Raw genomic sequence first — 53834 nt, 5'->3', positions numbered from 1 at the left:
CAGGCCGTTGCCGCGCAGAGCCTCGACGCTGGCATAGATGTCACGCGAGCCCATGGCGACATGCTGGATGCCCTCGCCCTTGTACTGGCGCAGGTATTCCTCGATCTGGCTCCTGTCGTCGAGGGATTCGTTGATCGGGATGCGGATCTTGCCGCAGGGCGAGGTCAGCGCCCGCGAGATCAGGCCGGTCAGCTTGCCCTCGATGTTGAAGAAGCGAATCTCGCGGAAATTGAAGAGCTTGCCGTACCAGCCGGCCCAATGGTCCATGCGGCCGCGATGGACGTTGTGGGTCAGGTGATCGAGATAATACAGCCCCGCCGGCTCGGGATGCGGGTTTTTCTCGCCGATCCATTCGAAATCGACATCCCAGATCGAGCCCTTCTCGCCATAGCGGTCGACGAAATAGAGCAGCGAGCCGCCGATGCCTTTCACCGCCGGAATGGCGAGCTCGCCGGGGCCGATCCTGCTCACATAGGGCTCGGCGCCGAGCGAGACGGCGCGATCGAAGGCCTGCTTCGCATCGACGACGCGGAAGGCCATCGCGCAGGCGCAAGGCCCATGCGCGGCGGCGAAATCCTGCGCGAAGGAATTCGGCTCGGCATTGACGACGAAATTCACGTCGCCCTGTCGGTAGAGCGTGACGCGCTTCGAACGGTGGCGCGCGACCGGCACGAACCCCATCGTCTCGAACAGCGCGCCGAGCTTTTCCGGCTCCGGATGCGCGAACTCGACGAACTCGAAGCCATCGGTGCCCATCGGATTCGCCTCGGAGATTTCAGGCGGCGCGGCATCATGCGGAAACGGTCCCATAGCGATCTCCTCCTCGAGATGATCGCCATGATCGCGCGACCCGGCGGCATGTGGCGTGCAAACTCAATTGCAAATCCGAAAATGACGCACGATACTCGCATTCAAAGCGAGAAGGCCGCACGAAATGACCGCTCTCGACGCATTCGACTGGCGCCTGCTCGATGCCTTGCAGCAGGATGCGTCCCTGACCAACGCGGCCCTGGCCGAGCGGGTCGGCCTGTCCGCGAGCCAGGTCTCGCGCCGCCGCCAGCGTCTCGAACAGGAGGGCGTGATCCAGGGCTATCGCGCGGCGCTCGATCCCTCGGCGGTCGGCCTCGGCGTCATCGTCTTCATCCATGTCGCGCTCGACACCCATTCCCGCGACAATGCCCGTCGCTTCCGCGATCTCGTGCGTCTGACCCCGGCGGTCCTCGAAGCGCATGCGCTGACGGGCGAGGCCGACTACCTACTCAAGGTTGCGGTCGGCGATCTCAAGGAGCTCGCCCGACTCGTGAACGAAGTGCTGATGCCGCATGAGAGCGTGGCCCGCGTGCGCTCCGAGATCGCCCTCGAAACGCTGAAGGAGCCGGGTCTGTTGCCGCTGCCGATGACTTGAGCGCGAAGCTGTGCAAACTCCTGCCTTCGTCAGGCCGTCTTTGCATGGCTGATCCGACCGGCCGCATCCGCGCCTAGCCGAAATCGTCAGGGAGAACCGACATGTTCAACGCCAAATCGCTGCTCGATGCGCTGGTCAACGCCGGCAGCCAGGCTGCCGGGCAGACGGGCCAGCAGGGCGGTCTTAGCGGCGTGCTCGGCGGGCTGGCGGAGCAGGTTCAGCGCTCGGGCGGGCTCGGCGGCCTCGCCGGTCAGATCCTCACCCAGGCCACGCAAGGGCTCGGCGACGCCGCACGCCAGACGGGCGTGCAGCAGGGCGCCTCGGATGCGCTCGGCCGCGCCACCGGCGGACGGACGCCCGACGAGTTGCTCGCGCAGGCCAAGGGCGTCCTCACCAGCAATCCGGCCCTGGCGACCGCCGTTCTGGGTGGCCTCGGCGCGCTCGTCTTCGGCACCGGCACCGGCCGCTCGGTCGCGGCGTCGGCCGCCAAGCTCGGCGGCATGGCCCTTATCGGCGGCCTCGCCTACAGGGCCTACCAGAATTACCAGGCCGGCAAGCCGCTCCTCGACGGCAATCATCAGCAGATCCTGCCCGCGCCCGCCGGCAGCGGCTTTGAGCCGCAGGCCGCCACGGAGGCGACGGCTCTCACCCTCATCCGCGCCATGATCGCGGCCGCGGCGGCCGACGGCAACATCGATGCGCAGGAGCGCGGCGCCATCCTCGGCGGCCTCAAGGACGCCGGGCTCGATGCCGAAGCGCATGACTGGCTGACGAAGGAGATGGCCAAGCCCGCCTCGATCGATCAGCTCGCCGATGCCGCCGCATCGCCCGAGATGGCGGCGCAGATCTATACGGCCGCGCGCATCGCCATCAATCCGGATACGCCCGCCGAGAAGGACTTCCTGGCGGGGCTGGCCGGCTCTCTCGGGCTCGACGCCGAGCTCGTCGCCAATATCGACGCCGCCGCGAGCGCCGCGAAGGTCTGAGCCGACCTCGCTTCGCTCGGCGGCGCTGCACGCGCCCGCGGCGTAACGAATGACGGGCATGGGCGGCAGCGTCCGTGCCCGACGCCCCGGAGTCGTCTTGGCCTCCGGAGCCGGTTTCCGCGATCATGGAAGCCGCCCGTTAAGCATGGCGTTGAATTCATTGCCCGTTTTTGCGGCTCATGCACGTCAGCTTAGGAGTTTTCAGCTCAAAACCCCGGCGCCGGTACAACCGGCCGTTGCTACCCCGTACGGCGGGAAGCAGCGCATGTCGCAGGAGCGCTGGGAGCCCGAACATGTCTGCGTCCGCCATGATCCGGGCCATGCGCCCCCATCACTGGCTCAAGAACGGGCTCGTCTTCGTCCCGATCCTGCTTAATCACGATGTCTTCGACCCAGCGGCCCTCTGGCACGGTGTCATCGCCTTCATCGCCTTCAGCCTGATCGCCTCCGCGATCTATCTCCTCAACGACATCAAGGATGTCGAGGCGGATCGCCTGCATCCGACCAAGCGCAAGCGCCCCCTCGCCGCCGGCGAGATCACCGCCGCCCAGGCCTACGCCGCGGTGCCCGTGCTCCTGCTCGCCGCGTTCTCGACCGTCCTTCTCGTGCCGCAGCCACAGAGCTTCATGCTGGCGCTGCTGGCCTATCTCTTCCTGGCGCTGACCTATCTCCTCTTTCTCAAGCGCAGGCTGCTGGTCGACGTTCTCGGCCTGGCGGCGATGCACACGCTGCGCATCCTGGCCGGCAACGCGGCCGCGGCCGTCCCGATCTCGTCCTGGCTGCTGGCCTTCTCGATGTTCCTCTTCCTCAGCCTCGCACTGGTGAAGCGCTATGCCGAATTGCGCATCACCGCAGATCAGTCCGGCCTGAAGAAGGCCGGGCGCGGCTATCAGGTCGAGGATATCGAGGCGCTCTCGCAGCTCGGCATGGCCTCGGGCTGCACCTGTGCGCTGATCATGGCGCTCTATGTCGACAGCGCCAATGTGAAGCAGCTCTACCGCCACCCCGAGCTGATCTGGCTGCTCTGCCCGATCGTCCTCTACCAGATGGCGCGCATCTGGTTCATGGCCCGCCGTGGCGGCATGCCCGACGATCCGCTGGTCTTCATGATCCGCGACTGGCGCAGCCAGCTCATGGGCCTCGTCGTCATCGCCATCATGGTCCTGGCGACGATCCTGCCATGACCGTCCCCCGCGGCGCGTATCGCTCCTGGGGCGGGCTCTCGGCGCAGGGCAGCGAGATCGTCGATGCGGCGGACTGGATCGAGCGGCCCGATCGCTTTCGCCGCCCCGTCCTCGCCTATGGCAATGGCCGCTCCTATGGCGATTCCTGCCTGAACAGCCGGGGCTCGCTGATCGATGCGCGTTCGCTCGCCAACGTCCAGACCTTCGACCGGGAAACCGGCCTGCTGACCTGCGGCGCGGGGCTCCTGCTCGATCGCCTGCTCGATATCGTGGTTCCGGCCGGCTGGTTCCCCTGCGTCACGCCCGGAACGAGCTTCGTGACTATCGGCGGCGCGCTCGCCAACGACGTCCATGGCAAGAACCATCATGCCGCCGGCACCTTCGGCTGCCATGTCCGCGCCTTCGAGCTGATGCGCTCAGACGGCCAGCGCATCCTTTGCGCGCCGGACATGAATGCCGATCTCTTCGCCGCCACCATTGGAGGCTTCGGGCTGACCGGGCTCATCACGCAGGTGACGCTCCAGCTCATGCCGATCCGCTCGGCCGCGATGGAGCAGGAGGTCCTGCATTTCGACAGCCTCGACGGCTTCTTCGGACTGGCCGCCGAATCCGACTCGACGCATGACTACACCGTGGCCTGGATCGACGCCCTCGCCAGCGGCCGGCATTTCGGCCGCGGCGTCTTCTTCCGCGCCAACCATGCGCCCGATTTCGGCTTCCTGCCACCACAGCCCGGCCGCAACCTGCGCTTTCCGATCGAACCGCCCTTTCCCCTGATCAACCGGGTGACGCTCAGTGCCTTCAACTGGCTCTATCGTCACAGCCAGCCGCGCGGGGCAGCGCCGCGGCGTGTGCCTTATCGGCCGTTCTTCTACCCGCTCGACCGGATCCGCGACTGGAACCGCGCCTATGGCCCGCAGGGCCTCAGGCAGTTCCAATGCGCCGTGCCGATGGCCGGCGCCCGCCGCGCCGTCGAGGAGATGCTGCACCGGACGCTCGCTGCCGGCGAAGCCTCGTTCCTGACCGTGCTCAAGCTCTTCGGCGCCAAGCGCTCGCCGGGGCTGATGTCCTTCCCGATCCAGGGCGCGACGCTGACGCTCGATTTCCCCAATCGCGGCGCCCGGACCGAGGCGCTGCTGACGGAATTGGACCGGATCGCGATCGAGGCCGGGGGCCGGGTGAACCCCTATAAGGATGCCCGCATGTCGGCGGCGACCTTTCAGGCCTCCTTTCCGCAATGGCGCGATTTCGCCACCCATATCGATCCGGGCTTCTCCTCGGATTTCTGGCGGCGCGTCAGCGACGGCTGAGGCCGCGCGAAAATAATCGTCACCGCCTTTGAACCTACCCACTCCTCGCTGCGACCAATGAGCATGAAGAGCGAAACCTTCGCTCTCGCAACGATCGGGAGAGACGAGCATGACCACGTTCCGCAAGACGCTGACCGCGACCCTCGCGGCCGTGACCCTGGCCACCACCTTGATCGCGTCCGGCGCCGAAGCCCGCCCGCGCTGGCACCGGGGCTATGGCTGGGGCGTCGGAGCCGGTGTGGTCGGTGCGCTCGCCGCAGGCGCCATCATCGCCGGCGCCACCCGCCCCGCCTATGGCTACGGCTACTATGACGCTCCTGCCCCCGTTCGCTCCTGCGACCTGGTCGAGCGCTTCGACCGCTGGGGCAACGTCATCGGCTACCGCCGGGTCTGCGGCTACTACTGAGCTTCCCTGGACATCCCTGTTTCGAGACCCCAGACTCAAAAGGCCGGCTCACGCCGGCCTCTTTTTTTGTTGCGGGTCGATCGGGTCGCTCAGCCCTTGGCGGCAGCGACCTTACGCAGGTAGCCGGTGACGATGCCGGTGACGCCGCGCGACAGCACATCCTCGAACGCCGCGAGGAACTGATCGCACTGCTCGCGGGTGACGATCAATGGCGGCTCCAGCCGGATGACGTTGCGGTTGTATTCGGTGAAGGCGACGAGCACGTCGTGCTCCTTCAGCAAGAGCGCGCCGACGAAGCCGCAGAGCGAGCCTTTCAGCTTGTCGTCGAGCAGTGCGACCATGTGCTTGACCCCGAAAGGCATGGTCTCGCTGATGTCCTGGAACTCGATGCCGATCATCAGCCCGCGCCCGCGGATTTCCTTGAGCAGCGTCGGGTATTTCGCTCGCAGGCCGTTCAGGCGCTCGATCAGATAGTCGCCCTGCCGCTTCGCATTGCCCATCAGATCCTCGTCATAGAGGACGTTGAGGGCCTCGATGGCGGAGACGCAGGCCTCGCCCATGCCGCCGAAAGTCGCCTGCGCATGGATCAGCGCGGTCTTCGGCTTGCCATAGGCCTTCATGTAGATCTCGCGGCGAGCGATCATCGCGCCCATCGCCGCCTTGGAGCCGCCGAGCGCCTTGGCGAGCGCCGTCACGTCCGGCACCACCCCGTCGCGCTCGAAGGCGAAGAACTGGCCGGTGCGGCCAAGCCCGCACTGCACCTCGTCCGCGACCCAGAGCACGCCGTGCTTGTCGCAGAGCGCGCGCAACTCGCGCCAGAAACCCTCGGGCGCCTCGACGATGCCGCCGCCGCCCTGGATCGTCTCCATCACGACGATGCCGATCGAGGGGTCGTTCTCCAGCGCCTGCCGGACCGCATGGATGTCGCCGAAGGGCACCTTGACCCGGTTCTCGACCAGCTTGAACTGCGACTGGTAGAGCGTCGAATCGGTGACCGAGAGCACGCCCTTGGTCTTGCCGTGGAACGAGTTCGCCGCATGCAGGATCTTCGACTTGCCCGGACCCTGCGCCTGCTCGGCGACCTTCAGCGCCGCCTCCATCGCCTCCGAGCCGGTCGAGCCGAGGAAGACCATGTCGAGATCGCCCGGCGCGATGGTGGCGAGATTCTTCGCCAGCGCCGCCGCATATTGCGACATGAACGCCATGCAGATCTCATGGCGGTTCTCGTCCTGGAACTTCTGCCGGGCCGCGATGATGCGCGGATGGTTGTGGCCGAAGGCGACCGAGCAGAAGCCGCCGAAGAAATCGAGGATCTTGCGGCCGTCCTTGGTGATGTAGTGCAGGCCCTCGGCGCGATCGACGAGGATCTTGTCGAAGCCGAGCAGCTTGAGGAAATGAAGCTGGCCGGGGTTGATATGGGCGGCAAAGAAATCCTTCACCTGGGCGGCGTCGAGCTGCTTGGCAGCCTCGACGCTGATGAGTTGCGGGCGCGCTCCGCTCACCGGCGCATCCTCCTGGCTGAAAGCGGGCATGCTCATGCGGCGAGGCTCCTCTGCGCCTGTTTGTGGGCGTCCTTGCCCTTGCGATACTCGGTATAGGCGGCGAGCAGCATGTCCTCGTCGCGGTATTGCGGGTGCCAGCCGAGCTCGCGCTTGGCCTTGGACGTGTCGAGAATACAGATCTCGTCGGCGATCTTGTATTGCTCGGGATCCATGATCGGCATGTTCACCGCGTCGAGCGCATCGAGCGTGAGCTTCACCAGCGAGGCCGGTGTCGGCAGCAGGATCGATTTCGAGCCGGCATGCTTGATCAGGTCGCCGAGCAGCTTCTTCACCGGCGGCGGCTCGTCGGAGCCGAGATTATAGGCCTCGTTCGGGAAGCCCGCCTTCCAGGCGCAGACACAGGCGCTGGCGCAGTCGAACACCGAGATGAACTGGTAGGGATTACGCCCCGAGCCGATCATCGGCACCGGCAGGTTGAGGTCGATCAGCTTGAACAGCTTCACCAGGATGCCGAGCCGGCCGGGCCCGATGATGAGTCGCGGCCGGAAGATCGGGATCTTGAAGCCCTTGGCGCGGTATTCCTCGGCGAGCCGCTCGGTCGCGAGCTTGCTCTCGCCATATTCGCCGAGCGGATGCGCGGGATGGGTCTCGTCCTGCGGCACCGTGACCGAATGGCCGTAGATCATGTCCGTGGTGAAATGCACCAGCCGGTCGGCGCCGCGCTTCTCCATCCAGCTCAGGATGTTCTGCGTGCCGTGAAAATTGACCGGCCAGAAGAAATCGTGCCGCTCGGCCCGCGTCACGATCGGCGAGAGCATCTTGGCCGAGAGGTTGTAAACCACGTCTTCAGGCGAGAGCGGGATCGTGTCCACGCTCTCCGCCTTGGTCACGTCGATCTGGACGAAGGGCACCTTGGCGTAATGCGCATGGCTGCTCTTGTGGATGTCCGCGACGAGGACGTCCTCGCCCATCGCCGCGAGATCAGCCGCCAGGCGCGAGCCGACGAAGCCGTCGCCGCCGATGATGATATGCTTCATGACCGGCTCCTATCGGCGCGACCGGGGTGCCGGACGAACCCGCACCGGCACGGGAACCGGCGTCAGCATGGTCTCGGGCCGCGGCTCGAACAGGGCGCCGAGGCGCAGGAACAGGCGAACGATCAGGTCCATGGTACCCCTCAGCTTTGTGCGATGAAGATGGTGCCGATGACGATGAAGCCGATGCCGGCGATGCGGCTCGGGCTCAGATCCTCATGGAAGGCGAAATAGGCATAGGCCGCGACCACGACATAGGCGAGGCTCAGGAACGGGTAGGCGTAGCTGATCTGCACCTTGGACAGCACGACCAGATGCGAGGCCATGCTGACGACGAAGGTGCACAGGCCCGCGAAGACGAACGGGTTGAAGACGACCCGGAAAACCGTGGCGATGATCCCGTCGCCGGCGATGTCGAAGGAGCCGAAACTGCTCATGCCGCGCTTGAGCATGAGTTGCGCCGCCGCATTGGTCAGCACCGTGAACAGGATCAGGGGAATATAGGAACTCATCGCCGTGCCGGGATTTCCTGCGTCGTTTTTCAGCCTCCAGATGCCGAGAAAAAAACTTCAAATGCCTTAGTGCGCGAACCCAACTTCATCATAACGTTAAGACGATCCTGCCGCGATCGACGAAACCCTGCGTCATCCGGGCACCGGCCCGATCCTTGCCTGAGCTCTGGCGGTCAAGGTGTCCGGAGAGGGTGACGATGAAGCGCGAAGAGCTGACCGAGAAGATTCTCGACATCAAGCGCGAGAAGGGCTGGAGCTGGAAATACATCACCGACGAGATCGGCGGCATGTCCGAGGTGCTGGTGGTCGGCGCGCTGCTCGGCCAGATGAAGCTGGTCCGGCCGCTGGCCGAGCGCGCGGCCGCGCTGTTCGGCCTGTCCGAGAACGAAAAGCGCATGCTCAACGAGGTGCCCTATCGCGGCACCGGCACGCCGATGCCGCCGACCGACCCGCTGATCTACCGCTTCTACGAGATGGTGATGGTCAACGGGCCGGCCTGGAAGGCGCTGATCGAGGAGGAATTCGGCGACGGGATCATGTCCGCGATCGATTTCAACATCTCGTTCGAGCGCGAGCCCAATCCGAAGGGAGACCGGGTCAAGATCGGCATGTCGGGCAAATTCCTGCCGTACAAGTACTACGGCAACGAGCAGGGCATTCCCGATTACGGCTTCAAGGAGGAGTGACGCGGGCCATTGCTGCCTCAGCCTGTCGCGGCGGTCGTTACCGTGGTTAGGGTTATCACCTCGCTCGGAAGGTCTCATGCCCCTGCCCAATCGCGTCAGGCCCGACGGCGCGCTCTTTGCCGATCCGGCCCGCGGCACCCTGTTCGGTAATCGCGGCGGGCGCTTCCACGATCCGCGGACGCAAGCCCTGCCGCGTCGCATCCAGGCCAGCCGCCAGTGGATCTGCTGCGTGCTGTCCTTCAAGGGGCGCCGGCATCAGGTCTGGGGTCCCGGCTACACCGACCTCTTCTTCTGCGATGAGGTCACTGCCTTCGCCGCTGGCCACCGCCCCTGCATGGAATGCCGGCGGCACGACGCCCTCGCCTATCGCGCAGCACTGGTGAGCGGCCTCGGCATGACGCAGACGCCGTTCTTCCCGGAGATCGATCGCATTCTCGACGGCGAGCGCCGCGACGGCCGGGGCAAGCGCACGCATCGCCTGCCGGTGGAGAATCTGCCGGACGGCGCGATGCTGCTCGCCGAGAACGGTGGCGAATTCCTCGCGCTGCGCGGCGGCTCCGCCCTGCTCTGGTCGCCGGCCGGCTACATCGAGCGCCGCGACCGCCCGGCGGGAACCGTGACCGTCCTGACGCCTCCGGCCACGCTCGCCGTGTTGAGACAAGATTATAGGCCCCTCTGGCATCCGAGCGCCGATGCCTTCACGCCGCCACCCGGCACCGGCGGGTAGGAACTTTCACGCCACAGAAGGCGTTGGCACAGCATCATCCTTTCCAAAAAGGGGCTGTCCATGCGTTCGATCATCCTGTGGCTCGTCGGGGTTCCCATCCCGATCATCATCCTGTTGTGGTTCTTCATGAAATAGCCTCGAACGAACCGAGGAACGTGCAGGGCCGGGCCTCGCGCCCGGCCCTTTGCATGATCGTTGCCGCCACGCCTTGGCAGGAATTCGCGCGTCTCCAGCCCTGTCAGCCATCGCAACCGGCGACGAACAGGCCTATATGGCGGCCATGCTCATGTCCTCGACATCCCCGATCATCTCGGTCTCCGGGCTCTCCAAGACCTATGCGACCGGCTTCAGCGCGCTCAAATCCGTCGATCTGGAGATCAGGCGCGGCGAGATCTTCGCCCTGCTCGGCCCCAACGGCGCCGGCAAGACGACGCTGATCAGCATCATCTGCGGGCTGGTGAAGCCTAGCACCGGCACCGTTCTCGCCGACGGCTACGACATCATCCGCGACTATCGCGCCGCCCGCGCGACCATCGGCCTCGTGCCGCAGGAATTGACCACCGACGCCTTCGAGACGGTCTGGAGCACGGTCAGCTTCAGCCGCGGCCTGTTCGGCAAGCCGAAGGACCCGGCCTTCATCGAGCGGATTCTCAAGGAGCTGTCGCTCTGGGACAAGAAGGACACGCAGATCCGCCGGCTCTCCGGCGGCATGAAGCGGCGCGTGCTGATCGCCAAGGCGCTCGCCCATGAGCCGCGCATCCTCTTCCTCGACGAGCCGACCGCCGGCGTCGATGTCGAGCTCAGGCAGGACATGTGGCAGATGGTGCGCCGGCTCAAGGAATCCGGCGTCACCATCATCCTGACGACGCATTACATCGAGGAGGCGGAGGAGATGGCCGACCGCATCGGCGTCATCTCCAAGGGCGAGATCATCCTTGTCGAGGAAAAGGCGGAGCTGATGCGCAAGCTCGGCAAGAAACAGCTCAGCCTTCAGCTCCAGCAGCCGATCGAGGCCGTTCCTGCCACGCTCGCCGCCTTCAATCTCAGTCTGTCGCCCGCCGGCGACGAGCTCGTCTACACCTACGACACCCAGGCCGAGCGAACCGGCATCACCACCTTGCTGCAGGGCCTCGCCGAGGCGGGCATCCGCTTCCGCGACCTCAGCACCAGCCAGAGTTCGCTCGAAGACATCTTCGTCAGCCTGGTGAGGGAGCGCGCATGACCACTGTCACGACGAACCGCGACGCCGAGGCCGGCATGCGCCTCAACTTCCGCGCCATTGCCGCGATCTACCGCTTCGAGATGGCGCGGACATGGCGCACCCCCTCGCAGAGCATCGTCTCGCCGGTGCTCTCGACCGCGCTCTATTTCGTCGTCTTCGGCGGCGCCATCGGCTCGCGCATGCAATCGATCGACGGCGTGCCCTATGGCGCCTTCATCGTGCCTGGCCTGATCATGATGTCCCTGCTGACGCAGAGCATCGCCAATGCGTCCTTCGCGATCTATTTCCCGAAATTTACCGGCACGATCTATGAATTGCTCTCCGCCCCCGTCGCCTGGTGGGAGGCGGTGATCGGCTATGTCGGCGCCGCCGCATCGAAATCGATGCTGCTCGGGCTGATCATCCTGCTGACGGCCACCTTCTTCGTGCCGCTGCGCATCGAGCATCCGGCGATGATGCTGCTCTTCCTCGTGCTGACGGCAACGACCTTCAGCCTGTTCGGCTTCATCATCGGCATCTGGGCCGATGGCTTCGAGAAATTGCAGGTCATACCCCTGCTGATCGTGACGCCGCTGGCCTTCCTGGGCGGCTCCTTCTACTCGATCGCGATGCTGCCGCCCTTCTGGCAGAAGGTGACACTGTTCAACCCGGTGGTCTATCTGATCAGCGGCTTCCGCTGGAGCTTCTACGGGATCGCCGATGTCAGCCTCGGCGTGAGTCTGGGCATGACGCTCTTCTTCCTCGTGCTCTGCATCGGCATCGTCGGCTGGATCTTCAGGACCGGCTACCGGCTCAAGAACTGAGCCGGCAGGGTCTCCTGCACGGTCAAGTGCTGGAGCGCGTCGCCAGCCAGTCCTGACCGCCGCCTTCAGCCCGTCCGATCATGCGATTTTCCTCGACGCGGCCCGTATAGCGCTGCCCGTCCGCCAGGAAGCTGATCTCGCTGCCCGTCATCTTGGCCTCGGAGATCGGCACGGACTTGCCGTTGCGCGTCAGCGTGCCCGACAGCATCTGGAAGCTCTGCGAGAGCCTGAGTTCGCCATCGCCGAGCCGCCATGTGCCGGCGACCTTGGCGGGCACGATCCAGTGATAGGCGCGGCAGAAGCTCGAGCAGTTCTCGGCCAGCACGACGCTCTGGTCCGGCTCCCAATCGTCCATGGTGAAGGTGTTCGAGACGACCCGCGTGCCGGGCTTCATGTCGAGGATGGTCGGCCGGAGCTTGAGGTTGAGTTCAGGCAGCAGGAACAGCGTCAGCACCGTCGCCTGCGAGAAGTCCGATTCGAAGATGTCGCCCCGGACGAACCGCGCCCTGTCGGTCACGCCCTCCGCCTCGGCATTGCGCTGCGACAGCGTCACCATGTCGGGATTGTATTCGATGCCCATGGCCCGCACGCCGCGCTTGGCGGCGGTGATGACGGTGCGCCCATCGCCCGAGCCGAGATCGATCAGATAGTCGTCCTTCGTCACCTTGGCGATGTTGAGCATGCTGTCGACCAGCGCCTGCTGGGTCGGCACCCAGACGACGTCCTTCCCGGCCTGGCCCGAGCGCGGCACGTAGTCGGGAGCGGCTGCCGGATTCTGCGTGGCCTGCACGGGCTGGGCGTAAGGTGCCGCAGGCGCGAGGAAGCCGAGGGCGCAAGCGGTGGCGAGAATGTGAAGCCTCTTCATCATCTGTCTCCGTTGTCGAAAGCTGGGTTGGAAAGCCTTGGTTGGAGGTCTCGATCGGGCGAGTTCACTCGGCCGCTGCTGGCCTCGCGGCGCCGGGAATGACCTCCCCCTCAGCCCCCTGCTTGCGCCGGAACAGCAGGAGCGGCAGGCCCGCGAGCACCACCACGAGCCCCACCAGCGCGCCGCGGCCGGTATAGGCGAGGCTGGCATGCAGCATGTAGGCGCAGCCCAGACAGAACAGGATCGGCGTCAGCGGGTAGAGCGGCACACGGAACGGCAGATTCCGCCCCGGCTCGCGCCAGCGCAGGATCGGCAGCGCTGCGCCAACCAGCAGCAGGAAGGCCCAGAACACCGGCGCGCTGTAGTCGACCATGGACTGGAAGCCGTCCCGGCTCGCCGCGCCGAAACCGACGAGCAGCAGTGCGACGGCGCCTTGCAGCAGGAGCCCGTTCGCCGGGGCGCGGCCGCGTTCGTCCCACTCCCCGACCCGCGGCAGCAAGGTGAGATCCCGCGCCATGGCGAAATAGACCCGCGCGCCGGTAAAGATGGTGGCGTTGAGCGTCGAGAGCGCCGCGACCACGATGGCGAGGCTGACGATCACGGCGCCCGGCTCACCGGCCACCTGCCGCATCATATCCGCCGCCACCGCCTCCGAGGCCCGCAGGCCGTCGAGGCCGAGGATCGCGAGCAAGGCGAGATTGGCGAGCACGTAGATCGCGACGAGGATCACCGTGCCGATAGCCAGCACGCGCGCCATGTTGCGCGCCGGATTCTCCAATTCGCCCGAAAGATAGGCCGCCTCGTTCCAGCCGCCATAGGTCAGCAGCACGAAGACCATGGCGAGGCCGATGGCCGCCGTCCCGGGCGCAGGGGTAGCCGGCTGCGCCGGAGCATCGCCGCCGAAGAACAGGCCGAGCAGGATGATGGCGGCGAGCGCCCCGACCTCGATGAAGGTCATGAGGATCTGCAACCTCTTGCTCTGCACCGTGCCGATGACGTTGAGCGCCGTCAGCGCCACCACCGAAAGCGCGGCATAGAGCGCCGGTCCTATCGGTCCGATCGGCGCGACCTGCGCAGCGTAGTCGCCGAGTACGAAGGCGACCGCCGCGATCGCCCCGGTCTGGATCACGGCGCCGCGCGCCCAGCCGAACAGCATCGCGACGGGGCGGCCATAGGCACGGGCAAGGAAATGATACTCGCCGCCGGCGTGAGGATGCGCGGCGGCGAGCTCGGCATAGCAGAGCGCACCGATCAGCGTCGCCACGCCGCCCATGATCCAGACGCCGATGAAGGCCGCCTCGCTACCGACATTCGCGGCGACCACGGCCGGCGTCTTGAAGATGCCGATGCCGACGACGATGCCGACCATGATCGTCACGGCATCGAAGACGGACAAGCTCGGCTGCGGCTCGGCCTTGACGGCTGCGGGCATTCCGGTCCCCTCGGCTGATATGAAAAGTCGTACGACGGAAGTCGAAGGGGAGAATGCGGCGGGAATGGCGGTTGTTCCGCTCACAAAGCGGTCGGCAATCCTCACGGAGCCGTGAGCGGCGCGGAATTCGGCACGCGCCGCCACCGCGCGGCGAGAATGATTGACTTCGCCCGCCTCATCCTGTCTTCAAACCGGCCATGACCGATCTTTCGACCCTTCAGGCCCCGGCGGCCGAGGCGCCGCATGCGCGCCGGCGCACTTTCGCGATCATCTCGCACCCGGACGCGGGCAAGACGACGCTCACCGAGAAGCTGCTCTATTTCGGCGGCGCCATTCAGCTCGCCGGCGAAGTGCGCGCCAAGCAGGGCCGTCGCCAGACCTCATCCGACTGGATGAAGATCGAGCGCCAGCGCGGCATCTCGGTCGTCACCTCGGTGATGACCTTCGAATATGGCGGGCACGTCTTCAACCTGCTCGATACGCCCGGCCACGAGGACTTCTCGGAAGACACCTACCGCACGCTGACCGCCGTCGACGCCGCCGTCATGGTGATCGACGCCGCCAAGGGCATCGAGGACCGCACCAAGAAGCTGTTCGAGGTCTGCCGGCTGCGCGACATCCCGATCGTCACCTTCATCAACAAGGTCGACCGCGAGACGCGCGATCCCTTCGACCTGATCAACGAGATCGAGACGACGCTGGCGCTCGACGTCGCGCCGATGACCTGGCCGGTCGGCCGCGGCCGCGAATTCGTCGGCACCTACGATCTCAAGGCCAATACCTTCCGCCGCAACCAGAAGGGCGACGAGCGCGCCGAGGACCGCCAGGTCTCCGGTTGGGACGATCCGCTCTTCGACGAATTGCTGCCGCACGGCGCCGCCGAGACCTGGCGCGAGGAGGTCTTCCTCGCTGCCGAGGGGCTGAAGCCCTTCGATCTCCAGGCCTTCCGCGAGGGCCATCTGACGCCGCTCTATTTCGGCGCAGCGCTCCGTGACTACGGCGTGCGCGACCTGATCGACGCGCTCGGCGCCTATGCCCCGAGCCCGCGCGCGCAAGCGTCCGACAAGCGCCCGATCGAGGCGGACGAGCCGAAGATGACCGGCTTCGTCTTCAAGATCCAGGCGAACATGGACCCGAACCATCGCGACCGCATCGCCTTCATGCGCATCTGCTCGGGCAAGCTGTCGCGCGGCATGAAGGCCAAGCTCGTCCGCACCGGCAAGCCGATGCCGCTCAACGCCCCGCAATTCTTCTTCGCCCGTGATCGCTCGATCGCGGAAGAAGCCTTTGCCGGCGACATCGTCGGCTTGCCCAATCACGGCACCTTGCGCATCGGCGACACGCTGACCGAGGGCGAGGACATCGTCTTCAAGGGCGTGCCGAGCTTCGCCCCGGAAATCCTGCGCCGCGTCAAATTGAAGGACGCGATGAAGGCCAAGAAGCTGCGCGAGGCGCTGCAGCAGATGGCCGAGGAAGGCGTCGTCCAGCTCTTCCTGCCCCATGACGGCGCCCCCGCCATCGTCGGCGTCGTCGGCGCCCTCCAGCTCGACGTGCTCAAGGAACGGATGGACGCGGAGTATTCGCTCCCGGTCGATTTCGAGCCCTGCCAGTTCTCGATCGCGCGCTGGGTCTCCTCGGAGGACAAGGTCGCGCTGGCCAAGTTCGTCGGCCACAAGCCCTCGGCCATGGCGGATGATCTCGACGGCGACCCGGTCTTCATGGCGTCCAGCCAGTTCACGTTGAAATACGATGCCGAGCGGGCGCCCGACATCACCTTCTCGGACGTGAAGGACTACCAGAAGGTCACGAAGGCCTGAGCCCCGCCTGCGTCATGCTCGGGCTTGACCCGAGCATCCACGTGTTGAACACGGCTCTCCGTGGATGGTCGGGACAAGCCCGACCATGACGGCAGAGGAAAGGTCCGGCGTCACCCCGCCCGATTGCCGGACACCACCGCCAGCGCCGCGACGAACCTGTCGAGATCAGCTTCCATGATGTAGGGCGCCGGCGAGATGCGGATCGTGTTGCCCTTGGCGACGCCGCCGCGACGCACCGTCATCACCTTGTGCTGGTCGCGCAGCGTCGCCACGATCGCGTTGGTGTCGGCGGGCGAGCGCTTGCCGGTCAGCGCGAAGGAGGTGATGCCGGCGACCATGCTCGGATCGTCCGGCGTCTGGATTTCGACGCCCTTGAGCTCGCGCGCCCTGGCGACCCAGTAATTGCGCAGATGGCGGTAGCGCGCTTCCTTGGCCTGCGGCCCGATCTCCCGGTGCAGGGCGAGCGCCGCCGGAACGGTGAGCTGAGCGGCGAAGTTCGGCGTGCCCGTATGCAGGCGCGAGCGGATGTCGTCGGCCTTGAAATCCTCGTCGGCCATATAGGGGTCGATATCGGCGAGACGCTCCCGGGCGATGTAGATCATGCCGACGCCGAGCGGCGCACCGATCCATTTATGCAGGTTGAAGCCGATGAAATCGACGCCGAGATCCTTGGCCTGGAAGTCGATCTGGCCCCAGCTATGGGCGGCATCGAGGATGACGTCGGCGCCGCGCGCCTTCGCCATGGCCGCGATCTCCTTCACCGGCATCATCAGGCCGGTACGGTGGCTGACATGGGTCAGCAGGAGAAGCTTGGTCTTCGGATTCGCCTTCAGGGCGGCATCATAGGCGTCGAGCACGGCCTGGCGCGTCGCGGGTTCCGGAATGTCGAACTTCGCCACCGCGACACCGCGCCGATCCTTCAGCCAGTTCATCGCATACTGCATCGAATCGTAGTCGAGATCGGCATAGAGCACGGTGTCGCCGGGCTTCAGCTTGTTGTAGCCCGAGATCAGCGCCTGGAGCGCCTCGGTCGCGCCGCGCGACAGCGCGATCTCCTCACGCGCGACGCCGAGAAACTCCGCGAGCGGAGTCCGAACGTTGTCGAGATCCGCCCCGATCTTGGTCCGGGCATAGACCGTGTTCTCGAAATTCACGAAATCGGTCAGGCGCTTGTATTCCGCCTTCACCGGCTCAGCCATGATGCCCCAATAGCCGTTCTCGAGGTTCACCATGTCGGGCGTGACGCTGTAGAGGCCGCGCACAGCCTGCCAGTAGCCCGTATCCGCCCCGAGGTTCGATGTCGGCAATGCCGGCAGCGAACGCGCAAGAACCGGCCCCGCCAGCGCGGCGGTCCCGAGGCCGAGCAACAGCGCGCGGCGGCTGGTCTGAGGAACCGGGTTCGACATGCTCATGATCTCCTGGGACGGCCCGCGCGGGAGGTAGCGCCCAGCTGTCTCAGTGCTGTGACATGTCCCACATCCGCGTTCCGCGAACCGACCTGGCCCGGCCCTCAATGTCCCGGCAGCGCGAATCCCAGCGGGACCGCCGTCGTCGATTTCAGCTCCTCCATGGCGAACATCGAGGTCACATCGGAGAGGTCGATGCGCGAGATCAGCTTCTTGTAGAGCGCGTCATAGGCGGCGATATCGGAGACGCAGGCCTTGAGCAGATAGTCGATCTCCCCGCTCATCCGGTAGAAATCGACGATCTCCGGCAGGTCCTGGACGGCGGAATGGAAGCGTTCCAGCCATTCCATCGAATGCCGCGCCGTCCTGACCGCGATGAAGACGGTGACGCCGGCATTGAGCTTTTCCCGGTCGAGCAGCGCGACGCGGCGCTTGATGTATCCGCCCTCCTCCAGCTTCTGCACCCGCCGCCAGCATGGCGAGGGCGAAAGCCCGACCGACTCCGCCAGCTCCGCCAGCGGCAGGCTCGCATCCTCCTGCAAACGCGCGAGAATGCGCAGGTCGAAAGCATCGAGCTTGGCCATATGTCCTCGGCAGATTCGGAACCAGCTTCTTACCCGAAGCATACACGGGGATTATTTTTCCATATTTTCTGGAATCAAGGGCATGAAATTTCGCTAAGAGCAAAAAATTCTCGATCTCTGCAAACCGCTGCCCGCCCTCTCCCGGTACCATTCTCCTGGTCGGATCGAGAGGGTGACGGAATGCAGGGTTTTCTGAGCGCGGAGCGGCAGGGCGCGGTGCTTCGCAGCCTGCGTAGCGACGAGGGAACGCTCTCGCGGGACTATCTCGCCGCTGCCCGCGATGTACTGCGCGAGCTCGTCGCCATGCCCGATCTGATCCAGCGCCTGCCGCTCGAGCGTAAGCCCGGCTGTTACGCCCGCAACCTGCTCGCCGGCGACGAGAATGTCAGCATCTGGGCGATCGTCTGGGGCGAGGGCTCCGCGACCTCGATCCATGATCATCATTGCTCCTGCTGCTTCGGCGTCGTCTCGGGCGTCGTCACCGAGACCTGGTATCGCGCCATCGACGCCAGCCGCGCCGTCCCGACCGAGGAACAGCAGCGGCAGCCCGGCTATGTCGCCTGCATGCTGCCCTCGGGACCGAATATCCACCGGATGCGCAATTTCGGGCCGGGCGAGGCGATCTCGATCCATATCTACGGCTTCGACCACGAGGCCCATGCCTCCTCGATCGAGACGGAATACACCGCCGTCGGCGGCTGATCTCGGGCCGCCCCCGGGCAACTTATCCCCGCGATGCACCGCCACGCGATGATGGCCTCCTTTGCAGGAGGCCAGCCATGTCGCTCAGAGGCATCGTCGCATACATCTCCGGGACATCGCCGCAACCCGAACTCGCCGTCACCCGCGAGCGCCTTCTGCGCCTCACGCCGAGCGGGAAAGCCGATATCGTCGACGGTGTCGCCCAGCGCTTCGACGCTCTCGCCCGCGAGCACGACGTCTCGACCCGGCTGCGTCTATGCCACTTCCTCGCCCAGGCCGCCCATGAGACGGACGGCTTCCGCGCGCTGGAGGAATATGGCGGCGCGAGCTATTTCCTGCGCTATGAAGGCCGGCAGGACCTCGGCAACACCCAGGCCGGCGACGGCATCCGCTATCACGGCCGCGGTATCTTCCAGCTCACCGGTCGCGCCAATTACCGCCGCTTCGGCAAGATCATCGGCATCGATCTCGAAGCCGTGCCGGAGCGCGCCAAGGAGCCGGACATCTCGCTCCTCGTTGCCTTCGCCTATTGGAGCGAGCGCGCGATCAGTGCTGCAGCCGACGCCGACGACGTCGCCGCCGTGACGAAGCTGATCAATGGCGGCCGCAACGGGCTGGCGGAACGGGCGCGCTATCTGGAAAAGGCAAAAGGGATTTGGGTGTGATCCCCTGGCGCACGCGTCATTCTCGGGCGAAGCGAAGCGCAGACCCGAGAATCTCGTGACCAGAAAGCTGGTTTCGGAGATGGTCGGGTCAGGCTCGACCATGACGGCAGGCGGTAGCCGCTCAACCGTGCCCCGCCTTCAGCGCCTGGTCGAAATCGGCGTAGAGATCCTCGACATCCTCGATGCCGGTCGACAGCCTGAGCAGGTCTGTCGGGCAAGGCGAGCCGGCGCCCTCGATCGAGGCGCGATGCTCGATCAGGCTTTCGACGCCGCCAAGCGAGGTCGCCCGCTTGTAGAGCTCGACATGCGCCGCCGTCCGGATCGCCGCCTGTTCGCCGCCCGTAACCTGGACCGAGAGCATGAAGCCGAAGCCGTTCTCCATCTGCCGCGCCGCGATGTCGTGGCCGGGATGCTGCGGCAGGCCGGGATAGAGCACGCGCGCCACCAGCGGATGCGCCGAAAGCCGCTGCGCCAGCGCCATGGCCGAAGCCGACTGGCGCTCCTGCCGGACATGGAGCGTGCGCATGCCGCGCATCAGCAGATAGGCCTCGAACGGCCCGAGGATGCCGCCCTGCCCCCTCCGCACCGTCTTGATGCGGCTCCAGAATTCATCATCCTCGCGGGCGCAAAGCGCGCCGGCGATGACGTCGGAATGGCCGTTCAGCACCTTGGTCGCCGAATGCATCACGATGTCGGCGCCGAGCGTCAGCGGCCGCGTATGCACCGGCGAGGCGCAGGTCGAATCGACCGCGAGCTTGGCCCCGGCCTTGTGCGCGATCTCGGCGACGGCGGCGATGTCGGTGATCGTCCAGAGCGGGTTGGAGGGCGTCTCGGCCCAGATGAGCTTGGTCACGCCGGGCTTCACGGCGGCCTTCAGCGCGGCGAGATCGTCGGTCTCGACGAACTCGACATTCAGGCCCCAGCGCTTCGCCTCGGTCATCAGCCAGTTGCGCAGCGCCCAGTACATCACCTTGGAGGCGACGACATGGTCGCCGGGCGAGAGCGCCAGGAACACGGCCGTCGCCGCCGCAGAGCCCGAACCGAACAGCAGCGCCCCGCCCTTCGCCTCCTCCAGCATCGCGAGCAGGCTTTCGGCCTCGCGTGTCGTCTCATTGTCCGGCCGCCCGTAGATGAAGCCGGTCGAATAGCCGTTGTCCTCGTCGCGGATATAGGTCGTCGCGACATGGATCGGCGGCACCACAGCCTTGGTGACGGGATCGATCTTTCCCATGGCTTGCGCCGTGAGGCTCCGCGGGCTCCAGCTCTTCGTGCTCATTGTCTCTCCGGGCCTTCCTGCTTTGCGCGGCGCTCTCGCCTATATCGACGGCTGACCACACTCTAGCGCGCGATCGTAATTTTAATTGGCGTTTTTCGCCGACAAGCGACTATTTTCGTCATCAGAGGATCCAACGTGACGAAAATCGCCGATCTCGACCGCTTCGATCATGCGCTGCTGGAGGAAATGCAGCGCGACAACCAGACCCCGGCGCGCATCCTGGCCGAACGGGTCGGGCTGTCGCAAAGCGCCGTGCTGCGTCGGTTACGCCGGCTGCGGGCGGAGAAGATCATCACCGCGGACGTCTCGGTCGTGAGCCCGGCCGTGCTCGGCGTGCCCGTTACGATCCATGTGCTGGTCTCGCTGGTGCAGGGCTCGCAGCTCGCCGACGCATTCGCGCGCAAGCTGGGTTCGCGCCCCGAGATCAGGCAGGCATCCTATGTGACCGGAGGCGCCGATTTCGTCCTCCACCTCCAGGTGGAGAGCATGGAAGCCTATGCCGCCTTTGCCCGCGAGGTCTTCCACGACGATCCCAATGTCGCGTCGTTCTACACCTATGTCGCCATGCGCGAAGTGGTCGGCCCGCTGCGGAAAGGCCCACAGGAACGTCGCGCCTCCCCGCTGCCGAGGCGCACCTCATAGGACAGTCGTTAAGACGCTCGCCTACCCGATCGAACGCTCGATCACCTTCAGCACCGTGGCGCGCAGCTCGGCAATGGTGAAGGGTTTCGTCATCACCTCCTCCACGATCGCCTCGAGGCTCTTCGCCCGCTCGCGCTGCTCGGCATAGCCGGTCATCAGCATGATGGTCAGCTCCGGGAACTGCTGCTTGGCGGCGAGCGCCAGCGCGATGCCGTCCATCAGCGGCATGCGGATATCGGTCAGCAGCAGGTCGAAATGGCCCTGCTCGGCGATGAGGATGTCGAGCGCCTCGGCTCCGTCCGCAGCGGTGATGCAGGTGTGACCATCCATGCCGAGCCCGCGCGCGACCAGCGCGCGCAACGGCTCCTCGTCATCGACGACCAGAATACGCGACATGGCAGTTCCTCAGATGCCCGGCAGACCGGCCTGATCCTCGGTTTCGATGACGCCGACGAAGGGCAGTTGCCGATAGGAATGGGCGACATCCATGCCGTAGCCCACGACGAAATAATCCGGACATTCGAAGCCGACATGATCAGCCACGATGTTGACGGCGCGCTTGTTCGGCTTCTCCAGCAACACGGCGGTCGAGACCGAGCGGGCGCCGCGCGCCGCCAGCAGATCCTTGGCGAAGGCGAGCGTGCGGCCGGATTCGAGGATGTCGTCGACCAGCAGCACGTCGCGCCCGCGCACCTCGCTCTGCACGTCGCGCAGGATTTCGACCTGGCCGGTGGAGACGGTCCCCGTCCGGTAGCTCGACAGGTGGATGAACTCGACCTGGGGCGCGAGGCCGACACGATGCATGGCGCGGATCAGATCGGCGGCAAACATGAAGCTGCCCTTGAGGACGGCGACGACGAGCAAGTCCTTCGGCTGGCTGTCGGCGACCGCCTGCGCGATCTCCGCATTGCGCTGCGCGATCGCAGCCTCGTCATAGAGCACCCTGATCCGCCGTTCCGGCATAATGACTCCTGCTTTCGTGACTTATGGCCGCGAAGGTTCCCGCGCAGGGCTTGCGCCGAGAACGTTCGCGGCGGGTTGATATCGTACGTTCGGGCCGCCGCAAACCGCAGGGCGGGGGCATCGTTGCAAGATTAATGCGCGCTCGCGATATTGGCCGTGCCCGCCGTGGAAGTGAAGCGCACCTGCACCGAGCGCCCCTTTTCCGGCGGGGACGCCAGCCTTGCGCGGAAGCGCATCAGCTCGGCCGGCTCCAGCACGCCGCGCGGCGGCTCCGTGGTCCAGCTATAGAGGGTCTGCCCGGCCTCGTCCTTTACCGAAACCTGGATCGGCGGCACCTTGGTCCTGCCTTTCGCGATATTGGTGACGTCGCCCTCGACGACGAGGAAACGGCTTTGCCCATCGTCGATCAAGCCGCTCTCGACGGCCGTCAGGCTCAGGCCCCGGACATTCACCGGCAGGCCGATCCGCTCGAACAGACCTGCGAGCTGCGGCGCGGCCTGAACCACGAGATTGCGTTGCCAGGCCAGTCCGGCCAGGAGCGTGACGCCGGCCAGCGCCGCGACGGCGGGCAGCGCGAGCCCCTTGCGCCCCACGACCACGGCTTTGCCGAAGCGCGCCCTGTATCCCGCCGAAGGACGGGTTTCCGGCGGCACGACCGGCGGCGGCTCCTCCTCAGGCACGCCCGCCTCGCCCGCCGTAGCGTCCTCGGCAACGACTGCGGCGATCTCCGCCTCGATCGCGGCTGCTCGCTCCAGCTCCTCGGCCAGCAGGGCCTGCGTCTCCTCGACGCTCGGCGCCGGCGGCATCTCGCTCGCCGCATCGACATGCCACAGCGTCTTGCATTGGGCGCAGCGCACCTTGCGCCCGCCCGGCCCCAGTTTGGCCGCGTCGAGCTCATACTGACTGGCGCAGGAGGGACAGACGATCAGCATGAAGGCAGCGTGGTTTCCTGCGATGAACGGCACCGGCAGTCGGCACCGAGTCTTTCCGGGCCTTTCGCCGGCGGCAAGCCACGGCGAAGCATTGCTTCGGCCAACCGAGGCAACCGGCTTCATTGACGCGATTTATGGTTAACGTCGCGTGAAGAATCTTGGGGGCATGTTGAGGCGTGCGCAGCGGCTCGGTGCGCCGCCGCTTACGATATAGCATTGCTGCGCCGGCCGGGATTTCTGCCGGCCGTGCGCTATGGGACGAGGAAGACGGCTTGGTTCGTTTCGAGAATGTCGGCCTGCGTTACGGCATGGGCCCGGAGGTGCTGAAGGACATCAACTTCAGCATTGCGCCGCGCTCGTTCCAGTATCTGACCGGGCCGTCCGGCGCCGGCAAGACGACGCTGATGCGCCTCATCCTGATGGCGCTGAAGCCGACGCGCGGCCTCGTCAACCTCTTCGGGCAGGATGTCTCGCGCCTCGACGGATCGACGCTGACGGCCTTCCGCCGCCGCATGGGCGTGGTCTTCCAGGATTTCCGCCTGCTCGACCATCTCACCGTCTACGAGAATGTCGCGCTGCCGCTGCGCGTGCTCGGCAAGGAAGAGGCGAGCTATCGCGCCGAGGTCGTCGAGCTTCTGCGCTGGGTCGGCCTCGGCGAGCGCATGCATGCCGTGCCGGCGGTTCTCTCCGGCGGCGAGAAGCAGCGCGCGGCCATCGCCCGCGCCCTGATCGCGCGGCCCGAGCTGCTCCTGGCCGACGAGCCGACCGGCAATGTCGATCCCGGCCTCGGCCGCCGCCTGCTGCGCCTGTTCATGGAGTTGCAGCAGCTCGGCACCGCCGTGATCATCGCCACCCACGACCTCAACCTCATGGACATCTACGACGCGCCGCGTCTCGTCCTGGCCGACGGGCATCTGCATGTCGATGCCTGAAGCCATCGAATACGACCACGAGGCACGCGAGGAGAAGGCCCTGCCGACCAATCTCCGGCGCGGCCAGCCGCTCGTGCCGGTCGATACGGTGGCCGGCCGCGCGCTGATGGCCGTGATCGCGATCCTGACCTTTCTCGCCGCGCTGAGCGCCGGGGCAGCCGTGCTCGCCGCGCGCGCCTCCGACCAGTGGCGCGGCGCCGTCTCCGACGAGATGACCATCCAGATCCGCCCGGAGGCGCGCCGCAACATCGAGGAAGACGTCGCCAAGGCCGTGGCGATGGCCCAGGCGCTCGACGGCATCGAGAGCGTGCGTGCCGTGCCCAAGGCGGAATCCGACAAGCTGCTCGAACCCTGGCTCGGCACCGGCCTCGACCTCGTCGAATTGCCGGTGCCCCGGCTCATCGTGCTGAAGCTCAGGCCCGGCGCCTCTCCCGACATCGCCCGCTTCGGCCCGGCCCTGCGCAACGAGGTGTCGACGGCGATCCTCGACGATCACCGGGTCTGGATCAGACGGCTTTCGGCGATGGCGAGCACGATCATCGTCTCCGGCTTCGTCATCGTGCTGCTCGTGCTGACGGCGGCGGCACTGGCCGTCGCCTTCGCGACGCGGGGCGCCATGGCGGGCAGCCGCGAAAGCGTCGAGGTGCTGCATTTCGTCGGCGCCGGCGACGATTTCATCGCGCGCGAGTTCCAGAGCCGCTTCATCCGGCTCGGCCTGCGCGGCGGCGCGATGGGCGGCCTCGCCGCCATCGTCGCGATCGCGCTTCTGGGCTTCGTCTCGTCCTTCTGGTCGACGGCGCCGGAGGCGGAGCAGTTGCAGGCCCTGTTCGGCGCCTTCGAGATCGGCTGGGCCGGCTATGCCGCGGTCGTGCTCGTCGCCCTGGTCGTCGCCGCCATCGCCGGGCTCGTCTCGCGCTTCACCGTGCGCCACTACCTGAAGGTGCTGGCATGACGACGCGGCGCAACGACAATTTGCCTCGTGCCGCCGTTATGCCCGATTGGCCGGTTAGGTTCGCGCCATGGCCATGATTGGCAGCAGCAACGACCATCTCGCGGTGGGCGCTACGGTGACGTCCGTTTCGCGCGGCGGGCTGTCGCGTCGTCGTATCCTGGCGCTCGCGGCCATCGCGACCACCACCCTCGGTGCGGTCCTTTTCGTCTGCGGCTATGCCCGCTTCGCGGCCGGGATCGAGGCCCGTGAGCCGGTCGCGACGCCGCAGACCGATGCGATCGTCGTCGTCACCGGCGGCTCGCAGCGCATCGGCGACGCCATCGGCCTGCTCGGAGCCGATCGCGGCGCGCGCCTCCTCATCAGCGGCGTCAACGAGAAGACCAGCCGCGAGGAGCTCGCCCGGCTCAACCCGGCATCGCGTGACCTGCTCGCCTGCTGCGTCGATCTCGACTACCGCGCGCGCAATACCATCGGCAACGCGATCGAGACCCGCCGCTGGGTGCGTCGGCACGGCTTCCGCTCGCTGCTGGTGGTGACGTCGAACTATCACATGCCGCGCACCTTGGCCGAGTTTTCCCATGCCATGCCAGGCCTGCGTTTCATCGCCCATCCCGTCGTCACCGATCAGCTCGACACCGCGGGCTGGTGGTACCGCTGGTCGACGATCAGGCTGCTCGCCCCGGAATACGTCAAATATCTCGTGGCGCGGCTGCGCAGCTTCGTCGAGGACGACCCGGAATATTCCCGGCTTTCGGTCATCATCGGCGGCCGCAAGCCGGTCTCGCCGAAGCCGGCCGAAGTCCTGGGCCCGGAGGCCGAAAGGCGCTCGCATCTGCGCGGGGCCACCCATCGCGACGGCTGAGTGACTCCTCGAAAGCCTCCTGAGCCCTCATCCTGAGGAGCCATTCCGCGGCTCCTCCGGATGAGGACTGTGTTTCCGACACGGCCCGAGACAATTCCAAGTCCGCAAGCGCTTGACCGGCGCCGCGTCTCGGGCTCATTGCGGGCCCATGCTGATCCTGCGCTCGCTCGCCTTCAACGTCCTGTTCTATGCCAATCTCATCCTCTGGCTGATCTTCGTGGTGTTGCCGGCGCTGCTGCTCCCGCAGGCGGTGCTTCGGAACGTCGCCGCGGCCTGGTCGCACAGCTCGCTCTGGCTGATGCGCGTCGTCGCCGGCACGCGCTACGAGATCATCGGGCGCGAGAACATTCCCGAAGGCGGGTTGATGGTCGCCGCCAAGCACCAGTCCTTCTGGGAGACCTTTACCCTCTTCACCCTCTTTCCGGACCCGGTCTTCATCCTGAAGCGGGAACTGATGCGCATCCCGGTCTTCGGCTGGTGCCTCGCCAAGCTCAGGATGATCCCGGTCGATCGCGGCGCCCGCGCCCGCGCGCTCAAGGACGTCACGCGCCTCGCCAAGATCGAGCTGGGCCAGAAGGGCCGCCAGCTCCTGATCTTCCCGGAGGGGACCCGCCGCCCGCCCGGCGCGCCGCCGGCCTACAAATTCGGCGTCGCCCATCTCTATGCCGAGATGGGCGTGCCCTGCCTGCCCGTCGCGGTGAATTCGGGCCTGTATTGGCCGCGCCGCCAGTTTCTGCGGCGCCCGGGGACGATCCGGCTGGAGATCCTGCCGCCGATCATGCCGGGCCTGGACAAGACGAGCTTCCAGCACGAATTGCAGGAGCGCATCGAGACGGCCAGCGACCGGCTGCTGGCCCAGGGCCGCGCCGAGCTGGCCGCCCGCGGCCTGGATCCGCTCGCGAACTCCTGACATATCCTGACAGCAGCATCGCCTCGCCCGAACCGGGCCCGGTTGACTTATCCCCGCAGCGTTCCCATTTTGTTCCTATTGCAGGAGGAACGAATATGGCTGCCCTCGCCTATCGCTTCACCCCGGACCTGTTCGATGAACCGGCCCCGGCGCCGGAGACAGTGGCCCGCGAGATGCCGTTGCGCAGCACGGCTGCGCTGAGCGAGCGTCGCTTCACCGCCTGGCGCGGCCGCTCGGGCCGGCGCTATGTCGCCTCGGTCTTCGCCGCCGACGACACCCATCCCCTGAGCTTCACCGATGCGGTGCTGCTCGCCGTCTCGGCCGAGCGGCAGATCATCGCGGTCCGCGATTCCGGCCCCTTCGGCGTCGAGGCGGCGCTGGCACGCTGGCAGCGCGCCGTCTCCGAGGCCGGCGCGAAGGAGATCCACGTCCATCTCCTCGCCGAGGACGGCGCCAGCCGCCGCGCGGCCCTGCTCGACCTGATGCCCCAGGCGGAAACGGCGGGCTAGCGCATCGGCCCGACCTCACGGCCCCATGATATGGTTCGGCAGCCAGGTCGTCAGCGGCGGCCAGAGCGTGATCGCGGCCAGCACCACCAGCAGCGGCACGAGCCAGGGCAGGATCGCCTTCGACATCGCCTCGAACGAGACGTTGGCGATGCGCGTCACCACGAAGAGCACGACGCCGATCGGCGGATGGATCGTCCCCAGGATCAGGTTCAGGATCATGATGATGCCGAACTGAACCGGGTCGATGCCGAAGCTGTTCGCCGCCGGCACCAGGATCGGGATCAGGATCAGCATCGCCGCCAACGCCTCCATGAAGCAGCCGACGACGAGCAGGATGAGGTTGCAGACCAGCAGGAAGACGAGCGGATGCGCGATCGTCTCGACGATCAGCGGCGTCAGCGTCTGCGGCACGCGCGAGATCGACATGCACCAGCCGAGAGCGCCCGCGGCCATCACCAGCACGGCGACGAGCCCCATCGTCTCGACCGTGTCGATCAGGATCGGCCAGAGCTGCTTCACCTCCAGCGTTCGGTAGACGAAGAAGCCGAGGAAGAGCGCGTAGAGGCAGGCGACGGCCGCGGCTTCCGTCGGCGTGACGAGGCCCGAGAACATGCCGCCCAGGATGATCGGCGGCGTCATCAGCGCGAAGAAGCCGTTCAGGAAGCTGCGGCCGATCTCGCGGAAACCCTTGAACCCTTCCTTCCGGAAGCCCTGTCGCCTGGCGATGAACATCACCATCACCATCAGCGACAAGCCCATCAGGATGCCGGGGATGACGCCGCCGATGAACAGCCGCCCGATCGAGACATCCGCCGTGACGCCGTAGATCACCATCGGCAGCGAAGGCGGGATGATCGGCCCGATCGTCGCCGCCGCGGCGGTGATCGCCGCCGCCGTCTCCGGCCGGTAGCCGGCTTTCTGCATGGCGCGGATCTCGATGGCGCCCGAACCCGCCGCATCCGCCACCGCCGAGCCGACCATGCCGGCGAAGATCATGCTGGTCAGGATCGAGGCATGGGCATAACCGCCGCGCAGCCAGCCGATCACCGAGGTCGCGAAGGCGACGATGCGGTCGGTGATGCGCGCCGCCGCGAGGATGTTGCCCATCAGGATGAAGAGCGGCGCCGCGACGATCGGGAAGGAGTTCATCGCCTGCGCCATCTTCTGCGGCACGATCGAGGCCGAGAGTTCGCCGATCAGCACGAAGGCGAAGGCCGCGAGCCCCATCGAGGCGAAGAGCGGGAAGCCCGCCAGGATCGAGAGCAGCCAGACGGCCGAGATCTTGAAGATCAGCGCGCTCATTCGGCCGGCTCCTGCAGCGTCGCCGCGACCGGCTCATAGGGAGAGGTCCGCCAGTTCATGAGGTTGCCGACGAATTCGGCGAGGCCCTGCAGCACGGTTACGATCCCCGCCAGCACCATCGGCGCGTAGAGCAGGCCCATCGAGAGCGGCACGGTCGTCGCCTCGAGATCGTAATTGGCCTGCACGAGATGGATGGAATACCAAACGGTCAGGCCGCCGAAGACGACCATGGCGAGCTGCATGAGCGCTTCCGCCGAGCGCCATCCCCGCGCCGGCAGCATGTCGTGGAAGAAGCGGATGCGGATATGGGCGCGCCTGCGGCTGGCGAGTATCCAGCCGGTGACGGCGACCCACAGCATCAGGAAGCGCGAGACCTCGTCGGTCCAGATCAGCGGCTCGCCGACGGCGCGGGTGACGATGCCGAGCGACACCGTGACCAAGAGCGCGACGAGGAGAAGCGCGGCGATCACCTCCATCACCCGGTCGAACAGCCTGGGCCAGAGCGTCATGCGGATTGCCTTTTCTCGATACCTGGAAGCCCGAGCTCAGCCCTCATCCTGAGGAGCGCTCCTAAGGAGCGCGTCTCGAAGGATGGTCCAGTTGGTTCCGGAGTCTCCGGGAACATCCTTCGAGACGCCGCTTCGCGGCTCCTCAGGATGAGGGCTGAGCACAGGGAAAGGTCACAGCGCCTGGATGCGGTCCCAGAGGCCCTTGCCCCATTTGCTCTCGAACTTGGCCGGGACCGTTGCCAGCACCGGCTTGCGGAAGGCCTCGTTGTCCGGCGTCGTCACCGTCATGCCCTGCTTGCCGAGGCTGTCGGCCAGGCTCTTCTCCTGCTCCAGGATCTCGTTGTCCTGCCAGGCCGCGGCTTTGTCGACGGCGGCGACGATGACGGCGCGATCGGCCTGCGGGATCTTCTGCCAGGCGGCCTCGTTCACGATCACGAGCCGCGGCGTGATGATGTGCGCCGTCAGCACGAGATATTTCTGCACCTCCGCCAGCTTGGCCGAGGCGATGGTCGGGAGCGGGTTCTCCTGCCCGTCGACCGCGCCCTGGGAGAGCGCGAGGTAGAGCTCGGAGAAGTTCAGCGGCGTCGGCCGTGCGCCCCAGGCCTCGGCCATGGCGCGGAAGGTGTCGACCTCCGGCACGCGCAGCTTGAAGCCCTTCATGTCCTCGACCGAGTTGATCGGCTTCTTGCCGCTGGTGAGGTGGCGCACGCCATAATAATTGACGCCGATCATGCGCATGCCGCGCTTCTCGACCAGCGCCTTGTTGAGCTCGTCGATCAGCGGGGATTTCAGCGCCCGCGTCATATGCGCCGCGTCCTTCCAGATATAGGGCGCCTCGATGATCGAGAGCTGCGGCACGAACTGGCCGAGCTGCGCCGCGCCTTCCGTGACCATCGTCAGGGCGCCGCTGGCGACCGACTCGACCATGTCCCGCGACGAGCCGAGCTGCCCGTTCGGGAAGGACTGGACATCGATGCGCCCGCCGGTCTTCTCCTTGATCTCGGTGCCGGCCTTCACCGCGCTCTGCGGCGAGGGGTGGGTCGCCGGCTGGCCGTCGGCCCAGCGCAGGACGAGGGCCTGCGCCCGCAGGATCGAGGGGGCGGCGATGGCTGCCGAGCCCGCGGCAGCGGCGGCCAGGAAATCGCGTCTGCTCTGCTTGATCATCTCTGTTTCCTCCGGAGGCGGCCGGTGTTCCGGCTCGTTATGGTCTTCGCTCTCAGTATTGCATCGCCCGCGTCCGGGCGTTGCCGATATGGGTGGCCATCGCCGCAGCGGCGCGCTCGGGATCGCGCGTCTCGATCGCCGCGATGATGGCGAGATGGTCCTGCATCACCGGGATGATGATGCTGTTGTGGATGCGGGTCTCGTATTGCCGGATCAGCCGGATCTTGAGCCAGGTGACCCGGAAGGCTTGGGCAACGATCTCGTTGTCGAGATGGTCGATGATCGCCTCGTGCATCAGCCGGTCGATGTCCTCGGCATCCTCGATCAGCCGCTCGTCGCCGCCGGCCTCGGCTCGGGCGACGATCGCCTCGTGCCGGGCCCGCTGCTCGGCGATCTCGGCGTCGGTCGCGTTCTGCGCATAGAGCGCCGTCGCCTCCTTCTCGAGGAAGAGCCGGAACTGGAAGGCGTTGCGGATCAGGTTCAGGTCGACATGGGCGACCTGCATGCCGCGCTGCGGCACGGTCTTGATCAGCCCCTCCGCCTCGAGCCGCGGGATCAGCTCGCGGATCGCGCCGAGCGGAAAGCCGGTCATCGCCACGAGCTCGCGCTGGGTCACGAACTGGCCGGGCTTGATCTCGCGCGCCAGCAGCCGCTCGGTGAAGGAGGCATAGGCGCGCTCCCTCAGCTTCAGCGGCTCGCCTTCGCGCGGTTCCTGCTCCGGCTGATTCACAATCCCTCCTTCAGGTTGCCCTGGTTCAGGCCGCCTTTGCCTGCGTAATCGAATCGAAGGCTGCAAAGAGCCGCTTGCGGGTGGCCTCGTCCAGTGCTTCCAGCGGCGGGCGCATTGCCCCATAGCCCGGATCGCCATGGACATGGCCCGTCAGCGCCTTCACCGCCGCCAGCACCGGATAGGAGCAGATCTCGTCGACGAGCGCATTCACCACCGGGCTGTCCTTGCCCTCATAGACCATCGGCCGCAGCAATGCCGGCACCAGATTGGCGACGCCGCAGATCGAGCCCTGCGCACCGTTGCGCACCGCCCTCGCGAGCTGGCGCTCGTCGCCGACGAGAATGGCGAGCTCGCCATGCGCCTTCAGCAGCGCCTCGGTGTTGGCATAGTCGCCAGAGGAATCCTTGACGCCGGCGACGAGCCCGGGGAAGGCCGTCTTCAGCCGCTGCACCAGCCCGACGCTGATCTCGACCGCCGTCACCGAGGGGATATGGTAGAGGATGACATTGCGGGCCGAAGCGCCCAGCTTCTCGAAGAACTGCGAGAACCAGACATAGAGTCCTTCGTCGCTGACGCCCTTGAAGTAGAAGGGCGGCGCGACCAGCAGCCCCTTCGCCCCGGCATCGAGCGCGAGTCTGGACTGCTCGACCGCCTCCTGCATCGAGGCCGCGGCAATGCCGGCATAGATCTGCTTGGCCGGATCGATCCCCGCGCCGATCAGCGCGCCCATCATCGCGGTCCGCGCCGGCAGGCCGAGCGCCGCACCCTCCCCCGTCGTGCCGAAGAGCGTGACCGAGTCGCAGCCCTGCGCCAGCACATGCTTGGCATGGCGGACGAGGCGCGGCAGGTCGATGCCGCCGCCCTCCCGCATCGGGGTCGTGATCGCGCAGGAGAGGCCGAAGCGGGTCTTTTCGGAGGCCATGGAGGGAACTTTCAGAGCTGAACAGTGGCTGACATGTTAGTATGAAGACAGATCAACTCGCAAGGGCTCCGCAACGTCCTTGCGATGGTTCCGGCTAGCCGTCCTTGAGGCCTCCGGCCGACAATCCCGCGACGATCTGGCGCTGCGCGATCACGGTCACCAGCAGCACCGGCAGGGTCACCAGCAGCGCCGCCGCTGCCAGCGGCCCCCAGGAGATCTGCTCGAAGGTCAGGGAGTTGTAGACGGCCGAAGGCAGGGTGCGGCTCGCCTTGCCGCCGAGCACCACCGAGAAGATGAAGTTGTTCCAGGAGAAGATGAAGGCCAGGATGCCGCCGACGACGATGCCCGGCTTCGCCAGCGGCAGCGCGACATGACGGAAGGCCTGCCAGCTCGTGGCACCGTCGATGCGCGAGGCGTCCTCCAGCTCCATCGGGATGTTCTCAAAGTAGCCGATCATGATCCAGACGATGATCGGGATGGTGATGACGAGATGGGTGATGACCAGCGCCGTGATCGTGCCCACCAGTCCCGTGATCTGGAAGAGCAGGAAGAGCGGGATGAGATAGGATAAGGCCGGCGTCATCCGCGCGATCAGGATCAGGATCGCGAATTTATGCGCCTTGCCGCGCGCGATGCCGTAGCCGGCGGGAACGCCGACAATCAGCCCGAGCAGCACCGCCCCGCCCGTGACCAGGATCGAGTTCCACAGATAGAGCCCGAAATTGTTCTGCGCGAAGACGTCGACATAGTTCTTCAGCGTCGGCGGATCCGGGATGAAGACCGGCGGGAAGGCGGTGTTGTCGAGCTCGTTCTTGAGCGACAGCGAGATCATCCAGAGGAAGACCAGCACCGCCGGCGACACCAGCACGAAGACCGAAGCCCAGAAGCCGAGTTTTTTGGCGAAGCGGCCCATCACGCGTTCCACTTCGACTTCTGCCGCGCATAGAGCAGCAGCAGCGAGAGCATGATGATGATGACGAAGAAGATCACCACGACCGAGGACGCGTAGCCGATCTTGTAGAACTGGAAGGCCTGCAGATAGAGGAAGATGTTCAGCGTCTCCGACGCCGTGCCCGGTCCGCCCTGGGTGATCACGAAGATCGTGTCGAAGGCCTTCAGCGCATCGATGGTGCGGATCACGATCGCCACCATGATGAAGGGCCAGACCAGCGGCAGCGTGATGTGCCGGAACATGTGCCAGTCATTGGCGCCGTCGATCAGCGCAGACTCGTAAGGTTCTCGGGGCAGCCCAGCCAATCCGCCGAGCACGATCAGCATGACGAGCGGCGTCCAGTGCCAGACCTCGACCATCACCAGCGTCGGGATCACCGTCGCGGGATCGTAGACCCAGGCCGAGGGGCCGATACCGAGAAGCGAGAGCAGGTAATTCAGCACGCCGAGCTGCGGGTGGAACATCATCGTCCAGACCAGCGCGACCGCGACCGGCGTCGCCATCATCGGCATCACGAAGATCGTGCGCAGCAGCCCGCGAAAGGGAAATTCGCGATGGAACACCAGCGCCGCCGCCGTGCCGAACACGATCGGGAGCACCACCGCGAGGATCGTGAAATAGGCCGTGTGCCCCATCGATTCGAGGAAGCGCTGGTCCCTGGCCAGTTCGACAAAGTTGCCGAGGCCGACGAACTCCGCGCCGCCGCCGATCTTCCAGTCCTGCGTGGACATGAACAGCGTGAACAGCCACGGGAACACGATCACCGCCGCGATCACCAGAACCGCCGGCAACGAGAACAGCCAGTAGCGCGGCGTGAAATCCTGCGACGTTGTGGAGGTCGCGGGCGCCGCGCTGGCGAGATTGGCTGGCAGGGATGTACTGGTCATGCGTCTGGAACCGTCATGCTCGGGCTTGACCCGAGCACCTCTTCGAGAGTGTGCACTGGTGACGAGATGGCCGGGTCAAGCCCGGCCATGACGTCTGTTGCGCTCACCCCTGCTCGCTCTTGGCGAGCACCGGGGCGAAGGTCTCCGTCGCCTTCTTGAGCTCGCTCGCGACATCGGCCCCGCCGATCATGTTGGTCAGACCCACGCCGAAGACATCGCGGAACTCGGTCACCGGCACGATCTGCGGCAGGCCGGCCCGGGCGATCTTGGCCGAGCCGAGCAGGCAATCGAAATACTGCTTGCCGAACTTCGACTGCTGGATCGTCTCGGTGTCGAGATAGGCCGAGGATCGTCCGGGCGCGCCGGCGCCGGCCTTGAGCATGGCGATCTGATTCTTCTTGTTGGTCATGAACTGCACATAGAGCCAGGCCGCCTCCTTCTTCGAGGAGCCGCGCGAGATGCCCATGCCGTCGGCGAACATGCCGGCGTGATGCGCCTTCGGCCCCGGCGGGGTGATGCCGTAGCCGACCTTGCCGACGATGCGCGACTTCGACGGGTCCTCCAGCGGCGTGGCGAAGCCGACGCCATCGAGCCACATCGCCGCCCGCCCCTGCATGAAGGTGGTCTGGCACTCGTTCCAGTTGAAGCCGACCGAACCCACCGGCCCGGTCTCCTTGTTGAGCTTCTTGTAGAGCTCGCCCGCCCAGATCGCCTCCGGCGTGTCGGTGAGCAGCTTGCCGTCTGGCGAGGTCGTCTCCGAGCCCTGGCCGAGCATCAGCGAGGTCCAGACCGGGACATTGGCGTTCTTCAGCCCGCGCGAGACGAAGCCGGCGATACCCTTGGCGGGATCGTGCAGCTTCTGCGCGACGGTGAACATCTCGTCCATCGACTTCGGATAGGCGACGCCCTTCGCGTCGAAGAGCTCCTTGTTGTAGTAGACGATCCAGTAGTCGACGAAGAACGGCACGGTATCGAGCGAGCCGTCGGCCTGCCGGGCATAGGCGACGGGCCCGGCGCCGAAATCGGCGAAGTCGAAATCCGGCGCCGTCAGCGAGGCGTCCTTGATGTAGGGGTCGAGGTTCTCGAACCACTTGCCCTTCGCCGCCATGCGCTTCTGCACATGCAGCGAGATGCCGCTGACATCGAAGCTCGGCTTGCCCGATGCGAACTCGATCACCGCCTTCTGGCGCTGCTGCTGCTCCGGCACCTGCTCGGAGGAGACCTTGATGCCGGTCAGCTCGGTGAATTCCTTCTCCGCCGCCTGCATCAGCTCGGAGCGGGGGTTCTTGACCAAGAGCACGTCGATCGACTGGCCGGAGAAGCGCTTCCAGTTGAACGGCGCCTGCGCACGCGCCTCGCGCAGCACCAGCGGCGCGGCGATGACGCCCGCGCCGGTCGCGGCGGCGCCGCGCAACAGCGCACGGCGAGTCGGCTTGAGAATGCTGTCGGTCATCGGCGTCCTCCCCAGGACCTGTGAAACGGTATTTCGCCCACTTGCAGGCGGCCCATTTTCGGGCTTTCGTCTCTGTCGCGGCAAGCTTTTGGGCTCCGCCGCGACAGCGACCCGGGCAGGACGCTAATCTGCTTTCAAGCCGGTTGCAAGCTAACATGTTGGCGTGCACATAGGGGACCGCGCCGGCCGAACGCTGCCGCCGCCGAGCCCAGGATCCGCATGGCGACGCGCATGACGAGCCCCTCTCCCAGCAAGCCGCCTGCCCCGCCGCGCATCGATTCCCACCAGCATCTCTGGCGGCTCGACCGCGGCGACTATGGCTGGCTCACGCCCGCGCTCGAGGCCATCCACCGCGACTTCGCCCCGGCCGATCTCGCACCGCTGCTGGCCACCCACGACATCGACGCCACCATCCTCGTCCAAGCCGCGCCGAGCGAGGCCGAAACGCGCTTCCTGCTCGAAACCGCGGCCGCCACGCCCTTCGTCGCCGGCGTCGTCGGCTGGGCCGATTTCGCGGCGCCCGACGCCCCCGCCCGCATCGCCGCGCTGGCCGCAGATCCGCTGCTGGTGGGCCTCAGACCCATGGCGCAGGATATTCCCGATCCGCACTGGCTCGCCCGGCCGGAGCTCGCCCCCGCCTTCGCGGCACTGCGCGAGCACAATCTCGTCTTCGACGCGCTGGTGAAGCTGCCGCAGATCCCGGCACTGCTCACCCTGCTGGAGCGCGAGAAGGAGCTTCCCGTCGTCATCGACCACGGCGCCAAACCTGATCTCACATCAACAGGCGTGGCCGGTGCCGACCTTTCCGCCTGGCGCGACGGCATCGCCAAGCTGGCCGCAAAGCCGAACACGGTCTGCAAGCTCTCCGGCCTCGTCACCGAAGCCGGGCCGGACTGGACGGACGCGACGCTGGCGCCTGCGGTGGCGCATCTCCTCGCCTGTTTCGGGCCGGAACGCCTGCTCTGGGGCAGCGACTGGCCGGTCGCGACGCTGCGTGCGCCCTACGCCGAATGGCTCGCAACCGCCGAACGTCTCACCGCGACGCTCTCGGACGCCGAGCGGGCCGCAATCTTCGGCGGCAATGCGGCGCGGGTTTACCTTACGAAACATGGCCGAAATCCGGCCAAAATCGTCAGCGACAGTTCATCTTCGCGGGGCTAGCCTCATCCTTGCTGCCCGACCGCCCGGAATGATCCGTCCGGCCGCAGCGGCATCGACAAGCACCCCATACGGGGGAGGATCATCATGACACAGACCAGATTCGCGCTTGCTGCCGGCCTTCTCGCGCTCGCCGGCGGGTTCATGATCCAGGCTTCGACGCCGGCGCTCGCGCTGACGATGAAGGAATGCAGCACCAAGTATCAGGCGGCCAAAACGGGCAACGCGCTCAACGGCCAGTCCTGGAACGACTTCCGCAAGACGCAATGCGGCGACAGCGCCACCGCGGCCCCTGCCTCCGCCCCGGCAGCCACGACGGCGCCCGCTCCGGCCGCGCCGAAGCCCGCCGCCACGACCGCCGCCGCACCGGCAGCGCCGAAGCCGATGGCGGCCCCCGCCCCAGCCGGCAACGCCGTGTTCCCGAGCAAGGTCGATCCGAAATATTCGCAGCTCTCGGCCGGCAAGCAGCGCTTCAAGACCTGCGACGACCAGTACAACGCCAACAAGGCCACCAATGGCAATGGCGGCCTGAAATGGATCCAGAAGGGCGGCGGCTATTACAGCCAGTGCAACGCCCACCTGAAGGGCGCCTGAGCCGGTTCCACGCCGCGCCGCGCATCGCACGGAAACGCATCGTCATTCCGGGCTAGCCCCGGAATGACGATGCGCACCCCTAACAAATCGGCGGGGACACCCGTCCAACAGTGCCCGGTTGCGGGCGCATGGCGTGGCGGTCAGCCCTTCACCGGCGGATGCGTCGCGTGGAGGCCCGGCGCCAGCTCCTGCGCCAACGCGGCGAGCACGGGATCATAGACCCCCATCTTGCGCAGATGCTCATGGGTCTGCAGTACATAATCGGGATTCTCGCCCGACTGGCCGCGCCCCTGGCGGACAAGCTTCAGCAAGGCGGCGGGCGGCAGCTTGCCGGCATATTGCAGGTGATGGCGGTCCGCGACATAGACCAGCCCCTCGACTCGCCGACCATCATCCAGCCGCAACGGAACACGGCGCTCGAGATAGACCGCCGTCGCCTGCTCGCGCGCCCTGAGATAGGCGACCGTTTCCTCCGCCCGGCCGGCCTCGACCCGGAAGGCCAGCCCCCTGCACACCCCGCCGCGATCGAGCCCGAGCACGAGGCCCGGCCGGTCCGGCGTGCCGCGATGGACATGCGAGAAGACGCAAAGCGAGCGGTGATAGCCATGGAGCTTCGCCGGAACGCTTTCCGCAAAGGCGAATCCCGGCCGCCAGATCAGCGACCCGTAGCCGAAGACCCAGAGATCCGCCGCATCGCTTTCGCTCGTCATCGCCGTCTCATCATTTGGCCATGCCGGCCTGCTTGGTGGCGGGCATCCGCCACTCTGGCATCCGCCGTTCTGGCGAGCTAACAATCGGCCCGCCTTCGCGCAAGGAACGCCTGCCGCATGACCGACCTCTCCCCGACGCGCCGCCAGAGCCGCTTCTGGCTCTATGCCCCTTTCGGCCTCCTCGTCGTGCTGGCGGCGGCCTGGTCGGGCTTCTGGTTCTACGTCCATGGCCGCACCGTCGCCGAGATCGACAAGGCTCTCGCCAAGGAGGCCGAGCGCGGCCGGAGCTGGACCTGCAACAACCGGACCGTTCGCGGCTTTCCCTTCCGCATCGAGGTCCGCTGCGATTCGCTCGCCCTGACCTCGACGCGCTGGGGCGATGCCGTGCGGGTCGAGACCGGCCCGGTGCTGGCTGTCGGGCAAATCTATTCGCCGGGCCTCGTCATCCTCGAAGCGACCAGCCCCGCCCGCGTCTCCCTGCCGGAAGGCCGCAGCCTCGACATCACCTGGAAGCAGCTCGACGCCAGCCTGGCCTGGCGCGATCCGCAGCGCTTCGCGCTGGTCGCGGCGGAGCCGAACGCCACCCTCACCACGCCGGGGCAGGCCGCGGAGAACTGGCGCGCCGCTTCGCTGGAAACGCATCTGCGCCGCAATCCGGACCGCCCGGCAACCGATCAGGCCGTCGATATCGCGCTCTCCGCCAAGGGGACCGTGCTGCCTGTGATCGACGCCCTGCTCGGTACGACCGATGCCGGCACGATCGACCTGCAGGCGACGCTGACCCAGTCGGAGGCGTTCCGCCAGGGCTTCAATCCCGATGCGCTCGAAACCTGGCGCAACGCCAACGGCGTCCTCGACATCACACGCCTCGCCACGACCAAGGGCGCGGCCCGCATCGACGGCAGCGGGCAATTGCTGCTCGACCCGACCCACCATGTCGGCGGCGATCTGCAACTGGCCGCCGCGGGCATCCAGCAGATCGGCGGCGTCCGCGTCGGCAATCTGCTGGGCGGGCTCGGCGGCCTGCTGGGCGGGCGCGGCGGCAGCGCCGCCGCCACGGCGCCCGGCCTCACGCCGCTGCCGCCGGTCTCGCTGCGGGAGGGCCGCGTCTTCCTCGGCCCGATCCGCCTGCCGCTGAAGCCGCTGCTACCGTTGTATTGAGGCGGCGCGCGTCTCCTCGTCATGGTCGGGCTCGACCCGACCATCTCGGGAAGCGGAGGGGTCAGCGCCTTCTCCGGCAGAAGCTTGCCGAGCCGCAGCCAGGTGCTCGTTGAAAATGTCGAGCAAATGAAAAGGGGCGCGGAAGCGCCCCTTTTTAAATTCTCTCGACGTCGATGATCGCGGTCACGCCGCCGGCAGCGCCGCGCGCGGTGCCTCGATGCGGGTGATCGCCTTCTTCACCGCGTCCTGCACCTTCTCGAAGGCACGGACCTCGATCTGGCGGACGCGCTCGCGCGACACCCCGAACTCCTCGGAGAGCTCCTCCAGCGTGATCGGATCCTCGGCAAGGCGGCGCGCCTCGAAGATGCGCCGCTCGCGCGGATTCAGCACCTCCAGCGCCTCGTGCAGCGCCGTATGGCGGTTGCTGGCCTCCTCCGAATCGGCGAGGCGCCGCTCCTGGCTCTCGGAATCGTCGACCAGCCAGTCCTGCCATTCGCCTTCGCCATCCTCGCGCAGCGGGGTGTTGAGCGAGGCGTCGCCGCCGAGGCGGCGGTTCATCTCGACCACGTCCTGCTCGTTGACGCCGAGCTTGGTCGCGATCTGCTTGACCTGGTCGGGGCGCAGATCGCCCTCGCCCAGCGCCGCGATCTTGCTCTTGGCCTTGCGCAGGTTGAAGAACAGCTTCTTCTGATTGGCCGTGGTGCCCATCTTCACCAGCGACCAGGAGCGCAGGATGTATTCCTGGATCGAGGCCTTGATCCACCACATCGCATAGGTCGCGAGCCTGAAGCCCTTCTCGGGCTCGAAGCGCTTGACCGCCTGCATCAGGCCGACATTGCCCTCGGACACGACTTCGCCGATCGGCAGGCCGTAGCCGCGATAGCCCATGGCGATCTTGGCGACGAGGCGCAAATGCGAGGTGACGAGCTTATGCGCCGCGTCGCGGTCGCCATGCTCGCGCCAGCGCTTGGCCAGCATGTATTCCTCGCTCGGTTCCAGCATCGGGAACTTGCGGATTTCATCGAGATAACGTGAGAGTCCACCCTCGGCGGACAGGACAGGCAGCGAAGCACTCGCCATGCGCGTGTCTCCTCGTCGAGGCCCCCGCTGTGCGGCGGGCCCACCGCGCGATCAACCTTCGCGCAGGTTTCGGACAATGCGAATTGATCCAACGCAGAAACCGGTCGGGAGTTCGGCGGGATCGATTGCGTGCGGCGCCCCCTTGGCCATCCGCATCCGACAACCCCAGTATATGCGAACTCACTCTGGCGGAAAGGTGGCAGGAACGCCCGATTGGCTCACAGCCTCGCGAGCGCTGTTTGCAGTTTCGCAAAATCCTCGGGCGGGTCGGATTCGAACAGCATCTCCTCGCCCGTCGCCGGATGCGCGAAACCCAGCACCGCCGCATGCAGCGCCTGCCGTCCGAGCGCCGCCAGCGCCTCGCGCGCCTCCTCCGGCAACCGCACCGCCTTGGTCGCGAAACCGGAGCCGTAGAGCTGGTCGCCCAGAAGCGGATGGCCGATATGACTCATATGCACGCGAATCTGATGCGTGCGCCCGGTTTCGAGCCGGCATTCGATCAGGCTCGCCAGCGGCTCGGTCTCGTCGAGCCCCTTCAGAAGCGGTGGGTAGCGCTCGATCAGGCGAATATGCGTGATCGCCTCGCGGCCGCGCCCCTCCTTCACCACCGCCATTTTTTCACGATTGCGGTTGGAGCGCTCGAGCGGGGCGTCGATCGTGCCCTCGCGCAGGCGCGGCGTGCCCCAGACCATGGCGAGATAGGCACGCTGCAGCGGCCCGGTACGGCCATGGTCGGCGAACTGCTTGGCGAGCTTCTGATGCGCACGGTCGTTCTTGGCGACGACGAGCAGGCCGCTGGTATCCTTGTCGAGCCGGTGGACGATGCCCGGCCGCCTGACCCCGCCGATGCCGGAAAGGCTCTCGCCGCAATGGGCGATCAGCGCATTGACGAGCGTGCCGTCCTCATGCCCTCCCGCAGGGTGCACGACGAGCCCCGCCGGCTTGTCGATCACGATCAGGTGCTCGTCCTCGTAGACGACGTCGAGCGGGATGTCCTGCCCGACCGGATCGGGCGGCTTCGCCTCCGGCATCACCAGCGTGATGGCGTCGCCTTCGGCCACCTTGCGGCTGCCATCGCTGACGGGGGTTCCGTTGAGGCCGACACCGCCTTCCTTGATCACCTGCTGCAGCCGCGCCCGCGAAATCTCGCCGGCAAGCATGGCGAGCGCCTTGTCGAGCCGAAGGCCCGCCTGCTCCGCCCCGACCTGCAGGGTCACCATGCCGTTGTCCTGGCCGCTCTGGCCGTCCTGATCACAATCCATGCCGTCGCTATAAGGTGCATGACGGCCGGCCGCACGCCTTTTCCGCGAACACCCATCGTCATGCCAGGGCTTGACCCGGTATCGTCTCAGGAAGGCGAGGCACGAGCGAACCGCAACCTGCCTCCTCTCCCCTCGCGGGAGAAGGCTGGAGCAAGGGGGCGCCCGACCCCTCATCCGTCAGCGCTGCGCGCTGCCACCTTCTCCCGCAAGGGGAGAAGGGAAGGCCCCGCTCAGCCGAACAGGCGGAAACCGCTCTTCTTCGGTTCGCCCGGCGGCTCCTCATCCGGCCCGGGATCGTCGGGCGCGTGCGGAACGGGGAAGATCACCGGCTTCGGCGGCACCGCTTCACGGGCCACAGCGCCATGGGCCGCGGAGGCCGTAGAGTTGGCCGCCCCGGCAGGCTTCGGCACCGGAGCGGGCTGTGCTTCCGGCTCCGGCTTCACAGCCGGCTCGCTCTTGATCTCGACCTTGGCCTCGACCGGAACCGCAGGAGCGGGCTTCGGCTCCTCCTTCGGCTCCTCCTTCGGCGGTGCGGACACCACGACCGCAGCCGGCTCGACGACGGTGACGCTCTCCGGCTTCACCTCGATCAGCTTGGTCGAATCGTCGAGATCCGCGAGCACGTCGTCCAGCGCCTGCGGCGGGCTGCCGAGCGTCGCTGGTGGCACCGTCCAGACGAAGGCGTCGAGCCGCCCGGTGATCGGCGAGACCGGCATCCAGTGATCGGAGACGAGCCCGTCCGCCACCCAGGCCGCGTCATGCGGTGCGCGCGTTGCCCGCCCCAGCCACTCGCGCACCCTGCCGGCGGCGCCATGTTCGGCCTCTTCCAGCTCCGCCATCAGCAGGCAGGCCCGCACCGAGGCCCCACCCGCGAGCAGAGGCTTCAGCGTGTCGCGCGCCTTCTGGAACTCGCGCGCCTGAATGGCCGCGCCAGCCAACACCAGTACGCTTTCCGGGTCGGCCGGGCGAAGCTTCGACAGCGTCATGGCGCGATTCAGCCGGTCGAGTGCGCTGTCGCCGAGGCGGACATCGAGATAGGCCGCCGCGACATCGGGATGCGGCGCCTCCCGCCAGGCCGCCTCCAGCAGCTTCGACGCCTTGCGCACATCACCACGCTCGGCCAACATCCGGCCGGCAAGCGCCGCCGCCGGGGTCAGCGCCGGCGCGAGCTTCACCGCTTCCAGCGCCGCGGCGAGCGCCCGCTCCGGCTCCTTGTCGCGGGCTTCCAGCGCTTCGGCCGCAAGCAGCACGGCGCGCTGCCGGCGCGCCTCCGCCTTGTCCGCGAGGCGCAGGGCCGCACGACGCTCGACGGCGGTGCGTGCCGCCTGCCAGTCGCCGGCATTGGTGTGGAAATCGAGCAGCGCATCGTTCGCCCAGGCGAGCGAGGGCGAGCGGCGCACGGCATCGTCGGCGAAGGCGCGCGCCGCCGCCATGTCGCCGCGGCGCTTGGCCTCGACGAAGAGCCCGCGCAGGCCGAGCACCCGCGTCTCCGAGCGGTCCAGCATCGCCTTGAAGGCGGCCTCTGCGTGAGCGCGATTGCCGGTGAGCTGCGCCGTCTGCGCCTCCAGCAGCAAGGTCAGCGGCTCGTTCGGCACGAAGCGGCGCGCCTCGCCGGTATAACGTCCGGCCGCGACGGGATCGCCCGCGCCGATCGCGACCATGCCGCGCGAAACGGCCTCGAAGCCGCGTGCCCGGCGCCGCGCCCGCGAGGAGAGGCTGAAGGCGGAAGGCAGGCCGAAGACGAAGCGGATGATGGCCCAGGCCAGCAACACCAGGAAGGCGAGCAGGACCACGCCGATCGCGCCGATCGCGACGCTGGTGTCGATGCGGTAGCCCTGCCAGATCACCGAGATTTCGCCCGGCCGATCGGCGAGCCATACCGCGCCGAAGGCAAGGCAGGCGAAGACGGCGAGGTAGACGAGAACGCGAACCATGGACCTCTCTATCCTCCGTCAGCCGGCGGCGCCAAGCGCTGCGACCGCATCCTGCGCGATTTTGGCGATGGCTGCATCCGCCGCCGCCCGCTTTTGCAGATCGGCGCCGAATTCCGCGCTGGCGCGACGCGCCGGCTCGGGTAATTGGCCCCAGAGCGCCGCCGCCTTCGGCATGTCGCCGGCCGCAACCGCGCTCTCCAGCCGCAGCGGCAGCGTGGCGGGATCATTCGAGCTGTTGTCGCCGACCGGACGGACCGTGACGATGCGGCTCGTCAAGCCGATCAGCTTGTCCGTCCAGCTATCCGATTGCGGCGTGACTTCGCGCTGGAACATCGCGCCATGCGTGCGGAAGCCCGCCAACAGCGCCTCGCGCGTCGCCGAGCCCGCTGTCGCGACAGCGGAGAGCGCCGCGACATCGGCCTGCGGGACGCCGGCCTTGACCAAGGCGGCGACGTCGCTCCCGAAGGGGCGCCCGGCCGCCAGAGCCCGCTGGACCCGCTCGGCCAGCACGATTCGCGCCGCCGCCATCCCCTCCGTATTCGCGGTAGGAGTGGCCTTCGCCTGCGTCTCGATGGCGGAGACCCGCCCGGTGAGCTTGTCGAACCGCTCGCTTGTGGCGGCGAGCGCCGCCTCCGTGCGCTGGAGTTGCTCCGTGAGGGCGCCCGTATCGGCCGCTGGCGCCTTGGCAAGCGAGCCGATCCTGCCCGAAAGCGCTTGCAGTTCCGAGCCTGCCTTCGCCGCTGCATCCCCGGCGGTGCCGGCCTTGCGGTCGGCGGCGGTGACGGAGGCCTGAAGCCCGTCGACCCGCCCGCTCAGATCGGCGAGCTGTTCGGGCGTGACGGCCGGGCTGCTCGCCCGCAGTGCGTAGAGCATCAGCCCCGCGCCGAGAACGCCGCCGAGGACGCCGGCAATCGCCAGAGCCGGCCAGGGCATCGTCGCCTTCGCGACCGGCGCGGCAGCCGCAGCCCGCGGCGGCTCAGGAGGCGGCGGCGAGAATTCCTGCGGCAGCGCCTCAGTCGGCGCCACCGCTTCGGGCGAGGGCCGCTCGGGCGCAGCTTCTCCCGCATCGGCTTCCGGTTGCGGCTGCGGCTTGAGGTCGATCGTCGGCGGCGTGCGCTTCAGGCTGCCGCGCGGCTCCGCCTGCGCCGACCCGTCCGGCTTCTGCCGCCGGGAAACCTCCTCCAGCGCCGCCAGCATCGCGGCCTCCTCGGGGTGCTCGGCGACGAGCACCGTGCTGGCGCCGGCCGAGATCAAGGGCGAGGCGACATCGGCCGAGAGCGCGACATGGGTGAGCTCGAGCGCTTCCGCGCCGACGCCGGCCGCTTGCGCGAGGCTCAGGAAAGTCCGCGCCCCGCGCGCCGAATAATGCAGGGCGGCGTCGGCCCGGCCGTGCCGCAGCGCGGCCTGCGTGTCCTCCGGCAATACCGAGACCGGCTCGGCGGCATAAGCCTCCCAGAGCGTGATGTCGTAGCCTGCGTCCTTCAGCCGCTGTGGCACGTCCTCCTTGCGGTCGCGGCCGAGGATCAGCAGCAGCCGCGCGGGCGCCGACACCGTCCGCGTGATCAGCTCGATCAGGTCGTTGCGGTCGCCATCGGCGCTGCGCGCGTCATCGAGACCGGCCTCGCGGACCTTCGCCGCCGTGCGGGCGCCGACGGTGAACACCGGCAGCTCGCGCCAGCCCTCGGGTCCCTCAGCGAGCACGGGAACGGCATTGCCGCTGGTCAGGACGATGGCCGCGAAATCGCCGGCCGGTGCCTCCCCCGGCAGCCTGACCACCTCGAACAGCGGCGCGACCAGCGGCTCGAAGCCATGGGCGGCGATCGCCTGCGCCGTCCGGTCGGCATCGGGGCGGGGTCGGAAGACGAAGACGCGCATTCGCAGCTCCTATGGCATCGGATCGAAACGCGGAATCCAGCTTCCGGAACAATCCCATGCGATAACAAATACATAGACTACCGTTATCGCGTCCGGCAGGACGCGCGGCGATCTAGCGAGGCAACCACCGGTCACAGGCCAAACCGCGAACGGCACCGGCCAAGGCGATCAGGGCGTATTGAGGCGGAACGATGATGCCGGCCATTCCCTCTCCTTTTTCTTTCCGGCGCCACGGAGCCGCTGACGGCGCCCGCTGCATTGCCCTTGGCCTTGGGCCATGGCACGCACTATACGAAGGAATTGCCGGCGGGCCACCGCCAGCCGCGAAGCTTCATCACCTGATCCTCCATTCCGCGGGACAAGTCGACCGATCATGCGTGTTCTAGGGATAGAGACGACCTGCGACGAAACGGCAGCGGCGATCGTCTCCATCGAGCGTTCGGGCGAGAGCAGGATCCTGTCCAACGAGGTGCTGAGCCAGATCGCGGCGCATGCCGCCTATGGCGGCGTCGTGCCGGAGATCGCGGCGCGCGCCCATGTCGAGGCGATCGACCGCATCATCGCGCGCGCCTTCGCCCATGCCGACCTCAAGCCCGGCGATATCGACGCCGTCGCCGCCGCCGCCGGTCCCGGCCTGGTCGGCGGCGTCATGGTCGGCCTCACCGCCGGCAAGGCGATCGCGCTCGCGACGGGCAAGCCCTTCATCGCCGTCAACCATCTCGAGGCCCATGCGCTGACGGCACGCCTCACCGACGATCTCGCCTTTCCCTATCTCCTGCTGCTCGTCTCCGGCGGCCATACCCAGCTTCTCGCCGTGCGCGGCGTCGGCGACTATCTCCGGCTCGGCGGCACCATCGACGACGCGGTCGGCGAGGCTTTCGACAAGATCGCCAAGATGCTGGCCCTGCCCTATCCCGGCGGCCCCTCGGTCGAGCGCGAGGCGGCGAAGGGCGATCCCGAGCGCTTCGACTTCCCGCGCCCGCTGCAAGGCCGGCCGACGCCGGATTTCTCGCTCTCCGGCCTCAAGACGGCCGTGCGCCTCGTCGCCGAACGCATCGCGCCGCTCTCCGACAACGACGTCGCCGATCTCTGCGCCTCCTTCCAGGCCGCGATCGTCGACGTCATGGTCGACCGGACCCGCGCCGGCCTGCGCGCCTGCCGCGAGGCCGGCATCACGCCCACGACGCTCGTCGTCGCCGGCGGCGTCGCGGCCAACCAGGCAATCCGCAGCGGGCTGACGCGGCTGGCCACCGAGGCCGGCCTGCCGATGGTCGCCCCGCCGCTGGCGCTGTGCGGCGACAATGGCGCGATGATCGCATGGGCCGGGCTGGAGCGGCTGCGGCTCGGCCTCGTCGACGACATGTCGGCCGTCGCCCGTCCGCGCTGGCCGCTCGACGAACTCGCGGCCAAGCCCGCGACCGCCGCATGAGTCAGAATCCGGGCTTCGCGACGGTCGGCGTCGTCGGCGCCGGCTCCTATGGCGCCGCGCTGGCGCTCGCCGCCCATCGCGCCGGCCGCGAGGTCCTGCTCTGGGCGCGCGACACCGCGACGGTCGGGACCATTCGCGCGACGCGGCAGGCCCCACGCCTGCCCGGCATCGACCTGCCCGAAGCAATCCGCGCCACTTCGACGCTGGCCGATCTCGCTTCCTGCGACGCGCTGGTCGTCGCCGTGCCGACCCAGAACTTGCGCGCGGCCTGCGCCGCGATGGCAACCGCACTGCCCGCCGGCGCGCCGGTGATCTCGGCCGCCAAGGGCATCGAGCAGGCGAGCGGGCTGTTCCCAACCGAGATCATCGCCGGAAGCTGGCCGCAAGCCCCGACCGCCATCCTCTCCGGCCCGAGCTTCGCCGCCGATATCGGGCACGGCCTGCCGACCGCGGTGACGCTCGCCGCGGCCGATCCCGCACTGGCGCGCAGCCTCGCCGAGGCGCTGAGCTCGCCCGCTTTCCGCATCTATCATTCGGGCGATCCGCGCGGCGTCGAGATCGGCGGCGCGGCCAAGAACGTGCTCGCCATCGCCGCCGGCATCGTCATCGGACTCGGCTTCGGCGAGAGCGCCCGCGCCGCGCTGGTCGCGCGCGGTTTCGCCGAACTGCGCCGCTTCGGCGAGGCGCATGGCGCCGATCCCGAGACGTTGATGGGCCTTTCGGGATTGGGCGACGTGGTGCTGAGCTGCGCCTCGCCGCAATCGCGCAATTTCGCCTATGGTCTGGCGCTGGGCCAGGGCAGGAGCCCGGCTGAAGCCGCCGGCGGCAAGCTCGCGGAAGGCGCCTTCACCGCCCCCGTCCTTGCCGAGATGGCGCGGCGGGAGGGTAAGGAGATGCCGATCGCCGAGGCCATCGCGGCGGTCATCGCGGGCAGGATCGGCGTGCGTGAAGCCGTGGCGGCGCTGCTCGCCCGGCCACTCAGGGCGGAATGACGGAGGAAGCCATGGCGGGAGAGCTCAACGATCTCGGCAAGCGCATCGCGCGCGGCATCGCGGAGGTCAGGAAGACGACCGGCTCCGAGCTCGTCGCCGAAAGCGGCCCGGTGCCGTTGGCCGGCCGCATCGCCACGCCCGTCATCCAGCATCGCCGGCGAAAGGCCGAGGGCACGCATCGCTTCGTGCTGATCCTGCCTTTCGGCGAGGGCGAGGTCCGGGTCGAGCTCGACCCGAAGGATTACGCCGCGCTGACGCGCGAGATGGTGCGGTTCTGGAACGAACAGGGCGAAGCGGCCTCCAAGCCGCCCGTGCCGTTGAAGGAGGACGAGGCCTGATGGCTCACTGGCTGATCAAATCCGAACCCTCGGTCTGGTCCTGGGACGACCAGGTCAAGGCCGGTGCCAAGGGCACGCATTGGGACGGGGTGAAGAACCACACCGCCAAGCTCAACCTGATGGCCATGAAGAAGGGCGAGCAGGTCTTCTTCTACCATTCCAACGAGGGCCTCGAGATCGTCGGCATCGTCGAGGTCATCCGCGAGGCCTACCCCTGGGAAGCCGCCGGCCCGCCCTGGGTACTGGTCGACTTCAAGGCGGTGAAGCCGCTGCCCAGGCCGGTGACGCTCGCCGCCGTCAAGGCCGAGCCGAAACTCGCCAAGATGTCGCTCGTCACCTCCTTCCGCCTCTCGGTCCAGCCGGTGACGGATGAGGAATGGGACCTCGTCTGCAAGATGGGCGGGCTCTGAACCGATCCGGACCCAAGGCCGACATCGCCGAAAGTCTGTGACACGAAAGTGCGAGCGCGAAGCGCTTGCCGCGCCGCACACGCACCCTATGATGCGCCCAATTCAAACGAAGCGGGACCGCGCCCGCCGGCAGGCGGACACGGGAACGCGACAAAGAACCCTGTCCGGGGAGATGCCTGCCAATGACCGAGATCATCTACGACGTGCCCGCCGCCTGGGCGAAGAAGGCCTGGGCCAACGACGCTAAGTACAAGAAAATGTACGCGGCCTCGGTCAAGGATCCCGACAAGTTCTGGGCCGAGCAGGGCAAGCGGATCGACTGGTTCAAGCCGTTCAGCAAGGTCCGCAACGTCAGCTACAAGCCGGGCAAGGTCTCGATCAAATGGTACGAGGACGGCACCACCAACGTCGCCTATAACTGCGTCGATCGGCACCTCGCCACGCGCGCCAAGCAGACCGCGATCATCTGGGAAGGCGACGACCCCTCCGAATCGAAGAAGATCAGCTACGGCCAGCTCCACGCCGAAGTCTGCAAATTCGCCAACGTGCTGAAGGCGCATGGCGTCAAGAAGGGCGACCGCGTCACCATCTACCTGCCGATGATCCCGGAGGCGGCCTATGCGATGCTCGCCTGCGCGCGCATCGGCGCCGTCCATTCGGTGGTCTTCGGCGGCTTCTCGCCGGATTCCCTCTCGAACCGCATCGAGGATGCCGATTCCAAGGTCGTCATCACCGCCGACGAAGGCCTGCGCGGCGGCCGCGCCGTGCCGCTCAAGAAGAATGTCGACGCCGCCGACGACAAGGTGAAGGGTGGCATCGGCACCGTCATCGTCGTCAAGCGCACCGGCGGCCATGTCACCATGAAGGAAGGCCGCGACGTCTGGTATCACGAGGAGGCGGAGAAGGTCTCGACCCATTGCCCGCCGGTCGAGATGAAGGCGGAGGACCCGCTCTTCATCCTCTACACCTCGGGCTCGACCGGCAAGCCGAAGGGCGTGCTCCACACCACCGCCGGCTATCTCGTCTACACCTCGATCACCCATCAGTACGTCTTCGACTACCATGACGGCGACATCTACTGGTGCACCGCCGATGTCGGCTGGGTGACGGGCCACAGCTACATCCTCTACGGGCCGCTCGCCAACGGCGCGACGACTCTGATGTTCGAGGGCATCCCGACCTATCCGACGATCTCGCGCTTCTGGGAGGTCATCGACAAGCACAAGGTCAACACCTTCTACACCGCCCCGACCGCGATCCGCTCGCTGATGGGCGCCGGCGAGGAGCCGGTGAAGAAGACGAAACGCAAGTCGCTGCGCCTGCTCGGCTCGGTCGGCGAGCCGATCAATCCCGAGGCCTGGGAGTGGTACCATCGCGTCGTCGGCGAGCGCCGCTGCCCGATCGTCGATACCTGGTGGCAGACCGAGACCGGCGGCATCCTGATCACGCCGCTGCCCGGCGCCACCGCCCTCAAGCCCGGCTCGGCGACGCGGCCCTTCTTCGGCGTCGAGCCCCAGATCGTCGACGCCGAAGGCAAGGTGCTGACCGGCGCCTGCGAGGGCAATCTCGTCATCGCCGAAAGCTGGCCCGGCCAGATGCGCACGGTCTATGGCGACCATAAGCGCTTCGAGGAGACTTATTTCGCGACCTATCCGAACAAGTACTTCACCGGCGACGGCTGCCGGCGCGACGCCGACGGCTATTACTGGATCACCGGCCGCGTCGACGACGTCATCAACGTCTCCGGCCACCGCATGGGCACGGCGGAAGTCGAATCGGCGCTGGTCGCGCACCCCGCCGTCTCGGAGGCGGCGGTCGTCGGCTACCCGCACGACATCAAGGGCCAGGGCATCTACGCCTATGTCACGCTGATGGCGGGCGAGAAGCCGTCCGAGGATCTGCGCAAGGACCTCGTCGCCCATGTCCGTAAGGAGATCGGCCCGATCGCCTCGCCGGACCTGATCCAGTTCGCGCCGGGCCTGCCCAAGACCCGCTCCGGCAAGATCATGCGCCGCATCCTGCGCAAGATCGCCGAGGACGAGCATGGCGCGCTCGGCGACACCTCGACGCTGGCCGACCCCGCCGTGGTCGACGACCTCGTCGCCAATCGCCAGAACAAGCGCAAGGCGGGCTGAACCGCAGCGCGGTCGCGTCTCAGGGCGCGGCCGCGATCACCTCGATCTCGACCTTGAACTCCGGCCGGGTGAAGCCCGAGACGATCATCAGGGTCGAGGCCGGCGGCGGCGCGCCGGCATGGGCGTCGCGCGAATCCATATAGCCCTTCATATGGGCGCGGTCGGTGACATAGGCATTGATCCGCACGATATCGGCGAGCGTCATCCGCGCCTCGGCGAGGATCGCGGCGATGTTGGCGAAGCAGAGATCGGCCTGCGCGCGCGCATCCTCGGGCACGCTCCCATCCGCCGCGACGCCGAGTTGCCCCGAGCAGACGACGAGGCGCCAGCCCGCCGGCACTTCCATGCCGTGGCTGTAGCGGGCGAAGGGAGCAGCGATGCTGGCAGGTGTGAGCGGCGTCATGACGGGTCCTTCCGGGAAGGCCGCACTATGCCTTTGGCGTGACAGCGGAACCAGATCGGACTTCGCGGGTTCGCAAGCGGGCCCGGCTGAGCTAAACCATGCTCATGCCGCGTTCATTATGCCTCTATGATATTGACGCCACGTAAGATTGATCGGAATCGGAACCGCGCCGCATGACGACGACGAAAACCGCCATCCCGGCGCTGAAGGCGACCGCACTCCTCCCGCTCCTCGCCCTGACGGCCTGTGCCGGCTCCCAGCGCTTCTCCGGACCGGTGATGAATCCGCCTTCCTACAATCAGCCGGCCCTGCCCTCCGCGCCGCCGGTGACATCGGCCCCCATCACCTCCGAGCCGCTGCCGCCGCCCGGCGGCTATCCGACCGCCGCTGCCCCGCCGCCGGGGACCAGCGCCGGTCTGCCGCCGCCGCAGGATCCGTTCTTCGATCCCAATGCCGGAACGCCACAGGGCCAGGGCCTGCCGCCCACCGGCCAGCCGGCGCCCGCGCCGGTCGCTCCCGGCAACAACCAGGTTGCGGGCCTCGGTCCGGCGCCCTCCGCCCCGGCCCGCCCGGCCGCGACGCGTGACAACGTGATCGGGAGCTGGACCGCGCGCGAGGCCACCGGCGGCACCTGCCGCGTCCAGCTTTCGAGCTCGCCGACCCTGGATCTCTACCGCGCCAGTTCGTCGGGCTGCGCCAACCGCGACCTCCAGAAGATCACGGCCTGGGACTATCGCGACGGCGAGGTCTATCTCTACCAGCAGGGCGGCACCGTCGCGGCGCGGCTGCGCGCCTCGGGCGGCAACGCCCTGGACGGCGCCGTGACGAAATCGGGCGCCGCCCTCTCGCTCAACCGCTGAGGGCAGCGCTCGTCAGGCTCCGAAGGCGCGAGCCAGGATCCGCGTCGGCCAGAAGGTCCTCTGGAGCGACAGGGCAAGCGTCGCGAAGCCCTTCGCATTGTCGAAGGCTTCGTCCAGGATGGTGAAGGGCGTCGGACCGCCGGTCGCGATCACGCCCTCGATATCGGCGTAGCCGCCGGCCAGATCGGCCTCGAACTTCTGCGCGAGCCGCCTCATCGCCGCGTTCTCCGGCAGGCAGGTCATGTAGAGCGTCCTGATCCCGCGGTTACGGGCCGCCGTGATCAGCCGCGAGAACAGCTGGCCGCCGATACCGGCACGACGCCAGCCCGTCTCCACGCTGAAGGCGGCCTCGCCTGTCTGCGCGACGATGTCGTCGAGACCGCGCAACTCGGCCGCGCCGCGGACCACCCCGTCCTCGACATAGGCATAGACCAGCCCGCCGACCCCAAAGGTCGTCGTGGCATAATTCTCGAGGAAGGCATCGTTCACGGCCGTGCCGAAGCGCTGCTGGCGCGTCAGCGGATCGAGCCTGAGCAGATGCTCCCTGAAGAGATCGCGTTCCGCCAGCCAGAGCCGGCGAATTTCCCCGCGGCCGGCCTTGCCGCGAGCTTGTGTTGATCGAGCCATTATCATCTCCCGAACAGCGCCTTGAGGCGCGATCGAACAGGAGGCGTTCTTCCCTGAAGCGTCACGCATCCGACAGGACGCGGCGACGGTGATCTATCGACTTGTTATTGCATCCGCGGCCTCAAATCACGTCTGAATGCGGCAATTGCAAGAGGCAGACCTGCGGCATTTTCGCCGTAACCGCCGAAGAAACAGGCGAAAATGCCGAAAACCCATGCTCTTGATGCATAGCAAGCGGCCTCATCAGCTTGGGGATGCCGCGAAAAAAAGCACTATAACCCCCGAAATTGTCGTGCGATAATTTCACACTGACCCCGATGACGGCGCGCCCGGCATGAGCTAAGTTGTGTGCTCCCGGTCACTCATATCTGAAGCCCCATGTTCGATCGTCGCAAGCCTCCTGCTGCCCAGCCTTTCGTCACGCACGAAAATATCGAAGCCAAAGTCAAATGGTTCGACCCTGAGAAGGGGTTCGGTTTCGCCTCGCCGGCCGATGGTTCTGCCGACGTTTTCCTGCACATCTCGGCGATCGGCCCGCTGGACCAGCAGGATCTGCTCCCCGGCGCAACCATCGTCGCCGACCTCGGTGAAGGCCGCCGGGGGCTGCAGGTGGTCGCAGTCCACGAGATCGACCCGTCAACGGCGACCCAGACGGCGGCGCCCGCGCCGCGCGGCGGTGGCTTCGGCGCGCGTCCGCCGCGCGACGATTTCGGTGGCGGCTACCAGGACCGCGGTCCCCGCGGCGGCGGCTTTCAGGACCGCAATGGCGGTGGCGGTTTCCAGGATCGCGACAGCGGACCGGTCGAAGGCCCCTATGACGGCGCCGTGAAATTCTTCAACTCGGATCGCGGTTTCGGCTTCATCGCTCCCGACAAGGGCGGCCCGGACGTCTTCCTGCACGTCTCCTCGCTGAGCCGCAGCGGCCTGCAGCCGCCGATGGACGGCCAGCGCGTGCGCTTCTCGATCCGTGCCGGCCGGAAGGGGCCGGAGGCCGCGAACATCAGCTTCATCTGAGACGGCTTCTGCCGCAAAAGACGAAGGCCCGCCAATGGCGGGCCTTTTTTTGTTGGATCATGATCAACCGGGCTCGTCATTCTCGGGCGCCGCATGGCGGCGACCCGAGAATCTCGTGCAGGATCGAACGCTTTTCGTTCCTGAGATGCTCGGATCAAGCCCAAGCATGACGGCGTGCCACGCAGGCAGCGCCTCGATCAATGCGCGTGATCGTCGCCTTCGAGGCCGCCGATATGCTTCTGGGTGTAGAGTTCCAGGCCGATGCGGCTGATCAGGTCGAGCTGCGTCTCGAGGAAGTCGATATGGCCTTCCTCATCCTTCATCAGGGCCTTGAACAGATCCTCGGACGGGAAATCGCCGACCTCGCGGCAATATTTGGCCGCTTCCTGATAGAGCGTCCGCGCCTCGATCTCGGCCTTGAGGTCGCATTCGATGACCTCTGTGACGGTCTCGCCGATGCGGAGCTGGTCGAGCGTCTGGAGGTTCGGGAAGCCCTCGAGGAAGAGGATGCGGTCGACGAAGCGGTCGGCATGGACCATCTCCTCGATCGACTCCTTCTTCCAGGTCTTGGCCATCTCCTTCAGCCCCCAATTGTCGAGCATCCGGTAATGCAGCCAGTACTGGTTGATCGCGGTGAGCTCCGAGCGCAGCCCCTTGTTGAGATATTCGATGACCTTCTTGTCGCCCTTCATGGCGTCGCTCCTCGC

At 67.0% G+C, this 53834-nt stretch carries 57 protein-coding genes (1 of these 57 only partly in view); 28 read left to right on the top strand and 29 right to left on the bottom strand.

Annotated features, from left to right (window positions below):
* Positions 1 to 810, bottom strand: the 5' portion of a protein-coding gene (gene hppD / locus IED13_RS15370; RefSeq protein ID WP_113253668.1) for a 4-hydroxyphenylpyruvate dioxygenase. Its footprint begins 327 nt before the window's first position; the window shows 810 of its 1137 coding nt (coding positions 1-810); the start codon lies at positions 808 to 810; the stop codon falls past the left edge of the window.
* A 124-nt stretch (positions 811 to 934) separates the two neighbouring features.
* Between hppD and IED13_RS15365 the strand changes: the two genes are divergently transcribed.
* From IED13_RS15365 to IED13_RS15345, 5 genes are all read left to right on the top strand, one after another.
* Positions 935 to 1405 (top strand): Lrp/AsnC family transcriptional regulator, encoded by a 471-nt coding sequence (locus IED13_RS15365; RefSeq protein WP_191124664.1) that lies wholly within the window; start codon positions 935 to 937, stop codon positions 1403 to 1405.
* A 101-nt stretch (positions 1406 to 1506) separates the two neighbouring features.
* The gene (locus IED13_RS15360) at positions 1507 to 2391 is read left to right on the top strand and encodes a tellurite resistance TerB family protein (RefSeq protein ID WP_191124663.1); all 885 of its coding nucleotides are present in this window, start codon (positions 1507 to 1509) and stop codon (positions 2389 to 2391) included.
* 179 nt (positions 2392 to 2570) lie between these two features.
* Positions 2571 to 3575: a UbiA family prenyltransferase gene (locus IED13_RS15355; RefSeq protein WP_081925424.1), complete on the top strand. Its 1005-nt coding sequence runs from the start codon at positions 2571 to 2573 to the stop codon at positions 3573 to 3575.
* Positions 3572 to 4885 (top strand): FAD-binding oxidoreductase, encoded by a 1314-nt coding sequence (locus tag IED13_RS15350; RefSeq protein WP_191124662.1) that lies wholly within the window; start codon positions 3572 to 3574, stop codon positions 4883 to 4885. The genes IED13_RS15355 and IED13_RS15350 overlap by 4 nt, the downstream gene beginning before the upstream one ends.
* A 109-nt stretch (positions 4886 to 4994) precedes the next feature.
* On the top strand, positions 4995 to 5291 hold the full coding sequence (locus IED13_RS15345) for a hypothetical protein (protein ID WP_038363611.1): 297 nt from the start codon (positions 4995 to 4997) through the stop codon (positions 5289 to 5291).
* 89 nt (positions 5292 to 5380) lie between these two features.
* On the opposite strand, the gene IED13_RS15340 is transcribed toward IED13_RS15345, so the two are convergent.
* From IED13_RS15340 to IED13_RS15330, 4 genes are read right to left on the bottom strand one after another with little or no spacing between them, the layout of a single operon-like run.
* Positions 5381 to 6829 (bottom strand): aspartate aminotransferase family protein, encoded by a 1449-nt coding sequence (locus IED13_RS15340; RefSeq protein WP_113253664.1) that lies wholly within the window; start codon positions 6827 to 6829, stop codon positions 5381 to 5383.
* Positions 6826 to 7830, bottom strand: a complete 1005-nt coding sequence (locus tag IED13_RS15335) for an NAD-dependent epimerase/dehydratase family protein (protein WP_112763613.1) — start codon at positions 7828 to 7830, stop codon at positions 6826 to 6828. The genes IED13_RS15340 and IED13_RS15335 overlap by 4 nt, the downstream gene beginning before the upstream one ends.
* A gap of 9 nt (positions 7831 to 7839) precedes the next feature.
* On the bottom strand, positions 7840 to 7962 hold the full coding sequence (locus IED13_RS29100; protein ID WP_260368443.1) for a hypothetical protein: 123 nt from the start codon (positions 7960 to 7962) through the stop codon (positions 7840 to 7842).
* 8 nt (positions 7963 to 7970) lie between these two features.
* Positions 7971 to 8339, bottom strand: coding sequence for a DMT family transporter (locus IED13_RS15330; RefSeq protein WP_191124661.1), 369 nt, complete (start codon positions 8337 to 8339; stop codon positions 7971 to 7973).
* Between the two features lie 197 nt (positions 8340 to 8536).
* On the opposite strand from IED13_RS15330, the gene cynS reads away from it, so the two are divergent.
* From cynS to IED13_RS15310, 4 genes are all read left to right on the top strand, one after another.
* Positions 8537 to 9025, top strand: coding sequence for a cyanase (gene cynS, locus IED13_RS15325; protein ID WP_112763614.1), 489 nt, complete (start codon positions 8537 to 8539; stop codon positions 9023 to 9025).
* A 76-nt stretch (positions 9026 to 9101) separates the two neighbouring features.
* Entirely contained in the window at positions 9102 to 9752 is a 651-nt protein-coding gene (locus IED13_RS15320) for a hypothetical protein (protein ID WP_191124660.1), read from the top strand.
* A gap of 286 nt (positions 9753 to 10038) precedes the next feature.
* Positions 10039 to 10974 (top strand): ABC transporter ATP-binding protein, encoded by a 936-nt coding sequence (locus tag IED13_RS15315; protein WP_038364367.1) that lies wholly within the window; start codon positions 10039 to 10041, stop codon positions 10972 to 10974.
* A complete protein-coding gene (locus IED13_RS15310) occupies positions 10971 to 11777 on the top strand; it encodes an ABC transporter permease (RefSeq protein WP_248311179.1) in 807 nt (268 codons plus the stop codon). The genes IED13_RS15315 and IED13_RS15310 overlap by 4 nt, the downstream gene beginning before the upstream one ends.
* 22 nt (positions 11778 to 11799) lie before the next feature.
* Here IED13_RS15310 and IED13_RS15305 read toward each other — a convergent pair whose 3' ends face one another.
* The gene (locus IED13_RS15305; RefSeq protein WP_112763751.1) at positions 11800 to 12642 is read right to left on the bottom strand and encodes an SAM-dependent methyltransferase; all 843 of its coding nucleotides are present in this window, start codon (positions 12640 to 12642) and stop codon (positions 11800 to 11802) included.
* Between the two features lie 64 nt (positions 12643 to 12706).
* Positions 12707 to 14074 (bottom strand): APC family permease, encoded by a 1368-nt coding sequence (locus IED13_RS15300; RefSeq protein ID WP_191124659.1) that lies wholly within the window; start codon positions 14072 to 14074, stop codon positions 12707 to 12709.
* A gap of 197 nt (positions 14075 to 14271) precedes the next feature.
* On the opposite strand from IED13_RS15300, the gene IED13_RS15295 reads away from it, so the two are divergent.
* On the top strand, positions 14272 to 15891 hold the full coding sequence (locus IED13_RS15295; RefSeq protein ID WP_038363602.1) for a peptide chain release factor 3: 1620 nt from the start codon (positions 14272 to 14274) through the stop codon (positions 15889 to 15891).
* Positions 15892 to 16001: 110 nt separating this feature from the next.
* Here the strand turns inward: IED13_RS15295 and IED13_RS15290 are convergent, their stop codons facing one another.
* Both IED13_RS15290 and IED13_RS15285 read right to left on the bottom strand, forming a co-directional pair.
* Entirely contained in the window at positions 16002 to 17297 is a 1296-nt protein-coding gene (locus IED13_RS15290; RefSeq protein WP_191124658.1) for an aminotransferase class V-fold PLP-dependent enzyme, read from the bottom strand.
* Positions 17298 to 17401: 104 nt separating this feature from the next.
* Positions 17402 to 17881 carry an Lrp/AsnC family transcriptional regulator gene (locus IED13_RS15285; protein ID WP_038363596.1) on the bottom strand — a complete coding sequence of 160 codons (480 nt, stop codon included), beginning with the start codon at positions 17879 to 17881 and terminating at the stop codon, positions 17402 to 17404.
* Between the two features lie 180 nt (positions 17882 to 18061).
* Here IED13_RS15285 and IED13_RS15280 point away from each other — a divergent pair, with 180 nt between their 5' ends.
* Both IED13_RS15280 and IED13_RS15275 read left to right on the top strand, forming a co-directional pair.
* Positions 18062 to 18583: a cysteine dioxygenase gene (locus tag IED13_RS15280; protein ID WP_051988091.1), complete on the top strand. Its 522-nt coding sequence runs from the start codon at positions 18062 to 18064 to the stop codon at positions 18581 to 18583.
* A gap of 77 nt (positions 18584 to 18660) precedes the next feature.
* Entirely contained in the window at positions 18661 to 19248 is a 588-nt protein-coding gene (locus tag IED13_RS15275; RefSeq protein WP_191124657.1) for a glycoside hydrolase family 19 protein, read from the top strand.
* A gap of 121 nt (positions 19249 to 19369) precedes the next feature.
* On the opposite strand, the gene IED13_RS15270 is transcribed toward IED13_RS15275, so the two are convergent.
* The gene (locus IED13_RS15270; protein WP_191124656.1) at positions 19370 to 20524 is read right to left on the bottom strand and encodes a trans-sulfuration enzyme family protein; all 1155 of its coding nucleotides are present in this window, start codon (positions 20522 to 20524) and stop codon (positions 19370 to 19372) included.
* Between the two features lie 135 nt (positions 20525 to 20659).
* Between IED13_RS15270 and IED13_RS15265 the strand changes: the two genes are divergently transcribed.
* The gene (locus tag IED13_RS15265) at positions 20660 to 21166 is read left to right on the top strand and encodes an Lrp/AsnC family transcriptional regulator (RefSeq protein WP_038363591.1); all 507 of its coding nucleotides are present in this window, start codon (positions 20660 to 20662) and stop codon (positions 21164 to 21166) included.
* A 21-nt stretch (positions 21167 to 21187) separates the two neighbouring features.
* On the opposite strand, the gene IED13_RS15260 is transcribed toward IED13_RS15265, so the two are convergent.
* From IED13_RS15260 to IED13_RS15250, 3 genes are all read right to left on the bottom strand, one after another.
* Complete coding sequence (locus tag IED13_RS15260) at positions 21188 to 21562, bottom strand: response regulator (protein ID WP_038363589.1); 375 nt, start codon at positions 21560 to 21562, stop codon at positions 21188 to 21190.
* A 9-nt stretch (positions 21563 to 21571) separates the two neighbouring features.
* Entirely contained in the window at positions 21572 to 22129 is a 558-nt protein-coding gene (hpt, locus tag IED13_RS15255) for a hypoxanthine phosphoribosyltransferase (protein ID WP_038363587.1), read from the bottom strand.
* A gap of 131 nt (positions 22130 to 22260) precedes the next feature.
* Positions 22261 to 23061, bottom strand: coding sequence for a zinc-ribbon domain-containing protein (locus tag IED13_RS15250; RefSeq protein WP_185747959.1), 801 nt, complete (start codon positions 23059 to 23061; stop codon positions 22261 to 22263).
* A gap of 272 nt (positions 23062 to 23333) precedes the next feature.
* On the opposite strand from IED13_RS15250, the gene ftsE reads away from it, so the two are divergent.
* From ftsE to IED13_RS15225, 5 genes are all read left to right on the top strand, one after another.
* Positions 23334 to 23993 carry a cell division ATP-binding protein FtsE gene (gene ftsE, locus IED13_RS15245; RefSeq protein ID WP_038363585.1) on the top strand — a complete coding sequence of 220 codons (660 nt, stop codon included), beginning with the start codon at positions 23334 to 23336 and terminating at the stop codon, positions 23991 to 23993.
* Positions 23980 to 24945 (top strand): cell division protein FtsX, encoded by a 966-nt coding sequence (locus tag IED13_RS15240; protein ID WP_038363583.1) that lies wholly within the window; start codon positions 23980 to 23982, stop codon positions 24943 to 24945. The genes ftsE and IED13_RS15240 overlap by 14 nt, the downstream gene beginning before the upstream one ends.
* Before the next feature lie 67 nt (positions 24946 to 25012).
* The gene (locus tag IED13_RS15235; protein WP_112763624.1) at positions 25013 to 25807 is read left to right on the top strand and encodes a YdcF family protein; all 795 of its coding nucleotides are present in this window, start codon (positions 25013 to 25015) and stop codon (positions 25805 to 25807) included.
* A 148-nt stretch (positions 25808 to 25955) separates the two neighbouring features.
* Positions 25956 to 26717 (top strand): lysophospholipid acyltransferase family protein, encoded by a 762-nt coding sequence (locus IED13_RS15230; RefSeq protein WP_038363582.1) that lies wholly within the window; start codon positions 25956 to 25958, stop codon positions 26715 to 26717.
* A 95-nt stretch (positions 26718 to 26812) separates the two neighbouring features.
* On the top strand, positions 26813 to 27226 hold the full coding sequence (locus IED13_RS15225; RefSeq protein WP_191124655.1) for a hypothetical protein: 414 nt from the start codon (positions 26813 to 26815) through the stop codon (positions 27224 to 27226).
* Positions 27227 to 27241: 15 nt separating this feature from the next.
* Here IED13_RS15225 and IED13_RS15220 read toward each other — a convergent pair whose 3' ends face one another.
* The 8 genes from IED13_RS15220 to IED13_RS15185 form a co-directional block, all read right to left on the bottom strand.
* Positions 27242 to 28528, bottom strand: coding sequence for a TRAP transporter large permease (locus IED13_RS15220; RefSeq protein ID WP_038363580.1), 1287 nt, complete (start codon positions 28526 to 28528; stop codon positions 27242 to 27244).
* The gene (locus IED13_RS15215; protein WP_112763626.1) at positions 28525 to 29037 is read right to left on the bottom strand and encodes a TRAP transporter small permease; all 513 of its coding nucleotides are present in this window, start codon (positions 29035 to 29037) and stop codon (positions 28525 to 28527) included. Before IED13_RS15215 ends, IED13_RS15220 begins: the two co-directional genes overlap by 4 nt.
* Positions 29038 to 29208: 171 nt before the next feature.
* Positions 29209 to 30201: a sialic acid TRAP transporter substrate-binding protein SiaP gene (locus IED13_RS15210; protein ID WP_191124654.1), complete on the bottom strand. Its 993-nt coding sequence runs from the start codon at positions 30199 to 30201 to the stop codon at positions 29209 to 29211.
* 52 nt (positions 30202 to 30253) lie between these two features.
* Positions 30254 to 30931, bottom strand: a complete 678-nt coding sequence (locus IED13_RS15205; protein WP_260368445.1) for a GntR family transcriptional regulator — start codon at positions 30929 to 30931, stop codon at positions 30254 to 30256.
* Positions 30932 to 30956: 25 nt separating this feature from the next.
* Positions 30957 to 31853, bottom strand: a complete 897-nt coding sequence (locus IED13_RS15200; protein ID WP_112763629.1) for a dihydrodipicolinate synthase family protein — start codon at positions 31851 to 31853, stop codon at positions 30957 to 30959.
* Positions 31854 to 31947: 94 nt separating this feature from the next.
* The gene (locus IED13_RS15195) at positions 31948 to 32766 is read right to left on the bottom strand and encodes a carbohydrate ABC transporter permease (RefSeq protein WP_038363572.1); all 819 of its coding nucleotides are present in this window, start codon (positions 32764 to 32766) and stop codon (positions 31948 to 31950) included.
* Positions 32766 to 33692: a carbohydrate ABC transporter permease gene (locus IED13_RS15190; protein ID WP_038363571.1), complete on the bottom strand. Its 927-nt coding sequence runs from the start codon at positions 33690 to 33692 to the stop codon at positions 32766 to 32768. Before IED13_RS15190 ends, IED13_RS15195 begins: the two co-directional genes overlap by 1 nt.
* Before the next feature lie 103 nt (positions 33693 to 33795).
* Complete coding sequence (locus IED13_RS15185) at positions 33796 to 35145, bottom strand: ABC transporter substrate-binding protein (RefSeq protein ID WP_112763631.1); 1350 nt, start codon at positions 35143 to 35145, stop codon at positions 33796 to 33798.
* A gap of 231 nt (positions 35146 to 35376) precedes the next feature.
* Here IED13_RS15185 and IED13_RS15180 point away from each other — a divergent pair, with 231 nt between their 5' ends.
* Positions 35377 to 36306 (top strand): amidohydrolase family protein, encoded by a 930-nt coding sequence (locus tag IED13_RS15180; RefSeq protein ID WP_191124679.1) that lies wholly within the window; start codon positions 35377 to 35379, stop codon positions 36304 to 36306.
* Between the two features lie 84 nt (positions 36307 to 36390).
* Positions 36391 to 36897, top strand: coding sequence for a hypothetical protein (locus IED13_RS15175; protein ID WP_038363567.1), 507 nt, complete (start codon positions 36391 to 36393; stop codon positions 36895 to 36897).
* Between the two features lie 140 nt (positions 36898 to 37037).
* Here the strand turns inward: IED13_RS15175 and IED13_RS15170 are convergent, their stop codons facing one another.
* Complete coding sequence (locus IED13_RS15170; RefSeq protein WP_038363565.1) at positions 37038 to 37607, bottom strand: gamma-glutamylcyclotransferase; 570 nt, start codon at positions 37605 to 37607, stop codon at positions 37038 to 37040.
* Between the two features lie 117 nt (positions 37608 to 37724).
* On the opposite strand from IED13_RS15170, the gene IED13_RS15165 reads away from it, so the two are divergent.
* Positions 37725 to 38768, top strand: coding sequence for a DUF2125 domain-containing protein (locus IED13_RS15165; RefSeq protein ID WP_191124653.1), 1044 nt, complete (start codon positions 37725 to 37727; stop codon positions 38766 to 38768).
* A 183-nt stretch (positions 38769 to 38951) separates the two neighbouring features.
* Here IED13_RS15165 and rpoH read toward each other — a convergent pair whose 3' ends face one another.
* The 4 genes from rpoH to IED13_RS15145 form a co-directional block, all read right to left on the bottom strand.
* Complete coding sequence (gene rpoH / locus IED13_RS15160) at positions 38952 to 39848, bottom strand: RNA polymerase sigma factor RpoH (RefSeq protein WP_038363562.1); 897 nt, start codon at positions 39846 to 39848, stop codon at positions 38952 to 38954.
* A 218-nt stretch (positions 39849 to 40066) separates the two neighbouring features.
* Positions 40067 to 41110, bottom strand: a complete 1044-nt coding sequence (locus tag IED13_RS15155) for an RluA family pseudouridine synthase (RefSeq protein WP_038363561.1) — start codon at positions 41108 to 41110, stop codon at positions 40067 to 40069.
* A 230-nt stretch (positions 41111 to 41340) separates the two neighbouring features.
* Positions 41341 to 43044 (bottom strand): heme biosynthesis protein HemY, encoded by a 1704-nt coding sequence (locus IED13_RS15150; protein ID WP_191124652.1) that lies wholly within the window; start codon positions 43042 to 43044, stop codon positions 41341 to 41343.
* Between the two features lie 18 nt (positions 43045 to 43062).
* Complete coding sequence (locus IED13_RS15145; RefSeq protein WP_191124651.1) at positions 43063 to 44919, bottom strand: uroporphyrinogen-III synthase; 1857 nt, start codon at positions 44917 to 44919, stop codon at positions 43063 to 43065.
* Between the two features lie 373 nt (positions 44920 to 45292).
* Here IED13_RS15145 and tsaD point away from each other — a divergent pair, with 373 nt between their 5' ends.
* From tsaD to acs, 5 genes are all read left to right on the top strand, one after another.
* A complete protein-coding gene (tsaD, locus tag IED13_RS15140; RefSeq protein ID WP_038363559.1) occupies positions 45293 to 46348 on the top strand; it encodes a tRNA (adenosine(37)-N6)-threonylcarbamoyltransferase complex transferase subunit TsaD in 1056 nt (351 codons plus the stop codon).
* Entirely contained in the window at positions 46345 to 47340 is a 996-nt protein-coding gene (locus IED13_RS15135; protein ID WP_191124650.1) for an NAD(P)H-dependent glycerol-3-phosphate dehydrogenase, read from the top strand. Before tsaD ends, IED13_RS15135 begins: the two co-directional genes overlap by 4 nt.
* Before the next feature lie 11 nt (positions 47341 to 47351).
* The gene (locus IED13_RS15130) at positions 47352 to 47678 is read left to right on the top strand and encodes a hypothetical protein (RefSeq protein ID WP_038363555.1); all 327 of its coding nucleotides are present in this window, start codon (positions 47352 to 47354) and stop codon (positions 47676 to 47678) included.
* Positions 47678 to 48088 carry an EVE domain-containing protein gene (locus IED13_RS15125; RefSeq protein WP_191124649.1) on the top strand — a complete coding sequence of 137 codons (411 nt, stop codon included), beginning with the start codon at positions 47678 to 47680 and terminating at the stop codon, positions 48086 to 48088. The genes IED13_RS15130 and IED13_RS15125 overlap by 1 nt, the downstream gene beginning before the upstream one ends.
* A gap of 182 nt (positions 48089 to 48270) precedes the next feature.
* Positions 48271 to 50223: an acetate--CoA ligase gene (gene acs / locus IED13_RS15120; RefSeq protein WP_038363550.1), complete on the top strand. Its 1953-nt coding sequence runs from the start codon at positions 48271 to 48273 to the stop codon at positions 50221 to 50223.
* A gap of 19 nt (positions 50224 to 50242) precedes the next feature.
* Here the strand turns inward: acs and IED13_RS15115 are convergent, their stop codons facing one another.
* Positions 50243 to 50626, bottom strand: coding sequence for a RidA family protein (locus IED13_RS15115; protein WP_113253641.1), 384 nt, complete (start codon positions 50624 to 50626; stop codon positions 50243 to 50245).
* Between the two features lie 173 nt (positions 50627 to 50799).
* Here IED13_RS15115 and IED13_RS15110 point away from each other — a divergent pair, with 173 nt between their 5' ends.
* A complete protein-coding gene (locus IED13_RS15110; RefSeq protein ID WP_038363545.1) occupies positions 50800 to 51486 on the top strand; it encodes an AprI/Inh family metalloprotease inhibitor in 687 nt (228 codons plus the stop codon).
* A gap of 12 nt (positions 51487 to 51498) precedes the next feature.
* On the opposite strand, the gene IED13_RS15105 is transcribed toward IED13_RS15110, so the two are convergent.
* On the bottom strand, positions 51499 to 52113 hold the full coding sequence (locus IED13_RS15105) for a GNAT family N-acetyltransferase (RefSeq protein ID WP_191124648.1): 615 nt from the start codon (positions 52111 to 52113) through the stop codon (positions 51499 to 51501).
* Positions 52114 to 52491: 378 nt separating this feature from the next.
* On the opposite strand from IED13_RS15105, the gene IED13_RS29230 reads away from it, so the two are divergent.
* On the top strand, positions 52492 to 53127 hold the full coding sequence (locus IED13_RS29230) for a cold-shock protein (RefSeq protein ID WP_038363542.1): 636 nt from the start codon (positions 52492 to 52494) through the stop codon (positions 53125 to 53127).
* 197 nt (positions 53128 to 53324) lie between these two features.
* Here IED13_RS29230 and bfr read toward each other — a convergent pair whose 3' ends face one another.
* A complete protein-coding gene (gene bfr, locus IED13_RS15095; protein WP_038363539.1) occupies positions 53325 to 53819 on the bottom strand; it encodes a bacterioferritin in 495 nt (164 codons plus the stop codon).
* Positions 53820 to 53834: the final 15 nt, after the last annotated feature.

Source organism: Allobosea spartocytisi (assembly GCF_014764685.1).
Taxonomy (GTDB): Bacteria; Pseudomonadota; Alphaproteobacteria; order Rhizobiales; family Beijerinckiaceae; genus Allobosea; species Allobosea spartocytisi.
The sequence above is the reverse complement of the archived record's forward strand: the minus strand, read 5'-3'. Positions and strand labels throughout refer to the sequence as shown.

What these genes read in the sequence shown, in the direction of transcription:
- IED13_RS15195 (WP_038363572.1), bottom strand. Translation starts at nt 32,766, where the DNA reads ATGGGCCGCTTCGCCAAAAAACTCGGCTTCTGGGCTTCGGTCTTCGTG.
- IED13_RS15335 (WP_112763613.1), bottom strand. Translation starts at nt 7,830, where the DNA reads ATGAAGCATATCATCATCGGCGGCGACGGCTTCGTCGGCTCGCGCCTG.
- cynS (WP_112763614.1), top strand. Translation starts at nt 8,537, where the DNA reads ATGAAGCGCGAAGAGCTGACCGAGAAGATTCTCGACATCAAGCGCGAG.
- IED13_RS15155 (WP_038363561.1), bottom strand. Translation starts at nt 41,110, where the DNA reads ATGGATTGTGATCAGGACGGCCAGAGCGGCCAGGACAACGGCATGGTG.
- IED13_RS15180 (WP_191124679.1), top strand. Translation starts at nt 35,377, where the DNA reads ATGACGAGCCCCTCTCCCAGCAAGCCGCCTGCCCCGCCGCGCATCGAT.
- IED13_RS15240 (WP_038363583.1), top strand. Translation starts at nt 23,980, where the DNA reads ATGTCGATGCCTGAAGCCATCGAATACGACCACGAGGCACGCGAGGAG.
- IED13_RS15295 (WP_038363602.1), top strand. Translation starts at nt 14,272, where the DNA reads ATGACCGATCTTTCGACCCTTCAGGCCCCGGCGGCCGAGGCGCCGCAT.
- IED13_RS29100 (WP_260368443.1), bottom strand. Translation starts at nt 7,962, where the DNA reads ATGGACCTGATCGTTCGCCTGTTCCTGCGCCTCGGCGCCCTGTTCGAG.
- IED13_RS15165 (WP_191124653.1), top strand. Translation starts at nt 37,725, where the DNA reads ATGACCGACCTCTCCCCGACGCGCCGCCAGAGCCGCTTCTGGCTCTAT.
- IED13_RS15250 (WP_185747959.1), bottom strand. Translation starts at nt 23,061, where the DNA reads ATGCTGATCGTCTGTCCCTCCTGCGCCAGTCAGTATGAGCTCGACGCG.
- IED13_RS15355 (WP_081925424.1), top strand. Translation starts at nt 2,571, where the DNA reads ATGCACGTCAGCTTAGGAGTTTTCAGCTCAAAACCCCGGCGCCGGTAC.
- IED13_RS15270 (WP_191124656.1), bottom strand. Translation starts at nt 20,524, where the DNA reads ATGAGCACGAAGAGCTGGAGCCCGCGGAGCCTCACGGCGCAAGCCATG.
- hpt (WP_038363587.1), bottom strand. Translation starts at nt 22,129, where the DNA reads ATGCCGGAACGGCGGATCAGGGTGCTCTATGACGAGGCTGCGATCGCG.
- IED13_RS15220 (WP_038363580.1), bottom strand. Translation starts at nt 28,528, where the DNA reads ATGAGCGCGCTGATCTTCAAGATCTCGGCCGTCTGGCTGCTCTCGATC.
- IED13_RS15320 (WP_191124660.1), top strand. Translation starts at nt 9,102, where the DNA reads ATGCCCCTGCCCAATCGCGTCAGGCCCGACGGCGCGCTCTTTGCCGAT.
- IED13_RS15315 (WP_038364367.1), top strand. Translation starts at nt 10,039, where the DNA reads ATGTCCTCGACATCCCCGATCATCTCGGTCTCCGGGCTCTCCAAGACC.
- IED13_RS15105 (WP_191124648.1), bottom strand. Translation starts at nt 52,113, where the DNA reads ATGGCTCGATCAACACAAGCTCGCGGCAAGGCCGGCCGCGGGGAAATT.
- IED13_RS15300 (WP_191124659.1), bottom strand. Translation starts at nt 14,074, where the DNA reads ATGCCCGCAGCCGTCAAGGCCGAGCCGCAGCCGAGCTTGTCCGTCTTC.
- IED13_RS15125 (WP_191124649.1), top strand. Translation starts at nt 47,678, where the DNA reads ATGGCTCACTGGCTGATCAAATCCGAACCCTCGGTCTGGTCCTGGGAC.
- IED13_RS15185 (WP_112763631.1), bottom strand. Translation starts at nt 35,145, where the DNA reads ATGACCGACAGCATTCTCAAGCCGACTCGCCGTGCGCTGTTGCGCGGC.
- IED13_RS15340 (WP_113253664.1), bottom strand. Translation starts at nt 6,829, where the DNA reads ATGAGCATGCCCGCTTTCAGCCAGGAGGATGCGCCGGTGAGCGGAGCG.
- IED13_RS15280 (WP_051988091.1), top strand. Translation starts at nt 18,062, where the DNA reads ATGCAGGGTTTTCTGAGCGCGGAGCGGCAGGGCGCGGTGCTTCGCAGC.
- IED13_RS15235 (WP_112763624.1), top strand. Translation starts at nt 25,013, where the DNA reads ATGGCCATGATTGGCAGCAGCAACGACCATCTCGCGGTGGGCGCTACG.
- rpoH (WP_038363562.1), bottom strand. Translation starts at nt 39,848, where the DNA reads ATGGCGAGTGCTTCGCTGCCTGTCCTGTCCGCCGAGGGTGGACTCTCA.
- IED13_RS15360 (WP_191124663.1), top strand. Translation starts at nt 1,507, where the DNA reads ATGTTCAACGCCAAATCGCTGCTCGATGCGCTGGTCAACGCCGGCAGC.
- IED13_RS15130 (WP_038363555.1), top strand. Translation starts at nt 47,352, where the DNA reads ATGGCGGGAGAGCTCAACGATCTCGGCAAGCGCATCGCGCGCGGCATC.
- IED13_RS15225 (WP_191124655.1), top strand. Translation starts at nt 26,813, where the DNA reads ATGGCTGCCCTCGCCTATCGCTTCACCCCGGACCTGTTCGATGAACCG.
- IED13_RS15350 (WP_191124662.1), top strand. Translation starts at nt 3,572, where the DNA reads ATGACCGTCCCCCGCGGCGCGTATCGCTCCTGGGGCGGGCTCTCGGCG.
- IED13_RS15275 (WP_191124657.1), top strand. Translation starts at nt 18,661, where the DNA reads ATGTCGCTCAGAGGCATCGTCGCATACATCTCCGGGACATCGCCGCAA.
- IED13_RS29230 (WP_038363542.1), top strand. Translation starts at nt 52,492, where the DNA reads ATGTTCGATCGTCGCAAGCCTCCTGCTGCCCAGCCTTTCGTCACGCAC.
- IED13_RS15170 (WP_038363565.1), bottom strand. Translation starts at nt 37,607, where the DNA reads ATGACGAGCGAAAGCGATGCGGCGGATCTCTGGGTCTTCGGCTACGGG.
- acs (WP_038363550.1), top strand. Translation starts at nt 48,271, where the DNA reads ATGACCGAGATCATCTACGACGTGCCCGCCGCCTGGGCGAAGAAGGCC.
- IED13_RS15330 (WP_191124661.1), bottom strand. Translation starts at nt 8,339, where the DNA reads ATGAGTTCCTATATTCCCCTGATCCTGTTCACGGTGCTGACCAATGCG.
- IED13_RS15175 (WP_038363567.1), top strand. Translation starts at nt 36,391, where the DNA reads ATGACACAGACCAGATTCGCGCTTGCTGCCGGCCTTCTCGCGCTCGCC.
- IED13_RS15145 (WP_191124651.1), bottom strand. Translation starts at nt 44,919, where the DNA reads ATGCGCGTCTTCGTCTTCCGACCCCGCCCCGATGCCGACCGGACGGCG.
- IED13_RS15150 (WP_191124652.1), bottom strand. Translation starts at nt 43,044, where the DNA reads ATGGTTCGCGTTCTCGTCTACCTCGCCGTCTTCGCCTGCCTTGCCTTC.
- IED13_RS15210 (WP_191124654.1), bottom strand. Translation starts at nt 30,201, where the DNA reads ATGATCAAGCAGAGCAGACGCGATTTCCTGGCCGCCGCTGCCGCGGGC.
- tsaD (WP_038363559.1), top strand. Translation starts at nt 45,293, where the DNA reads ATGCGTGTTCTAGGGATAGAGACGACCTGCGACGAAACGGCAGCGGCG.
- IED13_RS15260 (WP_038363589.1), bottom strand. Translation starts at nt 21,562, where the DNA reads ATGTCGCGTATTCTGGTCGTCGATGACGAGGAGCCGTTGCGCGCGCTG.
- IED13_RS15310 (WP_248311179.1), top strand. Translation starts at nt 10,971, where the DNA reads ATGACCACTGTCACGACGAACCGCGACGCCGAGGCCGGCATGCGCCTC.
- IED13_RS15115 (WP_113253641.1), bottom strand. Translation starts at nt 50,626, where the DNA reads ATGACGCCGCTCACACCTGCCAGCATCGCTGCTCCCTTCGCCCGCTAC.
- IED13_RS15345 (WP_038363611.1), top strand. Translation starts at nt 4,995, where the DNA reads ATGACCACGTTCCGCAAGACGCTGACCGCGACCCTCGCGGCCGTGACC.
- bfr (WP_038363539.1), bottom strand. Translation starts at nt 53,819, where the DNA reads ATGAAGGGCGACAAGAAGGTCATCGAATATCTCAACAAGGGGCTGCGC.
- IED13_RS15290 (WP_191124658.1), bottom strand. Translation starts at nt 17,297, where the DNA reads ATGTCGAACCCGGTTCCTCAGACCAGCCGCCGCGCGCTGTTGCTCGGC.
- IED13_RS15110 (WP_038363545.1), top strand. Translation starts at nt 50,800, where the DNA reads ATGACGACGACGAAAACCGCCATCCCGGCGCTGAAGGCGACCGCACTC.
- IED13_RS15190 (WP_038363571.1), bottom strand. Translation starts at nt 33,692, where the DNA reads ATGACCAGTACATCCCTGCCAGCCAATCTCGCCAGCGCGGCGCCCGCG.
- IED13_RS15305 (WP_112763751.1), bottom strand. Translation starts at nt 12,642, where the DNA reads ATGAAGAGGCTTCACATTCTCGCCACCGCTTGCGCCCTCGGCTTCCTC.
- IED13_RS15285 (WP_038363596.1), bottom strand. Translation starts at nt 17,881, where the DNA reads ATGGCCAAGCTCGATGCTTTCGACCTGCGCATTCTCGCGCGTTTGCAG.
- IED13_RS15200 (WP_112763629.1), bottom strand. Translation starts at nt 31,853, where the DNA reads ATGGCCTCCGAAAAGACCCGCTTCGGCCTCTCCTGCGCGATCACGACC.
- IED13_RS15365 (WP_191124664.1), top strand. Translation starts at nt 935, where the DNA reads ATGACCGCTCTCGACGCATTCGACTGGCGCCTGCTCGATGCCTTGCAG.
- IED13_RS15135 (WP_191124650.1), top strand. Translation starts at nt 46,345, where the DNA reads ATGAGTCAGAATCCGGGCTTCGCGACGGTCGGCGTCGTCGGCGCCGGC.
- IED13_RS15215 (WP_112763626.1), bottom strand. Translation starts at nt 29,037, where the DNA reads ATGACGCTCTGGCCCAGGCTGTTCGACCGGGTGATGGAGGTGATCGCC.
- IED13_RS15230 (WP_038363582.1), top strand. Translation starts at nt 25,956, where the DNA reads ATGCTGATCCTGCGCTCGCTCGCCTTCAACGTCCTGTTCTATGCCAAT.